Origin of the sequence: Croceitalea dokdonensis DOKDO 023, from assembly GCF_001306415.1 — a bacterium.
GTDB lineage: Bacteria > Bacteroidota > Bacteroidia > Flavobacteriales > Flavobacteriaceae > Croceitalea > Croceitalea dokdonensis.
Map to the genome: position 1 here is coordinate 1 of NZ_LDJX01000010.1, position 57,671 is coordinate 57,671.

At 42.5% G+C, this 57,671-nt stretch carries 39 protein-coding genes (1 of these 39 running past the window's edge); 22 read left to right on the forward strand and 17 right to left on the reverse strand.

Features of this window, described 5'->3' with window-relative positions; translation table 11 throughout:
- The first annotated feature begins 98 nt into the window (after positions 1-98).
- The 3 genes from I595_RS15995 (at position 99) to I595_RS16005 (ending at position 9,365) form a co-directional block, all read left to right on the forward strand.
- The gene (locus I595_RS15995; RefSeq protein ID WP_054560462.1) at positions 99-1,121 is read left to right on the forward strand and encodes an NAD-dependent epimerase/dehydratase family protein; all 1,023 of its coding nucleotides are present in this window, start codon (positions 99-101) and stop codon (positions 1,119-1,121) included.
- 75 nt (positions 1,122-1,196) lie between these two features.
- On the forward strand, positions 1,197-2,522 hold the full coding sequence (locus I595_RS16000) for a UDP-glucose dehydrogenase family protein (protein WP_054560463.1): 1,326 nt from the start codon (positions 1,197-1,199) through the stop codon (positions 2,520-2,522).
- A 516-nt stretch (positions 2,523-3,038) separates the two neighbouring features.
- Positions 3,039-9,365: an Ig-like domain-containing protein gene (locus tag I595_RS16005; RefSeq protein ID WP_083467649.1), complete on the forward strand. Its 6,327-nt coding sequence runs from the start codon at positions 3,039-3,041 to the stop codon at positions 9,363-9,365.
- A 17-nt stretch (positions 9,366-9,382) separates the two neighbouring features.
- Here I595_RS16005 and I595_RS16010 read toward each other — a convergent pair whose 3' ends face one another.
- Together I595_RS16010 and I595_RS16015 are read right to left on the reverse strand one after the other, a co-directional pair.
- Positions 9,383-10,258, reverse strand: a complete 876-nt coding sequence (locus tag I595_RS16010; RefSeq protein WP_217997201.1) for a nucleotide-diphospho-sugar transferase — start codon at positions 10,256-10,258, stop codon at positions 9,383-9,385.
- A gap of 70 nt (positions 10,259-10,328) precedes the next feature.
- Positions 10,329-11,294: a polysaccharide deacetylase family protein gene (locus I595_RS16015; RefSeq protein WP_172675968.1), complete on the reverse strand. Its 966-nt coding sequence runs from the start codon at positions 11,292-11,294 to the stop codon at positions 10,329-10,331.
- A gap of 507 nt (positions 11,295-11,801) precedes the next feature.
- Here I595_RS16015 and I595_RS16020 point away from each other — a divergent pair.
- The 17 genes from I595_RS16020 to I595_RS16100 all read left to right on the forward strand — a co-directional run bounded on the left by I595_RS16020 (position 11,802) and on the right by I595_RS16100 (position 34,155).
- The gene (locus tag I595_RS16020; protein WP_054560467.1) at positions 11,802-13,589 is read left to right on the forward strand and encodes a hypothetical protein; all 1,788 of its coding nucleotides are present in this window, start codon (positions 11,802-11,804) and stop codon (positions 13,587-13,589) included.
- A 149-nt stretch (positions 13,590-13,738) separates the two neighbouring features.
- Positions 13,739-14,854 carry a GDP-mannose 4,6-dehydratase gene (gmd, locus tag I595_RS16025; RefSeq protein ID WP_054560468.1) on the forward strand — a complete coding sequence of 372 codons (1,116 nt, stop codon included), beginning with the start codon at positions 13,739-13,741 and terminating at the stop codon, positions 14,852-14,854.
- A 112-nt stretch (positions 14,855-14,966) separates the two neighbouring features.
- Positions 14,967-16,055: a GDP-L-fucose synthase family protein gene (locus tag I595_RS16030; RefSeq protein ID WP_054560469.1), complete on the forward strand. Its 1,089-nt coding sequence runs from the start codon at positions 14,967-14,969 to the stop codon at positions 16,053-16,055.
- Positions 16,056-16,409: 354 nt separating this feature from the next.
- On the forward strand, positions 16,410-17,027 hold the full coding sequence (locus tag I595_RS16035; protein WP_157449786.1) for an O-fucosyltransferase family protein: 618 nt from the start codon (positions 16,410-16,412) through the stop codon (positions 17,025-17,027).
- Positions 17,028-17,088: 61 nt separating this feature from the next.
- A complete protein-coding gene (locus I595_RS16040) occupies positions 17,089-18,552 on the forward strand; it encodes a lipopolysaccharide biosynthesis protein (protein WP_054560471.1) in 1,464 nt (487 codons plus the stop codon).
- A 118-nt stretch (positions 18,553-18,670) separates the two neighbouring features.
- Positions 18,671-19,654 (forward strand): glycosyltransferase, encoded by a 984-nt coding sequence (locus I595_RS16045; RefSeq protein ID WP_172675969.1) that lies wholly within the window; start codon positions 18,671-18,673, stop codon positions 19,652-19,654.
- 4 nt (positions 19,655-19,658) lie between these two features.
- The gene (locus tag I595_RS16050) at positions 19,659-20,906 is read left to right on the forward strand and encodes a glycosyltransferase family 4 protein (RefSeq protein ID WP_054560473.1); all 1,248 of its coding nucleotides are present in this window, start codon (positions 19,659-19,661) and stop codon (positions 20,904-20,906) included.
- A gap of 6 nt (positions 20,907-20,912) precedes the next feature.
- Positions 20,913-21,494, forward strand: coding sequence for an acyltransferase (locus tag I595_RS16055; RefSeq protein ID WP_054560474.1), 582 nt, complete (start codon positions 20,913-20,915; stop codon positions 21,492-21,494).
- Between the two features lie 163 nt (positions 21,495-21,657).
- The gene (locus I595_RS16060) at positions 21,658-22,692 is read left to right on the forward strand and encodes a hypothetical protein (RefSeq protein WP_157449787.1); all 1,035 of its coding nucleotides are present in this window, start codon (positions 21,658-21,660) and stop codon (positions 22,690-22,692) included.
- Between the two features lie 75 nt (positions 22,693-22,767).
- Complete coding sequence (locus tag I595_RS16065) at positions 22,768-23,637, forward strand: glycosyltransferase family 2 protein (RefSeq protein ID WP_054560476.1); 870 nt, start codon at positions 22,768-22,770, stop codon at positions 23,635-23,637.
- 27 nt (positions 23,638-23,664) lie between these two features.
- Positions 23,665-24,831, forward strand: a complete 1,167-nt coding sequence (locus I595_RS16070; RefSeq protein ID WP_054560477.1) for a glycosyltransferase — start codon at positions 23,665-23,667, stop codon at positions 24,829-24,831.
- A 44-nt stretch (positions 24,832-24,875) separates the two neighbouring features.
- A complete protein-coding gene (locus I595_RS16075) occupies positions 24,876-25,919 on the forward strand; it encodes a hypothetical protein (protein ID WP_157449788.1) in 1,044 nt (347 codons plus the stop codon).
- A gap of 22 nt (positions 25,920-25,941) precedes the next feature.
- A complete protein-coding gene (locus I595_RS16080; protein ID WP_054560479.1) occupies positions 25,942-27,165 on the forward strand; it encodes a glycosyltransferase in 1,224 nt (407 codons plus the stop codon).
- A complete protein-coding gene (locus tag I595_RS16085) occupies positions 27,152-27,898 on the forward strand; it encodes a glycosyltransferase family 2 protein (protein WP_054560480.1) in 747 nt (248 codons plus the stop codon). The genes I595_RS16080 and I595_RS16085 overlap by 14 nt, the downstream gene beginning before the upstream one ends.
- Before the next feature lie 37 nt (positions 27,899-27,935).
- Complete coding sequence (locus tag I595_RS16090; protein WP_054560481.1) at positions 27,936-29,651, forward strand: carbamoyltransferase family protein; 1,716 nt, start codon at positions 27,936-27,938, stop codon at positions 29,649-29,651.
- Positions 29,652-29,776: 125 nt separating this feature from the next.
- Positions 29,777-33,460, forward strand: coding sequence for a PQQ-dependent sugar dehydrogenase (locus tag I595_RS16095; protein ID WP_054560482.1), 3,684 nt, complete (start codon positions 29,777-29,779; stop codon positions 33,458-33,460).
- Complete coding sequence (locus I595_RS16100; RefSeq protein ID WP_054560483.1) at positions 33,457-34,155, forward strand: hypothetical protein; 699 nt, start codon at positions 33,457-33,459, stop codon at positions 34,153-34,155. The genes I595_RS16095 and I595_RS16100 overlap by 4 nt, the downstream gene beginning before the upstream one ends.
- 8 nt (positions 34,156-34,163) lie before the next feature.
- Here I595_RS16100 and I595_RS16105 read toward each other — a convergent pair whose 3' ends face one another.
- The 11 genes from I595_RS16105 to I595_RS16155 form a co-directional block, all read right to left on the reverse strand.
- Complete coding sequence (locus tag I595_RS16105; RefSeq protein WP_083467650.1) at positions 34,164-35,858, reverse strand: efflux RND transporter periplasmic adaptor subunit; 1,695 nt, start codon at positions 35,856-35,858, stop codon at positions 34,164-34,166.
- 15 nt (positions 35,859-35,873) lie between these two features.
- Positions 35,874-39,557 (reverse strand): efflux RND transporter permease subunit, encoded by a 3,684-nt coding sequence (locus I595_RS16110; protein ID WP_054560485.1) that lies wholly within the window; start codon positions 39,555-39,557, stop codon positions 35,874-35,876.
- A 157-nt stretch (positions 39,558-39,714) separates the two neighbouring features.
- Positions 39,715-40,905, reverse strand: a complete 1,191-nt coding sequence (locus I595_RS16115; RefSeq protein WP_054560486.1) for an OmpA family protein — start codon at positions 40,903-40,905, stop codon at positions 39,715-39,717.
- Positions 40,906-41,001: 96 nt separating this feature from the next.
- Positions 41,002-41,439 (reverse strand): hypothetical protein, encoded by a 438-nt coding sequence (locus I595_RS16120; RefSeq protein ID WP_157449789.1) that lies wholly within the window; start codon positions 41,437-41,439, stop codon positions 41,002-41,004.
- 21 nt (positions 41,440-41,460) lie between these two features.
- Positions 41,461-42,606, reverse strand: a complete 1,146-nt coding sequence (gene bshA / locus I595_RS16125; RefSeq protein WP_054560488.1) for an N-acetyl-alpha-D-glucosaminyl L-malate synthase BshA — start codon at positions 42,604-42,606, stop codon at positions 41,461-41,463.
- Between the two features lie 29 nt (positions 42,607-42,635).
- Complete coding sequence (locus tag I595_RS16130; protein ID WP_054560489.1) at positions 42,636-45,548, reverse strand: glycoside hydrolase family 3 N-terminal domain-containing protein; 2,913 nt, start codon at positions 45,546-45,548, stop codon at positions 42,636-42,638.
- A gap of 78 nt (positions 45,549-45,626) precedes the next feature.
- Complete coding sequence (locus tag I595_RS16135; protein ID WP_054560490.1) at positions 45,627-46,109, reverse strand: hypothetical protein; 483 nt, start codon at positions 46,107-46,109, stop codon at positions 45,627-45,629.
- A gap of 34 nt (positions 46,110-46,143) precedes the next feature.
- Positions 46,144-46,935, reverse strand: coding sequence for a (Fe-S)-binding protein (locus I595_RS16140; protein WP_054560514.1), 792 nt, complete (start codon positions 46,933-46,935; stop codon positions 46,144-46,146).
- Positions 46,936-46,945: 10 nt separating this feature from the next.
- A complete protein-coding gene (locus I595_RS16145) occupies positions 46,946-48,271 on the reverse strand; it encodes a 4Fe-4S dicluster domain-containing protein (protein WP_054560491.1) in 1,326 nt (441 codons plus the stop codon).
- Between the two features lie 3 nt (positions 48,272-48,274).
- A complete protein-coding gene (locus I595_RS16150) occupies positions 48,275-49,240 on the reverse strand; it encodes an MlaD family protein (RefSeq protein ID WP_054560492.1) in 966 nt (321 codons plus the stop codon).
- A 66-nt stretch (positions 49,241-49,306) separates the two neighbouring features.
- Entirely contained in the window at positions 49,307-50,527 is a 1,221-nt protein-coding gene (locus I595_RS16155) for an N-acetylmuramoyl-L-alanine amidase family protein (RefSeq protein WP_054560493.1), read from the reverse strand.
- Positions 50,528-50,718: 191 nt separating this feature from the next.
- On the opposite strand from I595_RS16155, the gene I595_RS16160 reads away from it, so the two are divergent.
- A complete protein-coding gene (locus tag I595_RS16160; RefSeq protein ID WP_245628312.1) occupies positions 50,719-53,364 on the forward strand; it encodes a putative LPS assembly protein LptD in 2,646 nt (881 codons plus the stop codon).
- A gap of 75 nt (positions 53,365-53,439) precedes the next feature.
- Positions 53,440-53,820, forward strand: a complete 381-nt coding sequence (locus tag I595_RS16165; RefSeq protein ID WP_054560495.1) for a RidA family protein — start codon at positions 53,440-53,442, stop codon at positions 53,818-53,820.
- A 35-nt stretch (positions 53,821-53,855) separates the two neighbouring features.
- On the opposite strand, the gene I595_RS16170 is transcribed toward I595_RS16165, so the two are convergent.
- The 4 genes from I595_RS16170 to I595_RS16185 form a co-directional block, all read right to left on the reverse strand.
- A complete protein-coding gene (locus tag I595_RS16170; RefSeq protein ID WP_054560496.1) occupies positions 53,856-54,707 on the reverse strand; it encodes an N-acetylglucosamine kinase in 852 nt (283 codons plus the stop codon).
- Positions 54,708-54,872: 165 nt separating this feature from the next.
- Entirely contained in the window at positions 54,873-55,874 is a 1,002-nt protein-coding gene (gene gap, locus I595_RS16175) for a type I glyceraldehyde-3-phosphate dehydrogenase (protein ID WP_054560497.1), read from the reverse strand.
- 24 nt (positions 55,875-55,898) lie between these two features.
- Positions 55,899-56,885: a 6-phosphofructokinase gene (gene pfkA, locus I595_RS16180; RefSeq protein ID WP_054560498.1), complete on the reverse strand. Its 987-nt coding sequence runs from the start codon at positions 56,883-56,885 to the stop codon at positions 55,899-55,901.
- A gap of 128 nt (positions 56,886-57,013) precedes the next feature.
- On the reverse strand, positions 57,014-57,671 hold the 3' portion of the coding sequence (locus tag I595_RS16185) for a translocation/assembly module TamB domain-containing protein (protein WP_245628311.1). 3,782 nt of this gene lie beyond the right edge of the window; the window shows 658 of its 4,440 coding nt (coding positions 3,783-4,440); its start codon lies beyond the right edge, outside the window; the stop codon is at positions 57,014-57,016.

Consider the following 57,671-nt stretch of genomic DNA (forward strand, 5'->3'; position numbering starts at 1 on the left):
TTTAAGAACAGATTCTTGAAATTCAATCGTGGCAATTGGATTATGGCGACCTAGTAGGTATCAAAATGCTGCTTATCTTTGTACCTTGATTGGAAAACATGACTATTTTAGTAACAGGTGCGGCGGGGTTTATAGGTTTTCATACCTGCCTTAAATTACTTCAGCAGGGCCATACGGTAATTGGGGTGGATAACGTCAATACCTACTATGACATTAGCTTAAAAGAGCAAAGGCTTATATTATTAGGATTAAAGGAACCGGATTTTACCCAAGAAAACTCCCAGCTGGAATCTAGGAAATACCCCAATTTTTTGTTTTACAAGCTGAACATCTGTGAGCGGGACCAACTAGATAAGGTGCTCAAATCCCACCCCATGGATATGGTTATCCATCTGGCGGCACAAGCCGGGGTAAGGTACAGCATAGATCATCCTGAGAGTTATATCGCGTCTAACATCAATGGATTTTTTAATGTACTAGAAGGCTGTCGGAATCTTGGCATTTCCAAATTGGTCTATGCCAGTAGTTCCAGTGTATATGGCAACACGGAGGTGATGCCTTTACAAACCTCCACCAAAGCAGATGAGCCAATAAGCCTTTACGCTGCCACAAAACGCAGTAACGAACTCATGGCCCATACGTATAGCCACCTATTTGGACTTAAATCCATTGGGCTTCGCTTTTTTACCGTTTACGGACCGCTGGGAAGACCGGATATGGCCTACTTTAAATTTACCAAAGCTATTTTGGGGGGAGAAACCATACAGGTGTATAACCATGGAAAACAGGCACGTGATTTTACCTATATTGATGATGTTACCGAAGGACTGTCCAGGGTAGTTCATTATCTGGAAAAAGAGACCTCAACATCAGGCCTACACCGGGTGTATAATCTTGGCAAGGGAAAACCGGATGCACTTGCTGATTTTATAAAACTATTGGAACTTGCCTTAAACAAAAAAGCGATGCTAAAGTACGTTGATGCACAACCCGGAGACGTCACCAAAACTTGGGCGGACACCTTGCCCTTTAGCAACGATTTTCAATTTGAAGCTTCCATTGATCTGAAAGACGGAATAAATAGATTTGTTTCTTGGTATTTAAACTATCCTGTAAACTAAACTAAGTATTTTTACGTTCAAGAATACATCAAGATAAATCTCACAAACTATAAATAGTAGATACTAAACATCATTATGAATTTAACTGTAATAGGAACAGGGTATGTAGGTTTGGTCAGCGGCACTTGTTTTGCCGAGATGGGCAATACGGTCACCTGTATTGATATCGACGAGAAAAAGATAAACGACCTAAAGAAAGGGATTATCCCTATTTATGAACCAGGGCTAGAGCCCATGGTCATCAAAAACGTAAAGAACAATACCCTTCATTTTAGCACAGACCTCGCCCACAGTCTAAAAAAATGCGATATCGCCTTCATAGCGGTAGGAACGCCCATGGGGGAAGATGGCTCCGCAGATTTACAATATGTACTGCAGGTAGCCTCTGACATTGGAAAGCACATGCAACAAAAGCTAATTATCGTAGACAAGTCCACAGTTCCCGTGGGCACCGCGGACAAAGTGCATGAAGAAATCAAAAAACAATTGGAAATTAGGAATGTGGACATTGATTTTGAGGTGGTCTCCAATCCAGAATTCTTAAAGGAAGGTGCCGCCATTAGTGATTTTTTAAAGCCGGACCGTGTGGTGGTAGGCGTAGCCTCCAAAGAGGCAGAGGACACCATGAGGGCCTTGTACGCACCATTTTTTAGAATTAAGGATGCCTTTATCTCCATGGATGTACGTTCTGCGGAAATGACCAAATATGTGGCCAATGCCATGTTGGCCACTAAAATTTCCTTTATGAACGAGGTCTCCAATATTTGTGAACTGGTAGGTGCGGACGTGAATAAGGTTCGTATCGGTATTGGGTCGGATAGTCGCATCGGATATAGCTTTATTTATCCGGGGAGCGGGTATGGTGGCTCTTGTTTTCCCAAAGATGTAAAGGCCTTAAAACGTTCGGCACAACAGCATGGATACACACCAAGACTTATTGATGCCGTGGAAAAAGTAAACAACGACCAAAAAATGGTCATTGCCAATAAAATTGTAGCCAAGTTTGGTAAGGACCTTAAGGGGCACACCTTTGCTATCTGGGGGCTTTCATTTAAGCCGGAGACAGACGATATGCGAGAGGCTCCCGCTATTTATATCATCAAGGCCCTAGTGGAAAAAGGTGCCAAAATCAAGGCATACGACCCCAAGGCCATGCATGAGGCACAGAGTTTTTACCTTAAAGGGGTGAAAGACATCGAATACTGCGAGTCTAAATACGACACTTTGAACGAAGCCAATGCCATGGTATTGCTAACGGAATGGAAGGAATTCCGTTCCCCAGATTTTGAGGAAATTAAAAATAGGTTAAAAGAGGCCGTTATTTTTGATGGTCGTAATCAATATTCCAACCTTAACCTAGAAAATAAGGGGTTTGAGTACTACCAAATTGGTAAGAAATAAGTTAAAATACCCGTTGTGCATTTTGAATGCTTTTTAGAGTTAAAACTGTCAGTTCGAGTTTTTTCTGGAAGAAAAAGTATCGAGAACAAGGCTTCAATGCTAAAATTCTGATTCTCGATACTATTTTCCGATACTTCATATCAAAAAATCACTCGAATTGACGAATTTTCATCAAAATGCACAATGGGTTTAAAATCCTTGAAAGATTAAAACGTCAATCCGCGTCAGCAGATTGACGTTTTTTTGTTTTTATGAATCACCTTCTTTGAATGTTGGCCACTCATTAGGTCTAAAGGGCAAACCCAAAGGCCAGCTGCGAATTGAGCAAATCATTCTCGCACAACCCCTTCACATTCAGTGGATAACTTTTTATTTTTTTACACCCCATTCATCTGATCAACCCATAAATTTGTGCGTTGAACGATTTTTAACCGCATATAAACGATGACGACCTATTTTTAACTGTATTTTTCGGAAAAGCCTCAATAATTAACCCGAAGAATTAAATGACCTGCTATGCTTCAGAGAACACTATACCTTAGCATATTTTTTCTGTTTTACTCAATAAATACATTGGCACAAGATTCGGATTTTGATGGCATTGATGATTTATTAGATCTTTGTCCGACAATTGCAGACCCCAACAATCTGGACACGGACAGCGACGGGATTGGGGATGCTTGTGATCCAGATGACGATAACGATGGGATTTTAGACCGTAATGATTGCGAAATTGTAATCCCTAATTTCAGCTTCGAATCAGGTACCACTGGCTGGGCTGTTGAGGCTGCCGATGGCACACTGAACAATTCTGTGGTGGTTTCCCCAGCAAATGATGGGCCTTTTATTGGAGCCGACGGTCCAAATTACCTTGATATAGAAGCATTTAATGAGACGATTACGGTAACCACCCTCAATGCTACCTCAGTGTATGAAGAAACGAACTATATTCTTACCGTTTCACTTGGAGACCTTCCACCAAATGGAGTGGTACCCAATGCATTTTTAGACCCGGGTAGCGTACGTATAGAACTGGGCTACGGTGAAAACAGTGGTGCATTCAATCCGATACCCGGAGCAGCATTGGATATTGATGGCCCCACCCAATTAATAGAAGGTTGGAATGAGTTACGCCTTAACTGGAACGTAAATTTTGGTAATGTTGAACTTGGACAAGGCATTTTAATTCGTATAAGCCACACAGGGCTGCCGGGAAGGGTGGGTCTTGGACTGGATTATATCAGGCTACAACGGGATGACGATAATGATGGTATCAGCAATTGCGTGGAGGTAGACTCTGATGATGACGGTTGTTTTGATGCTACGGAAGCTGGGCATGTAGCCAGCCTAAACCCGTTAATTCTAGGACAATTAGATGGTACTGGAAATACTGGTGGTATAGTGACTGGTGCTTTAAGTGGATATCAAGGTAGTACAGTAGCCGTTTTTGACTCAAGTATTCAGACTTGCCTACCAGGTTATGAGGATAATGATAATGACAATGTTCCTGACGCTTTAGATGAGGACGATGACAACGATGGGATTCTTGATCGCTTTGAGTGTCAGGTTCCAATAATAAATTCAAGTTTTGAAAATAATTTACCCGGAACTTTTCCGCAAGATGGCTGGACCTTTGATTCAACTTCTGGTTTTGGTGGTGGCGTTGTTACCCCAAATGGTATAGATGATTATTTTGCTGCTGCCGAAGGGGGACAGTATGGCTTTATCAACGGTAATGGAACGGTAACTATGCGAACCACAACTGCATCCTACGAAGAAGGGTCTTATATCTTAACCGTTTCTATTGGAGACGGTATCGATTATTTCAATGATAACTTTCGAAATGACGGTACTACTATTATTTCTATGGGATACGCAGATGACATCTCAGGAAATTTTATACCAATAAACAGTAGACCTATATATGGGTGGGAAACTCCAAACGGGGTCTGGAAAGATTTTACCCTTACCACAACTGTTCCACCTTTAAGCCCATTTCTAGGAGAAGGTATTCGAATCCAAATAGAACATGTTCAAAACGATGGGCAATTCCAGCGTAGAGGTGATTACGACCATGTACGGTTGGTACGAGACAGAGATAATGACGGCATCCCCGATTGTGAAGATCTTAACAGTGACGGAGATACTGTAAACTGCCCAGATGTTAGTGAGGTAGGACATATAGATAATGGAAGTGGACAGCTATTAGGCACTGGAATAAACTTAAGTAACGGCCGTGTTATTGGATTTGCCTCGGGATATACAGGCTTGCGAGAAGCTTACTTTGATGCTACAATCAATGCCTGTGCAACCAATGATACCGATAATGACACTTTTACAGATTCAGACAGCTATTATTTTCTGACTAATGGTTTTACAGACTGGGACGAAGAGGATAGGGATAACGACAATGACGGAATAACAGACCTAAACGAAGATTGTCATTTAACTTCTCAAGGTGTAGCCCAGCAACCTTATAATTTTGAGTTTCCATCAAATAATTTTATTTATTTACCCCCGACGTTACCAGAGCCATTCTCTACTGGTCCAGGGCCAGGTGGAACGGGAGTTTTAGATTTTTGGATTGCCAGTGACCCTTCAATTACGGGATCTCATCTTGTCAACGCTGATTTATACAATAGTCCCTTAAGCGGTTTACCTTATTCGCCAAATTACAGCACGGATGGCACCTTACAATTTGATAACTTAGATGTCAATAATGTTAGTCCCTCAGCCTACAACAATGACCAATTCGCATTTATTAACGGAACGGGAACCTTAACGCAAACCGTATCTGCAGTTAATATGGTTGAGGGTTCATATATCATAACAATTGCCATTGGCGACGGTCTGGATTACAATGATACCTTTAGAAATGATGGTACTACCCGCCTGGAGGCAGGCTATATTCAGGGAGGTGTTTTTCAGGTTATCTCGACGAGATTGGTAGATCCTCACGAAACTCCGAACGGCACATGGACAGACATTTCTTTCACAGCTACGATTCCAGCGGGATCTCCTGCGATAGGTCAAAATTTACTTTTAAGAATAAGACATATTGCCAACTTTGCAAGAAATCAAGGGTCAGGAAACTATGACTTTATACGAATCAATATGGATTACGATAACGACGAAATTCCAGATTGTATCGATTTTGATTCCGACAATGATGGTTGTCCAGATTCCATTGAAGCCGGTTATTCAGATGGTGATCGCGATGGTATTTTAGGTATTGGTTTACCTACCGTAGATGGTAATGGAATCGTCACCAGTGAAACAGGCTATACCACACCGGTGAACCCCAACGTTAGAAGTTTTGCGGAACCTGCCATAATTGATACCCCCTTGCCAGACCCAATAACCGTTTGTGAGGGGTCGGACGCGGTGTTTACCATAGTGGCCAGTAGGGCAGGTACAAATACGACCATTTTTTACGAATGGGCGGAGAGTACCGATGGTGGCACCACTTGGACCGTTTTATCCAATACCGCCCCCTATTCCGGCACCGATACGGCCAGCATGACCATTACCGCAGCTGGGACAGTATTTGATACCTATCAATATCGTGTGCGTGTTACAGGGGATGACAATCTCTGCTACGATGAAAGTAGCACCACGCTAAGTGTATTACCAGCACCTACCATCCCTACAATTAACGTGAATAGCCCGAGTATCTGTGTCAGTGAAAATGCAGTATTCGAATTGACTGGAGGTGGGGCAAATCATGTGGCGACCTATAGTTTTGATGGGGGTACGACGACAAATACAGTTACCCTGGATGGAACCGGAAATGCTACCATTGTTGCCACGGCGGCAAGCGCTGATGTTATCTTCAGTCTAATTGGCCTCGATGATGGCTCCTGTACAGTTACCTTGGCGCCAACGCCTACTGCAACGATAATGGTTAGTGCTGAACCTGTTGTAGATTCGGTGTTAACCACACTGACCTGCGCAGCGGATTTATTGACCTATGATGCAGATATAAGCTTAACCGCAGGAAACATCACCGCAGTGAATGAAGGAACTTTGGCGGGGACTCTCGTCACTGGTATTACGGCAGGAACGGATTTGATAATCACTGTGGATAACAACGGTTGTATTAGGGATTTGACCCTTACCGCACCAGATTGCAGCTGCCCCACTATTACGCTTCCGATTAACCCTGTTGGGGCCGCAGTGTGCGAGGGCGGAACAAACCCTAACATTTCATCGGAATTAGACCCTGCGGGGCTTGGCGATCGTATAGATTGGTATGCAACGGCCACTGGGGGAACCGCTTTGGCATCTGGACTTAGCTATTCCCCTACGGATACGGCTCCTGGAAGCTATACATACTATGCGGAGGCGGTGGAAACGGCCTCAAGCTGCACCAGCACGGCTAGATTGCCCGTAGATTTTACCATCCACCCCGCCATTACGGCAGATGTTTTGGCAGACGAGCCCTCCATTTGCGACGGGTTTACCTTACCGGTACTTAGTCCAAACAACACCTATTATACTGGCCCTGGGGGTACGGGAACCCCTCTAAATGCGGGTGATGTTATCACCACTTCCCAGACCATCTATATCTTTGCGGAGTCCGCTACCAGTCCGGCGTGTACCGATGAAAGTAGCTTTGAGGTAACCATTACCCCTACCCCATCCGTAACCATTTTGGCCACCAGTTGCTCCACGGACCTGCTGACCTATGACGTACTGTTTCAGCCAGTCACAGGTACCATCACAAGTACCGTGGGAACGGTCTTGGGTACCGATCGGATAGTAGATATCCCTGCGGGTACGGACGTTACTATTACCGTAACGGAAAATGGCTGTAGTGACAACGCTATCATTACCGCTCCTAACTGCTCTTGTCCTCCTTTGGATGCTCCAGAGAACCCCATTAATGGGTTTAACTGTACCGGCGATGCCACGGCCACCCTAACGGTAGACCTGCCTGCCTCAGGCGGAGATACTATTAATTGGTATGATGTAGCTGTAGGGGGAACACCCATTGCCACCGGAACGAGCTTTACCCCTACGGAAACGGCAGCCGGGGTGTATTCCTATTATGCCGAAACCTTTGACAGTACCAATTCTTGTAACAGTGCAAGAATTGAACTTAGCTTGACCATTACGCAATCTCCCACTGCGGATACCCTTACCGATATTGCCGTTTGTGATAACTACGTATTACCTGCCTTATCCACAGGAAATAGCTATTACACAGGGCCTTTGGGCACAGGTACCCAGCTGAATGCGGGAGAGACGGTAACGGCAACACAAACCATTTATATTTTTGCGGAATCTGGTTCCACCCCTAACTGTATCGATGAAAACGCCTTTGTGGTAACGGTAAACGAAACCCCCGATATTACCATTCTAAGCAGAACCTGTGCGCCAGATTTGGCCACTTATGAGGTTGTCATCTCCCCGGTTACGGGAACCTTGACTGCATCGATAGGTACCGTTTTGGGCAATGACCGGATTGTGGGTATACCTGCAGGGATAAACGTGTCCATTACCGCAGATAACGGTGGTTGCAGCGCCAATACCTTGGCCATTGCCCCGGATTGTAGCTGTCCTCCTTTAGACCCTCCAACCAATAGTACGGATGCCATGGTATGCGAAGGGAATCCTAACCCTGCCCTTTCCGTAAGCTTGCCCAGCTCTGGGGGTGATACCATCAATTGGTTTGATGCCCTTGTAGGGGGAAATCTAATTGCCAGTGGAACGTCCATTACCCCTAATGACAGCTTACCAGGCGTTTATACGTATTATGCACAAAATACGGAAACCGTTTCGGGCTGCACCAGTGAGCGTGTCCCTGTTACTCTAACGATAACCGCTATTCCAACCCTACCTACCATACCCGATACGGAGGCTTGCGAGTTTTTTGTATTGCCCCCACTGGCTACCGGTCAAGGCTACTTTACCGCTCCAGGCGGCAATGGAAGTACCCTTGCCCCGGGCGCACAGGTCACCACTAGCCAAACCATCTATGTACGGGCCGTGGCCGAGGATAACCCAAATTGTGCTGCGGAAGGTAGTTTTGAACTCACCGTGCTTCAAGAACCCATCTTGGACATCCCAGAAAACATAAGCCTGTGTTCAGATGCTACTGGGGCAGTGGCCCCAATTGCCATTGGGGTGGATTTAGGCCCGGGCTTTCGTTATGATTGGACTCCGGACAACGATACCAATGGCGACGGAATTGAGGAGGCCATTTTCCAGATAACACAACCTGGAACGTATAGCCTACAGGTATTTCAGCTGGGCACCACAACGGAGTGTGGTGGCTTTGCCACCTACCAAACCACGGTAGAAACCGTTCCGCAGCCTATTGGGCTGGAAGTTGAGGTAACGGCCGAGGGCTACGAGCTGGACTCGGGCAATAGGGTACGCTTGCTCACCGGGGACAATCCACTGGAATTTGACCAATATGAATACAGCATTACCTCTGCAGAGGGCCCATTTCAGGAGAGCAATATTTTTGAAAATGTGGATGGTGGACTATATACGGGATATGTACGTGCCCTCAGCGGTTGCGGCAGCGTGGTGGAAAGCGCACCTTTTTTAATCGTTAATTACCCCACTTTTTTTAGTCCTAACGGAGATGGCATCAATGAGACCTGGATTCCCTTGGGAATAGAAAATTTAAACATCACCTCCTCCTTGGAGATTATGATCTACGATCGCAATGGCAAACTGCTGACCCGTTTAGACCCCTTGGGCACCGGCTGGGACGGCACCTATAATACCCGTCCATTGCCGGCAAGCGATTATTGGTTTACCGTAGATTTTGTGGATGAACTGTCTAACAGGCCCATACGGTTCAATGGCCATTTTAGTCTTGTACGATAATTATCTGATTTTTTTCATCAGTGCTTGTTAAACCTGTGTAAGTTTCGTTTTACAGCAGATTTGATATCCTCGGGGAAAAAACGGGCAAGTTTTGCCAGCAGGTTGTTTCTCTGTTCAAAAAGTTCCCGGTCAAAGGTTAAATTGGGTACCGTGTAAGGAGGGTGTACCAACGGAAAATCCAATTCTTTGTGGACTTTATAATTTAAAAAAGGACTTATCGTTGCCGTGTGGGTCGCTTCTTCACCTTCACCAATATTCTCAATTAAATTCCACTGGGGATAAATGGTCAATTGGTTTTGGGCCGCTACCGAAAAGCACCACTGTATGTCCCATGCACTTACTTTTTTCCCTGCCACTTTCTTCAGGTTGTGTTCCCAATAACCGTGGTCCTTACCTAAAAAGCCCGTATTATCTATAATACTCCTCCGGTGCGGTCCCTGCAACCAAGACATTTCCATATCCATATTTTGCCATGCCCGCCTCCAAGTGGCCCAACCCCAATTCTCCACATATTCAGAAAAGCAATAGGATTCGTTAATCAATTCCTTTTTGGATGGGTTGTAACCCGTAATACCGCCAATTCTTAAATCGTCTCTATACCGTTGCAGTAGCGCTTCACAGAAAGGAAAAAAGCTTATCAATGGCTTACAATCATCTTCTAAAATAATGCCCATGTCCACCCTTTCAAAAAACCAGTTGATCGCTTGGTAAACCCCAAGTCCACAACCCAGATTGGTCTCCTGAAACAAGGTGTTCACTTCGCATGGCCAGTCAATCGCATCCAATATGGCAGCTCTTGTTGCAGCAACCCGCTCTGCCTCACCAGGTTTGTTGTCCCGCGGCCCATCTCCGGCCAAGAACAATTGTGTAGGGGCTATCTTCCTAATTTGCATCAAGGTTTCCAAAGCCACTCCTTTCCTGTTAAAAATAATAAACAGGATTGGAATTTTAAATGCAGCTTGGCTATCCATCAGTTGTCCAAGTTTTAGGGTAGTAATGGTTATCCCTCGTCATTTGTCTTACACTTCTGGAAATAAAGTATTTGGAATGGCTAATGGGCCAAGCGCCAATAATCTGATCCCGGCGTAACAATAAACGGCCCTCTTTTGCATGGTACCCCGTTGGCGGATGGCAGCCCCTCACCGCACTGGTGCCAGAGGCGTATCCGCTGTCATACACAAAGTCCATGGCTTTGGCATCACAGTCATTAAAGGTTCCATAGGTGTAGGCAAAATGTTGTATTGGACCACAATGCTGCTTTAAAATAGTATCTGTTTTGTAAAAATCTTCTTGGAAATTTTCCAAACTAAGTTGGCTTACCCGATCGTGTGCATAGGTGTGGGCGCCAATCTCATGCCCAGCTTTTTGTAGGACTTCAATTTCAGACCAATTTAAAAAGGGTACGGGTGGCATATCCAGTTTTTCTGCACAAAACTGTTTTATCGCTCGCTCGTCGGTGAGGTTGATGCTAAACGGATTTACATAAAAGCAACAGCTTGCGCCCACTTCCTCCAAAACGCTTGCAGCGTTCAGGTTATTTTGAATGCCATCATCAGAACTCCAGGCCAAATAAGGCTTGTCCACCGTGCCGTCTTTTATGCGCTGCACCGCTTCACTATGGGTGATAAAGGTATGCGAAGTGGCCAACTCATGCACAAGTTTCCTAAAGTTCGCAATTTCGTCCTCAAAAATATGATGGATGTATAAAAAATGAATTCTAGGTTGCTTAAAATTTCCTCTATACTTAGGGGATTCCAAAATATGCAGGATATCCAAAGCCAAACGCCTTGCATAATACCTTGGGGAACGGCCCAAATAACGCTGAAATTCGGTAAACGTGGTACAGTAGCTCATAATAGGTGTTGCTGTAACGGTAAAGAACGACAAAATACGGACAAAAGTATATGTAATGGCCCTATCAGCAAACACTTTTTTTCTTGCTTAACCTCCGGGAACTTGTACTACCATGCAAAGAATACAACCGCTGTAGTGTGCCTAAAGCTGCATTATAAAACCAAGGGAACATATAGGGAAAAGGTTTTAAATTACCCATTGTGCATTTTGATGAAAATTCGTCAATTCGAGTGATTTTTTCCTACGAAGTATCGAAAAATAGTATCGAGAATCAGAATTTTAGCTATGAAACCTTATTCTCGATACTTTTTCTTCCAGAAAAAACTTGAACTGACCGTTTTAATTCTTAAAAGCATTCAAAACACACAACGGGTTATAAATTCTTAAAAATTAAGGTAGTTCATCGAAAAAAATATCGATGAACATCCAAAAAATGAATACTTCCGTAAAACGGTTATCTGAAAGATGTATTTGGTCGAAAAAAAACATCATTTAAGCGATAAAGTATAATTTATTCAGAACTTTAAATCCCAAAATCTAAGAGTTGAACTTAACCTAAATTTTTAAAAACCCTACTTTGCTATGCGTACACTATCTTTTTTTAAAATCACCCTTATGTCCATTGTATCCCTTCTTTGTATTTGGCTAATCGGCTGTGAAGCGGACACCGATTTGTATGGCGAACTTACCCAATTCCAAGAAGATGAAACCATCACCGAAGACTTTGACACAACCCCTATCCCTGATAATGCCACCGGTTCCGAAGAGGAGTTTGTTGTAGACGAGAATAGTTATTTTGTATCCTCAGAGGCCTCAGGAAGCAATGATGGTAAATCTGAGGCTACGGCCTGGACATGGTCCGAAGCCGTGGCAAAAGCAAGACCTGGGATGACCATTTATGTTAAGGCCGGAAAATACACCAGTGGTAATTTTGAATTTAACCAAAGGGGGGATAGTTCAGAGAAACTTAGGTTTATAGGTTATAAAGAGGTACCTGGGGATATTGATGCATTCAAACAGACCTTATTGTCTAATAGTGTAAGGGATCGGCGTGGAACAACTCGTCTAGCCAATGATGAGGAATTTGATTACACAAAACGACCAACCGCCTTAGATATGCCTTTTTTCGAAAAAGCATATCTACGAAATGACATGTTCTTTACCATTCGAGGCCAGTTCATTGAATTTCACAACTTTATTATAAAAGGTGGTGATTTTGGAATGTTTTTTAATGCTGACTCGGCAAATAATAAGGTAATTAATTGTATCATTATGGAGCAAGGCAATCTCGATATTGGGTCTAGGGACTCTTCACACCCCGATCGCTATCAAGGATTTGGGATTGCTAATAGAAGTTCTACCAATTTGGAGGTTAGGTTCTGTAGTTTTTTAAATAGCGAACAACACGCACTGGAAATCAAAGGTGCCAATTCCGGCGTTTATGCGGACAATGTTGTCTATTCCTACAATGAAGTAAATGGAACCGATTATTTTTTCTTAATTACCAGTGAATCAGGAAGACCGTCTTCTGATTTAATCGTTGAGTACAACCGCTGTCACAGGCTTACGAGCACCACCCACGGTGGCCATGGTTTTATAGTCAAAAATGGCGCTATCAATAATACGATTAGAAACTGGAAGGTTATCAACACTAATATTGAGGCTAGCTTTGCAAGCTCAACGAACAATACTTTCGAAAAAGGCGAATTGAATGGTTCCTATTACACCGATGGTGACCCCTTGGCCTACATTCTAACCTCAAATAGTGCGACTGGCAATACTTTTAAGGATATAATCATAGATAATGTTTGGGGCGGGTTGGTTTTTTTAGACCATGGTGAGGACAGGAGCAATGCATATGCAGGAAGGGCCAATGATTATATCAATATTATTGTTAAAAATGCCCAATATGGTGTAATATTTTCTGAAAGCTATGCACATTTGGGTCCTACCACTGACAACCAGTTTTTAAACTGTACTTTCTATAACACCCAATTTGGCATCCGCGCGCATCGGGAAAACAGTGGAAATGCCTTTATCAATTGTCACTTCTCGGCTTCGGCATCTTTATATACCAACCATAGGGGGTACGTACTGAACGCCAATACCAAATTTGAAAATTGTCACTTTTCAGGAAATTTAAATAGAAATAGCCCATTGGCCTTTGAGGAAAATAATATCATTGATGGCAACCCTATGTTTAGTGATCCAAATTCCATAATCGATGGTTCCTTTGACGTAAGTGGTCTTGAGCTGTTACCCAATAGTCCTTTAAGGGGTGCTGGAAAGGACATTGGCCATTTAAATAGTAAAGCCTCCAAAGATTTTAACGGTAAGACCAGAAGTAGCTTTAATATTGGGGCTTTTTAAGACATTCTTATTTTTCTAAAAAAAGCCTCAATTTTGGGGCTTTTTTCATGAGATCAAAATTTTATTCCCTTTTTTACGTTTCTGTACAAAACTAAAACACGGCACACTTAACGGAGCCAATTACTTAAATTTTAAAACTTAGTGTTTACATGAAAAAAGTAGCATTGATCACTGGCGTTACCGGCCAAGACGGAGCCTATTTAAGCGAATTTCTACTTAAAAAAGGCTATATCGTGCATGGTCTAAAACGTAGGTCATCCTTATTTAATACGGACCGCATAGACCATCTGTACCAAGATCCACATGAGACCGAACGTAATTTTGTGCTCCATTACGGGGATATGACGGATAGTACCAACTTGATCCGTCTTATCCAAGAAATACAACCAGATGAAATCTATAACCTGGCGGCCATGAGCCATGTGGCCGTTTCCTTTGAAACCCCAGAGTATACGGGTAATGCGGATGGGTTAGGAACATTGCGAATCTTGGATGCTGTACGCCTATTGGGCCTATCCGAAAAAACAAGGATTTACCAAGCCTCTACATCAGAGCTCTATGGTAAGGTGCAAGAGGTACCGCAGAGTGAAACTACCCCATTTTACCCCAGAAGCCCTTATGCGGTGGCCAAAATGTATGCCTACTGGATAACGGTAAACTATAGGGAAGCCTACAATATGTATGCGTGCAATGGTATTTTATTCAATCACGAATCCCCCATTAGGGGAGAAACTTTTGTGACCCGAAAAATTACGAGGGCCACTGCAAGAATTGCCTTGGGATTACAGGATAAGTTCTATTTGGGTAATTTGGATGCTCAAAGGGACTGGGGGCATGCCAAGGATTATGTGCGTATGATGTGGATGATCTTACAAGCAGATGAGGCCGAAGATTGGGTCATAGCAACGGGTAAGACCACCCCAGTGCGTGAATTTGTGCGAATGAGTTTTAACGAAGTGGGCATTGAACTGGAGTTTTCTGGCGAAGGAGTGGATGAAAAGGCCACCGTAAAGGCCTGCCACAACCCAGAATACCAATTGCCCATAGGCAAAGAGGTGTTGGCCGTAGATCCCAAATATTTTAGGCCTACGGAGGTGGACCTGTTGATTGGCGACCCCACCAAAGCAAATACAAAACTGGGATGGACCCCAAAGTACGAACTTAAAGACTTGGTGGCCGATATGATGCAAAGCGATATTAAATTGATGAAAAAAGACCAATATCTAAAGGACGGTGGATATCGGATTTTAAATTATTTCGAATAAATAGACCGTTCCTCCAAAAATAGTCAAGTCCAAAAAAGGCTTGACTATTTTTGTTCCAACATAACAGGTGTCGCCGTTTTTTAGGATACCGTATTGCAATAAATAACGAACCATGGAAAAAAATTCCAAAATTTACATCGCAGGCCATAGGGGCCTTGTAGGCAGTGCATTGCTTAAAAATTTACAGGCCAAAGGGTATACGAACATCATCCACAGAACCCACAGGGAGTTAGATTTGACCAATACACAAGCCGTGGCAGACTTTTTTGAAACCGAAAAGCCTGCCTATGTTTTTTTGGCGGCGGCCAAAGTAGGCGGCATTGTTGCCAACAACACCTACCGTGGGGAATTTATCTATGATAACCTCATGATCCAAAACAACGTAGTGCACCAAAGTTACCTGCATGGGGTAAAAAAATTACTGTTTTTGGGCAGTACCTGTATTTACCCTAAAGCCTGTCCCCAGCCCATGAAAGAGGATTATTTGCTTACCGATGTGCTGGAATATACCAACGAACCCTACGCCATAGCAAAGATTGCGGGGATTAAGCTTTGTGAAAGTTATAATTTGCAATACGGCACCAACTTTATTTCCGTGATGCCCACCAACCTTTATGGTCCCAATGATAATTTTGATTTGGAAAAATCCCACGTACTGCCCGCATTGATCCGAAAGGTGCATTTGGGCAAGGCTTTGGAACAAGGAGATTGGCAAACCATCAATGCAGATTTGGACCGCTTGCCCATAGAAGGGGTTGCTGCCAAGGCCACAGAGGCAGAAAAAATAGCGGTGCTGCAAAAATATGGGGTGGTGCAACACTCCCAAGGAACCGTTTCGGTCGAAATTTGGGGCAGTGGAAAGCCCATGCGCGAATTTTTATGGTCAGAAGACATGGCCGACGCCTGTGTGTTTCTTATGGAACAACGGGATTTTAAAGATACCTACAAAGAAAGGAGCACAGAAATACGCAATACCCATATCAATATTGGTACGGGAGAGGATATCAGCATTGCCAAATTAGCAGAATTGATCAAAACCAGTTTGGCGTTTCAAGGGAGTTTTAATTTTAACGTGCAAAAGCCAGATGGTACGCTAAAAAAACTAACCGATGTGAGCAAACTACATGCGCTGGGTTGGAAACATCAGATGGGCTTGGAAGAGGGTATTAAAAATATGTACGATTGGTACACAAAAGACTGATTGGTGTTGGGAAAACTATATTTAAAACCATTGGGAGGGTTATGCAATAGAATGCGTTGTATTGATTCTGCAATAGTATTGTGCGAAAAATACAAATACGAATTAATCGTATTGTGGGTAAAAGACCATGCTTTAAACTGTGGTTTCGACAAACTGTTCAAACCTCTAACGAGTAAAAAAATTACTATCTCTGTTATAGATTTACCAACAGGTTTTCCAGAACGGTATTCAAATCGATTTCAAAATCTTTTGCTTGCCCGACCCCATCCAAAAAGATTCCGTAGACTTTTATTGGTCAAAGCGGACCCCTTTAAAGCGGTTAGCAATTTGCGCTTACTATCCAAAGTTGAAAAAGTGGACAAAACAAAGGTTAAGAGCAACCATTTTTTTAGTGACATCTACGCTTCTGTACCCGATAAACATGAGAAACATGTAAAGGAACTTGACAACTGGCTCCTTTCAAAAACAACTATCTTATTACCCAACATGTTTAGTGACAGAAAAATTATTTTCATTGAATCCTGCTACAGACTTTATGATAATAAAATACGTTATGTAGATTTTGAACCCATAGACATTATAGTTCAAAGAGTTAATGCGCTTATTAATGCCAAAAAGAACGTGCTGGGAATACACATAAGACAAACTGACCATGCTATGGCCATAGAAAAGAGCCCGGTAGCTAAGTTTGTAGAAATGGCTAAAAAGGAGCTTGACCTAAACCCACATCTGGAACTATATTTATCTACTGACAACCATAGGGTAATCAATACGTTTAAGAGTGTTTTTTCAAATCGTTTAATTTATCAAACGGTTACCAGTTATAATAGAAATAGTCCCTTTGCAATACAGGACGCAGTGGTAGACCTTTATGCCTTGTCAAAGACTGAAAAAATTTACGGTTCACATCAGAGTACTTTTAACCAAACCGCTGCTGATATAGGTGGGTTACCTTTAAAAATAGTACATTAAAAGGCCTTATTAAATTAAGGTACTAACATTTTGTCATTATTTCCAGAACTATAAACAGGCAATGCTCGAACCTTCAACGAATAAAGTGACTTTTGGAAAGACTGTGTTAAGTGGTTTTATCTGGAGTGGTATAGAACGGCTATCCGTACAGCTTGTTGCTTTTGTGCTAGGTATCATATTGGCACGCCTGTTAACCCCCAATGAATATGGTACAATTGGTTTGTTGATTGTTTTTATATCGTTTTCTCAGATTTTTATTGATAGTGGGTTTAGTAAAGCCCTGATTCAAAAACAGAATCCGACTGCTTTGGATATCTCCTCGGTTTTTGTCTTTAATTTATTGATTTCTTCAGTCTGTTACCTTGTACTATTTTTTACAGCACCGTTAGTTGCAGATTTCTACAATATACCAAACCTAACCTTGTTATTTCGCGTTCTTGCGGTTTCCTTATTCTTTTATGCCTTAATGGCAATTCCCCAAACCTTGTTTAGCTTACAAATGGATTTTAAAACCATTGCCAAGCTGAATATTTTAGCTACGGCGTTAAGTGGTATTTTAGCTATCTACCTAGCGTATCAAAATTATGGGGAATGGGCACTGGTTTGGCAAACACTTTGCAAAACAGGTCTACTGGCAATACTTTTTTTAATAGCTTCCAACTGGACACCCCAACTAAAATTCTCTAAACAAGCGTTTAAAAGTTTGTTTGGTTTTGGGTCTAGGTTGTTGGTTTCCTCTTTGCTAGGTAGTTTAGTTAGTAATCTGGCGGCTGTGTTTATTGGTAAAGTCATTAATCCTGCTGCATTGGGCATATATACAAGGGGTACCCAATTTGCGGACATGGCTTATGGTACTATTAATACCGTTTACGATAGTGTACTATTGCCGAGTTTGGCAAAGTACAAAGAGAATCTCACATTTCTTGTTACCCAAACATCTAAAATCATAAAAGCATCGTCTGTTTTGGTCTTCCCATTTTTTTGTGCCCTTGCTGTAGGGGCAAAACCATTGATTCTGATTTTGCTAACTGAAAAATGGGCAGCGGCCGCACCAATTATGTCTATAATCTGCGTGAGCAGATCAATTACCATAATGTCAGGAATAAGCATAAATCTTCTATACACTGTGGGTAGAAGTGACTTAGTATTAAAACAACAATACGGTAAACTGGCGATTAGATTAATTTTATTGGTTACCGCCTTACCATTCGGTATTTTCTACATTGCCATTGCGGATCTGGTCGCAACCATTATCCACTTTTTTATTAACACGCATTATCCCGGGAAAATCATGAAGTATGGTGCATTTAAACAACTTAAGGATATGCGGGCAACGTTAGTACTAACAATTGCCACAAGCCTTTTGGTTTACCTATTAATGTTATTCACAAATAATAGTTTTCTAAAGCTTCTTATTTTAGGGATATCCTTTCCAGTATTTATGATTTCCGCAAGTTATTTTCTAAAATTAGAAGGATTTACATTTATTATTGCCAACGCTAAAAGTTTCTATGAAAAAAAATAAAATTTGTTGCATATTCAATTATGCACCTCACTATAGAGGTCCGATTTATCAATTAATGGATAAAAAACTGGATTGCGATTTTTATTTCGGTGACACGCTTGATTCACCCATAAAAAAAATGGATTACAGCAATTTATCCGGGTTTAAGAAAGAATTTAACACTTTTTCATTTTTTAATACCAGCTTTAAATGGAGCAACAACCTTTTAAATTTAGCATTTAAACCCTACTCGGTATATATTTTGACCGGGGAACCCAATGTTTTGAGCAACTGGTGGATTACAATCTTCGCGAGATTTTTAAATAAAAAAGTGTTTTTCTGGACACATGGTATCAAAACAAAAAACAAGCAACGCTTTTGGTGGTTTGAGAGAATTTTTTATTTATTGCCCAATAAAATTTTATTATATGGCAACGCCGCCAAAAAGAACATGCTAGAGTTAGGTTACCCAGGTCATAAACTAGTAGTCATCTACAACTCCCTTAACCATGAAAAACAATTAAAAATTAGAAAAAGGCTTATGCCAACTACCATTTATATAGACTATTTTGGCAATAACCATCCTACCTTGGTCTATGTGGGTCGCTTATTAAAGGCAAAAAAATTGGACCAACTTATTATGGCAGTAGCCCTCTTGAATAATCAAGGTCATCACTGTAATTTGGCCTTAATAGGCCCTAAAGTAGATGTAAATAACATAGAATCGTTTTTAACCAAACAAAAATTATCTGATAAAGTTTGGATATACGGAGCCTGTTATGAAGAAGAAAAACTAGGGGAATTGTTCTATAACGCAGCTGTTTGTGTTACACCAGGTTATATTGGGTTAACGGCCATCCATAGCCTAACCTATGGCACTCCTTCCCTAACCCACGATAACCTAGATGAACATAGTCCGGAATATGAAGTAATCGTACCAAATAAAACGGGAGGGTTCTTTAAGCAAGACGATATCAACGACCTGGCAGGCACTATTGAATATTGGATTGGGCTTGATGCCGATGAAAGGAAAAATAACAGGACCGCATGTTATGGCATAATTGACACCTATTGGAATCCCAGTAATCAAGTTAAGATATTAGAAAGCATTATTAATACGTAATAATATGAAGGTTTTATGGATTAGTAATACCGTTTTTCCAGATTTGGCGGAATACATGGCACAAGGAACCCCAAACGTTGGAGGTTGGATGTACTCGTTGGCAAAAGACCTATCTAACGACGTCACAGAACTTGGCGTAGTATCTTTTGGCAATCAAAATATAGAATCAATCCATCTAAAGGGTATTAACTATTTTTTAATCAATTACAACTCTCTTTCAACAAAGGAAGTAGAGGCAAAATGGCACGCCATTATTCAGACTTTTGAACCAGACTTAGTACACATTCATGGGACGGAATATACATTTGGCCTTAGTTTAATGAACACTTTTCCCAGTCTCAAATACATTGTCTCCATTCAAGGCTTGGTATCCATTTATAGTGATTTTTATTTAGGAGGTTTGAGGTGGCATACCATACTGGCAAATATTACCTTTAGAGACCTTATTAAACGAGATACCCTGTGGCACGGTCAAAGGCGTTTTAAACATAGGGGAAAGTCCGAGAATGAATACTTTAAAAATACTAAATACTTTATAGGCCGCACAAGTTGGGACAAGGCACATATTTTTAGTAAAAGACAGGATGCTGTTTACTTTTATGGCGGAGAACGTTTGCGTGAGGGTTTTTATACTTCACCAAAATGGACATTAAAAAAAAGGAATGAAAAAATTATTTTTTTGAGTCAATGTGCTTATCCCATCAAAGGGTTGCACAAAGTGCTGGAAGCCTTGGCCATAGTGAAGCGAGAGTACCCAGAAATAATGGTAAAAATAGCAGGTGCCAACATTCTTGAAAAAAAGAAGGTTTTTGGAATTTCCTACAAAAGCGGTTACGCGAATATTATTCTTGGTTTGATAAAAAAGTACAATTTGGAAAGGAACGTAGTATTTTTGGGCAATCAGAATGAAACCCAAATGATTGAACAGTATCTAAATGCGGATCTATTTATTTGTCCCTCAAGTATTGAGAATAGTCCAAATTCCCTAGGTGAAGCACAAATATTGGGAGTCCCAGTAATAGCAGCCCAAGTTGGTGGGGTATGCGATATGGCTCAACATAATGAAAACGCAATGTTGTACCGGTTTGAGGAAACAGCGGTATTGGCAATGCATATATTGGAACTACTCAATAACAAAGGACTTTGTAGCAAGCTTTCTGAAAATGCCATAAAAGTTGCATCCAAGAGACACTCTAAAGAATTAATTAAACAACAAGTCCTCCAAGCTTATTCCAAGATATTAAATAACTAAACTGCAATGCTTTTAAAAATTTGGAGAACACGATTAGTATGGCTTTATTACCTAAGAAATTATGCCTATATAAAAATTAAAAAAGTACAATACGAATCCTACCCCACCATATCGGGAAAACTTTTTTTATTTGGTACGGGTTCCTTACAAATAGGCAGAGGAGTACGTATGAACTCGGGTACACGAGCTAATCCCATTGGAGGGGATAACAAGTTAATTATAAACGTTTTGCCCGGAGCCACTGTACAAATTGGCAATATGGTAGGTATGTCTAATTGCACCCTTGTTTGTCATGAGTCCGTACGTATTGACGATAATGTGAAAATTGGTGGAGGTGTAAAAATATACGATACTGACTTTCATTCGTTACTAGCAGAACACCGCAAAAATCCCGAGACAGATAAACCGCTAACAGGTCCTATAACAATAGGAAAGAATGCTTTTATTGGCGGTCACTCCATCATTTTAAAAGGAGTTAGTATTGGTGCTAATTCAATTATTGGTGCTGGATCTTTAGTGACCAAAGATATTCCGCCAAATGAAATATGGGGTGGAAATCCCGCTAGGTTAATTAAGAAAACAAGCTAAAGTGGATATCATAAAAACATCTTTTATCAAATCATTTGGTATTGTTCCATTAGTTTTATTAATCGCTTATTTTCTCGATTTTTTTTATTATGGTTTTGTATTTGGATATTGTTTGACTATCTACATCCTACTGCATGCTAAAGAGTTCAGTAAAATTTTAGATTTGGACTCAATAATATTGTTCATTTTTTCTGTGGTATACGCTATTTTCTATGCTTTTGATCCCTATAGTGGCATGCAGTTCATTTTAGTTTATGCCCTCTTTCCCCTTGTATTTTATCTATTAGGAAAAAATATTGCAAAAAAAGCAAAGGGTAGTGAACAACTTTTTAATATTATTTTGGGGTTATCGGTGATATACTCGACGATTGCTTTGATATCCGTGCTATTGAACATTGCAAGTGGTGGTTTTGCCCAAACCGAAAGAAATATACCCTTACTTTGGGGGTCATCAGGCGCGGCCACTGGAACGGCAGCGTATTTATTTGCAAACATGTGCCTACCTGCACTACTGCTTTTTTCATTCAAAAAGAGAAAAATCCTCATAAACCTAATCTTAGTTACCGTTTATTGTTTGTCTATTTTAGCAGTTCTCAGACTGGGCAGTAGGACACAAATTGTAATTAGTGGTTTTACCCTTTTCGCAAGCTTACTTTTCTTGTTTAAAGTTCAATCACCTACCCGTAATTTTATAACATTACTGCTGGTTTTTTTCGGCCTCAATGCGGTGTTGACCACTGTGAACATAGACTTTGACTCTGATTTATTGAGTGCCTATGCAGATAGGATGGATAGCAAAAGTCATGGTGCTTCAACCGCTGGCGGTAGAACCGAACGGTGGGAAAAATCTTTAGAATATATGATTAAGAAACCTATGGGCTGGAAGGTGGATGATTTTGGCTATTCCCACAATTTGTGGCTAGATACGGCTCGGGGCGGAACCCTGCTCTCCTTCTTCTTTTTATGTTTATTTACCATTAGATCTTTAATCAAAGCATTAGGAATCATCAGAAACCACTCTACAAATATTATTTTCAGGAATCAGGTTTTGGTATATACTTTGGCTTTTATGCTCCAATTCTTTGTAGAACCAATTTTAGAGGGTTCCGTACAATTATTTCTTTTTTATTGCCTTTTTCAGGGCGCTATTAACCAACAAAAAAACAACATTGTTAAGGGTAATAATTTGATTCAATAATATGATAACAACTACAAAATTGTGTGGTAAGTTTTTATAAAATATTCAATACCAACCCTCTATCAACATCCAGTAATGACTAAAATTGCAATTCTCCTTACCTGTTTTAACCGCAAGCAAAAAACCTTGGCTTGCCTGTCCGCCCTTAATGAGGCCATACAAAATGCACCGCCGGGCTACCACTTTACCATTTATTTGACGGATGATGGTTCCACAGATGGTACGGGGGAAGCCGTAATAAGCAGGTATCCCAAAATCAACGTTCTACAGGGCACAGGCAACCTGTATTGGGCAGGCGGTATGAGACATGCTTGGCAAACGGCTTTATCTGGCAACTACGATGGGTTTTTGCTATTAAATGACGATACCCTTGTTTTTGAGCAGCTATTTCTGGAAATGGACAAAGCGGACGCATATTGCTTGGAACGCTATGGAAAAAAAGGAATTTATCTTGGGAGTACGCAGGATTCACAAAGCAAGAAAATGACCTACGGGGGAGCGAAACTCACCAACCGGTTTTTATTTAAATACCATTTTCTGCCCCCCAATGGGAGCTACCAAGCTTGTGAATTGGGCAACGCCAACATTATGTACGTATCCAAAGAGGTAGTGGAGGGGATTGGGATTCTTTCTACTGCCTTTGTGCACGGGGTCGCAGATTATGATTATACGCTTTTGGCGGTAAAAAAAGGGTATCCCGTGTTGTCGCTCCCAGAATTTACGGGGTTCTGTGAACACGATCACAAAGATATCTATGAAGACTACCATACATTTCCCTTTAAAAAAAGATGGGATGTGCTGCATCATCCCTTGGGGCTGGACTTTGCCTCTAACCTTAACCTAATGAAGCGGCATTTTCCATTACGCATTCCGTTTGTGGCTCTATCTGCCGGTTTAAAACTTTTTTTGCCCACTGTATACCATAAGAGCAGAAAGCACCGTTAACAATAGCAACAACAATGATGCTTCTTTATGGCCCAAGAAAAGCCTTTGGTACTTTATGTTAATAACATTGCCCCTTTGTACCGTAAAAATATTTGGTCTAAATTGGTACAGTCCAACAATATGGAGCTCCATTTCTTTTTTGGAAAAAACCGCTTTGACGGTATTAAAACAATTGATTTTTCCCATGATTCCTTTAAAGGCAAAACCAACCGCTTGCATGAGGTAAAGAATTATTACCTTAAAGGAAAATATTTGGTTTGGCAATCTTTTAAATTCAGGGAATGGTTAAAGAAAAAACCAACCGCCGTTATCTTACTAGGGGAGTTTACCGCATTGAGCAATTGGCTCTTTGCCCTGTACTGTAAAAGAAAAGGCATTACGGTTATTTTTAAGGGACATGGTATGTATGGGAATGAAACCGGATTAAAAAAAAGTCTTAGAACCACCTTTAACAAACTAGCGGACAAGCACCTGGTCTATGAACGGCACGCAAAGCAGATGATGGCTAAAATGGGCTTTAAACCCCATACCATCCATGTGCTTTTTAATTCATTGGACTATGATGAACATTTAAAATTAAGAAACACCTTGGGAGCACTGGACAAAAAAGAAGTATTTCCTTTTTTTGAGCGTCCAGAAATCCCCGTGCTATTATTTGTTGGCCGTCTTACCAAAATTAAAAAACTGGATATGTTGATTTCTGTGGCAAAAAAGTTGCTGGAGAGCGGCACAAAAGTGAACCTGCTATTTATTGGTGACGGTGTTGAAAAAGAACAGTTGCAGGAACAGGCCAGTAAGAACCTCCCGGCAGGAACCTATCACTTTTTTGGGGCCTGTTATGACAATGCCATTAATGCCAAGCTAATGGCAGCATCTGATCTCTGCGTTTCCCCTGGGAACGTAGGCCTCACGGCCATCCATAGCCTAAGTTTTGGAACACCCGTCTGTACCCACAACGATAGGCGCCATCAAATGCCAGAAGCACAGAGTATTGTGCCAGGAAAAAACGGAGTGCTTTTTGAGCGGGACAATATAGACGATATGGCCATTAAAATTCAAGAATGGCTCCGTCTGGACGTGGACAGGGAAACCCTGAGAGCACAGTGCTACGAAATCATTGACACGTACTACAATCCATATTACCAAGTAAAAAGTGTGGAGAACCTTATTTTAGGCGGTAAACCCTTGGTCTGACCAAGATGCGATCGTCCAAATTGTTAACCAGAAAAAACAACCATATGCAAGTAACCAATAAAGACATCATTGCCACATGGGTTTATCTTGATGGGGAAGAAGAAAAATCCAAGTACCCGAACAATACGGTAAAGGCAGATAGTGCCTCAGCAGAATTCCAAGCGGTGTATTGGCGCTGTGTTGTGGTGTTTTTTGCGAGCTCCCTTCGTTTTCATAAAGAACAAAGACACCTTTTGTTTACCAATGCCAAAGAAGTCCCACAATTACCAGGCCTAGACCTTAACGCATTTTTTAAAAGCAATGGTATTGAGGTGGTCCATGTAGCCAATAAATATCCTTTGCCAAAAGGGTATCATGCCAATTTTAGGAACCAGTTTTTTGAGTTTTCCATCATAGAGCACATGGCCAAAGAAATAAGTGATTCCACACAATTTCTGATGTTGGATTCTGACTGTATTTTCTCCAAACCATTTTACCCGGCCATACAACCCTTGGATAGGGAAACCCCGGCGCGCACCTATGTGGTAGACCATGAACGTGATTACTTGATCAATGGGGTCACTGGGAAAGAAATGCGAAAATTATTTTCCCATTTTGGATTATCCATGGACAACAATCCCTATTACTCCGGTGGGGAAGCACTGTTTGCCAATGGTATTTTTATAAAAAATGTAGCCAAGGACTTTCCCGAACTGTTTAAGGAACTAATCAACCTATGGAAAGCCAATAAAAGCAAGTTCAACGAAGAGGCGCATGTGCTTTCCTTCTTTTATTACAAATATGGTACCGACATTGGTGGCTTGGACACTACAGTTAAACGTATGTGGACCAACGCAAATTATTTTAGAAATGTTACCCCGGAAGATCACCAATTACCTATCTGGCATTTACCCAATGAAAAGGGAACCGGTTTTGTGACCATGTTTAACGCAATTGCGCAAAACCAATTTCATTTTAAGGATCAAGAAAGTTATCTAGCGTACTGTAAGGACGCGATGCTCAACCCAAAAAACCACCCGGTCAACTATTACAAACGATTTAAACAACATGTTTATTTAATTTTGAACAAGCTACGTTTAGCAAACTAAAAATAGCATGTAGCAGTTGCCAATGGCCAAGAAAAAAGTAGTCCAAATTAATTCAGTTGCAGCTTACGGCAGCACGGGAAATATTGCCAATACCATTGCGCTCCTTGCCCAACAGCAAGGCTGGCATCCTTTTTTTGCCTATGGTCGTAAAGAAGCAAAGACTAATATTCCCTTACTAAAAATCGGGAACCGATGGGAACAGGCACGGCACCTAGTCGCAACCAGATTCTTGGATTCGCACGGATTACATAGCAAATCTGGAACCAAACGACTCATCGCAGCGCTTACTAGAATCCATCCAGACATCATACATTTACATAACCTTCATGGGTATTATCTGAATTATCAGTTATTGTTCCAATACATCAAACAACATAAAATACCGGTCATCTGGACCCTACATGATTGTTGGCCGTTTACTGGGCATTGTACCCATTTTGAATATGTCGGTTGCGAAAAATGGAAAAGCCAGTGCCACAGTTGTGAGTTAAAAGCAGACTATCCAAAAAGTTTGGTAACCGACCGCTCCCCAGAAAATTTTAAGGACAAAAAAGCTGCTTTTTCTGGAGTGGAAAACCTCACCTTGGTACCCGTAAGCCAATGGCTAGGAAAAATTCTGAAGCAATCATTCCTTCAAGACTATCCCATAGAAGTCATCGGCAATGGATTGGACTTAGAACAATTTAAACAAATAGATACCTTGCCGCGACCAAGCATTTTACCCCAAGGAAAAACCATTTATTTGGGTGTGGCCAGTGTCTGGAGCGAAACAAAGGGTTTGGGCGATTTTATAAAGGCTTCGGAATTATTAAAAGCTGACGAGCGGATTGTATTGGTGGGGCTTAACAAAAAACAGCTTGTGGGCTTGCCCAATAACATCATTGGAATAGAACGCACAGAAAATAAAGAAGCCTTAATGGCCCTTTATAAACATGCTGATGTGTATTTGAATTTTACGTATGCAGACACCTATCCCACCACCAACATTGAGTCCCTTGCGTGCGGCACTCCGGTAATTGCATACCAAACAGGCGGATGCACGGAAATGGTATCCGCTGAGGTGGGCAGGATTATAAAAGTGGGCGATTTTTCAACAGCACTGGATGTTGGACGGGATATCGTAAAAAATCCCTTACCCGTTGCGACTTTAAAAAAATATGTTGCTGGCCATTTTGATGCAAACATCCAACTGAACAAATATATAGACCTGTATAACCGAATGACAAATTCTTATGTTAAAAGTTAGCATTGTAACAGCGACCTATAATAGCGCCCAGTTCATAAAAGACTGTGTGGAGTCCGTATATCGGCAAGATTACCAACACATAGATCACCTGATTATTGATGGAGCTTCTACGGACCATACCATAGCAGAGATAAACAGTATTCCCAACAGGGTAGCCAACATCGTCTCGGAAAAGGACAAGGGCATTTATAACGCCATGAACAAAGGTTTGCAACTTGCGGATGGGGAAATCATCGGAATCTTAAATTCGGATGATTTTTATAATTCCGAAGATGTAATTTCAAAAGTGGTGGCCGCCTTTGAAACGACTAATGCCGATTGTGTCTTTGGTGACCTGTATTACGTAAACCAAGAGGACACTACAAAAATTGTGCGCAAATGGGTTACCGGACCTTACACGAAAAATGCCTTTAGAAAAGGCTGGCACCCGGCTCACCCAAGCTTTTTTGTTAAAAAAGAAATCTATGAACGTTTTGGTTATTTTGATGAAGAACTCCAACTAGCGGCAGATTTTGAACTTATGCTCAGGTTTTTGGAAAAACATCGGATTGCTTGGAGCTATATTGAAAAACCATTGGTACGCATGCGGTTAGGCGGTGCAACCAGTAATGGCATTACCAATATGATTGAAGGCAATAAAGAATGTATTAAAGCCTTTAAAAAAAACAAGATTCCTATCAACCCACTATATACCGTACGCCGACTGGTACCAAAACTCAAACAGTTTTTTTAGACCCAATACATAAAAGTTTCCCATAAAGTAAAAAATCATGATTATTCTAGGTTTAAACACGCACCACGCAGATTCTTCCGCTGCTATTTTTTTGGATGGAAAATTAATAGCTGCAACGGAAGAAGAACGGTTTACCCGTGTAAAGCATTGGGCGGGTTTTCCTGCCCAGGCCATACAATTTTGTTTACAAGAGGCCAATACTACACTAGAAGGGGTAGATCATATCACTATTGGCCGGGACGCCAAGGCCAAATTGGGTAAAAAGATGCTCTTTGCGCTTAAAAATCTTAAAACAGGTGCTTCCCTGATTCAAAACCGATGGGAAAATAGAAAGGATATTACGTCCATTCCCCAACAATTTGCAGATGCTTTTGGTTGCCCTCAGGAAATGATTTCTAAAAAATTGGTTCATGTAGAACATCATCGGGCACACCTTGCCTCGGCATTTTTTGCCAGTCATTTTGAAGAGGCGGCCCTTCTTTCCATAGATGGGTCAGGAGATTTTACCACCTGTATGTACGGTTACGGAAAAGGGAACCAAATAGAGGTATTGGACAGCATTGACTACCCGGTTTCGCTTGGCTTTATCTATACGGCCTTTACCCATTTTTTAGGGTTTCCCCATTATGGGGACGAATATAAGGTTATGGGGCTTGCTCCTTATGGACAACCCACACTTGTGGACAAGGTGCGGAAGTTGGTAACCTTAGAACCAAATGGGCGTTGGACATGGGCAAATGAATACTTTGGTGAGGTAAAGGTCCAATATGTCAATAACCAACCCGTGGTGGATACATTCTACACGAAAAAATTTGAGGAATTATTTGGTCCCGCACGCAAAAAGGAAGATGAACTTACCCAATTTCATAAAGACTTGGCAAAGTCCGTTCAGGTGGTAACCGAAGAGATCATATTCCATATGGCAGCACACCTGCAAGAAAAAACGGGTTCAAAAAACCTATGCATTGCTGGAGGTGTGGCACAAAACTCCGTGGCCAACGGCAAAATTATTGCCAACACCAATTTTGACCAACTTTATATTCCATCGGCAGGGCACGATGCGGGAATCTCCATGGGGTCTGCACTCTTCCATTACCATCATAACCTAAATCATCCCAGAAAACAAGCGATTCAAAGTGCCAGTACCGGTTCCAGGTTTACCAATGAGGAAATTGAAGCTTTCCTCAAAGAAAACAAGGTACCCTACAAACGCCTTGAGGAAGAAGAACTGTACGACTATTTGACCGATAAGCTTATCGAGCCTGCCGTCATAGGTTGGTTCCAAGGCAGGGCAGAATTTGGGCCTAGGGCATTGGGCAACCGTTCCATCATCGCGGACCCAAGGAATGATAAGGCCAAAGAATTGCTTAACCTAAAGATTAAAAGACGGGAAAGCTTTAGACCCTTTGCCCCTTCCATCCTAAAAGAATATGTTCCGGAATATTTTGAATATACCCAGGACGTTCCCTTTATGGAAAAGGTATTTCCCATAAAAGCTGAAAAACACAAGGAAATCCCCGCAGTGACCCATGTGGACGGAACAGGTAGGTTACAGAGTGTTGATAAGCAAGTTTCACCCAGATATTATCGATTAATTGATACGTTTAGAAAAAAAACCGGGGTACCCATCTTATTGAACACCTCGTTCAATGAAAACGAGCCTATCGTCAATTCCCCTGCGGAGGCCTACGCATGCTTTGCCAGAACCCAAATGGACGTATTGGTTATGGAAAACATGGTGGTGGAACGGTAATTGTAGGAAATGCCACTACCATAGGTTAAGAATCTTTTTATGCATCAGCCCATGACTGGGTTTTATTGGCTCACGAAGTCCAAAGAGCACATCTCTAACGTATATTTGTAAGCGAAAGAGAAAATATGCATCGAAGACCCCACCCCCTTCTGAAGCTAAGCACCTTTTTTTCATGCTTACTTTGGATAACCGCTTATGGACAAGTTTCTTTTGAGGAAGCTTTCCCCAATCTCAACTTCAATTTTCCCGTAGAGATACAAAACGCAAACGATGGCTCCAATAGAATGTTCGTTGTGGAACAACCGGGGATCATCAAAGTCTTCCCCAATAACCCAAATGTCACTGCAGCTGAGGTAGGTACGTTCTTGGATGTTAGAAATACCGTAAGTTATAGCGCAGGCCAAGAAATTGGATTACTTGGTCTCGCCTTTCACCCCCAATTTAGTACGAACGGTTTTGTGTTTATCTATTATATAGATAGGCCCAACAATTACCGCATTAATATCGCTCGCTACCAAGTAGACGCCCAGAACCAAAATAGGGTGAACCCTTCTTCAGAACTCATTATAGCAAGATTCACAAAAAACCAGTCCGATAGTAACCATAATGGGGGCAAACTTGCTTTTGGTCCAGACGGATACCTATATGCTTCCATTGGTGACGGTGGTGGGGGCGGTGACCCGCAAGGCAATGGACAGAACCTGAATACAGTTTTTGGGAGTATTATAAGGTTAGATATTGACGTCAATGGTGATAATCCATTGGAAACCAATCCAGAAGAACCCACCGGGAATTATGAGATTCCCGCAGACAACCCAAGAGTGGGACAGTCTGGGCTGGATGAACTTTTTGCCTGGGGTATCAGAAATACCTGGAAATTCTCTTTTGACGGCCAAGGAAGACTATGGGGAGGTGATGTTGGGCAAAACAGTTTTGAAGAGATAAATATTGTGGAAAGAGGGGGCAATTATGGATGGAATCGGTTTGAAGCCAACTCCGAACCCAGTTATGGACAAAATACCACTTTGGCCACCAATCCAGATATAAAACCCATTTACTTTTATGACCATAACCAAGGTGACGTTTCCATTACAGGAGGCTATGTTTACCGCGGGAGCCTCACCAACCCTTCATTGCAAAACAGCTATATTTATGCGGACTACGTTTCGGGGCGGGTGTGGGCATTATCTTATAATTCCTCCAATGGGAGTACGGACAATGAGCTGTTATTCCAGACCAATGGACAATTTGTCTCCTCATTTGGTGAGGATGAAGCTGGAGAACTCTATTTTTCCAGTTACGGGAACAGTGTAAAGCTATATAAGCTTACAGAAACCGTTGCAGGACCAACCACTACAGCCGTAAACGGGGTGGGCGACTGGAAAAATTTAGGAAACGGAACCAATGGTACTGTGGAGACCCTTTTGGAGGCGGCAGATGGCTCTATTTATGTGGGCGGGGAATTTACCAATGTAAATGGCGTACAGGCAAACAATCTTGCCAGACTTACCACGGAAGAACAATGGCAGGCCGTGACCAGTGGAAGCAATGGCCCTGTGAACGCTATTGCGCAAGCTCCGGACGGCACTATTTACGTGGGCGGCGAATTCACGGAAATTGGAGGCGTATCTGCAAGTAACATTGCCTCTTATGACGGACAAAACTGGAATGCCCTAGGTTCCGGGACCAACGGACTGGTAGCAGAATTGGTATTTGATAATTCCGGTACCTTGTATGTTGGGGGGGTGTTCACGCAAGCTGGAGGCATCAATGCCAATTATATTGCAAGCTGGAACAACAATTCTTGGTCCGCACTTACGGACAGCACTTCTGGCGTTTCCGGGACCAATAATGAAATCAGAAGCATCGGTATTGCTGCCGATAACACCATTTACGTTGGGGGTAATTTTGATACCGCCGGCGGCAATCAAGCACCGAGAATTGCACGTTGGAATGGGAGTAATTGGAGTGCTTTAGGGGCCGGTACAAGCGGTTTTGTGCAAGCCATAACCATTGATGAAGGTTTTTTGTATGCCGCCGGGAATTTTGCATTGGCAGGGAACCAAACGGTGAACAGAATTGCACGGTGGAATTTGGCGAATGGAGGCTGGGAATCCCTTAATCAGGGGGTGAGCGGCAACGTAAACGCCTTGGTCGCCAATGGAGGGTTCATCTACGTTGGGGGAAGTTTTGAAACGGCAAGCGATGTTGAAAATATCAACGAGATCATGCAAAACATCAGTAGGTGGAGTGCATCCAATGGCTGGGAAGCTTTAGGGCCTGGCACCAATGTAGGAGTGAACTCAAGGGTCAATGCCTTGGCGTTTTATAGCAACAGAACGGAAATGTTGGTTGGGGGCAATTTCTCCCAAGCTGCTGGCGCAAACGCCAATAATATTGCAGCATGGGGCACGTCCTTCTGCACGGCGTCCAGTGTGATCCCTGAATACCAAATAAATGGGGTTTGGCAAAGCGGTGAAAACGCGATTAGCCTGACTGTTGGGGATTCCCTAATTTTAAGCATCCTCCCCAACGGGCCTAATTTTTCCATTCTTTTACCCAACGGGGAGACCGTAAACGGAGATTATACCATAAGCTCCATAAACAGTAATGATTCCGGAACCTATGTATTTACTACCGCCGCAGGTTGTTCTGCCAGCTTAACCGTTACGGTCTCTGAAAGTGACACGGATACAGACAGCGATGGGGTACCCGATAATCTGGATCAATGCCCAAATACACCCGCAGGAGCAACCGTAAATGCTGAGGGATGTAGCGATGCACAACTGGATGATGACAATGATGGGGTTCTTAATCCCAATGACGTTTGCCCAAACACCCCGGAGGGAGAGACCGTAAATTCCGATGGATGCAGTGAAGAACAGTTGGATGGCGATGCGGACGACGATGGGGTAGCAAATTCTCTAGACCAATGCCCTAATACTCCCGCAGGAGCAACCGTAAATGCTGAGGGATGTAGCGATGCTCAACTAGATGACGATAATGACGGGATCAACAATGCATTGGATGACTGTCCGAATACAGAAGCGGGCGTTACAGTTGATGCCAATGGATGCGAGATTAGGAGCGGCTTAGCGGTTGATAATTTTACCGTAAATACGGTAGGGACGTCCTGTATTGGTGCGGCAGATGGGCAAATAGTGGTGGATGCAGTGGAGGAACTTACCTATTTGGCGAACATCATTGGCGAAGGATTGAGCCAGTCTGTTCCATTTACAGTTGGGTTTACCCTAGAAAATCTAGCTGCCGGAAGTTATAACGTGTGTATCACCGTTGAAGAAATACCAAATTTTGAGTATTGCATCACAGCAATGGTACAAGCTCCTGAAACCTTAAATGTGGTCACGAATATCAATAGGCTTTCACAACTGTTGCGTGTTAGCCTAACTGGTGCATCGGAATATGTAATCACCTTTAACAACACCTCATTTAACACCAAAGAAAGTGAAATAGTGCTACCCTTAAAAAGTGAAGTCAACACCTTAAAAGTGTCCACCCTACAAGAGTGCCAAGGCAACTTTGATGACACTATTATGTACCGGCCAGAGGCTTTGGCGTATCCAAACCCCTTTAGCGAGGTGCTAAGACTCAATGCCTCAGTTTTTGACCAAGGTGAGGTTACTGTGGCCATTTACAACCTATTGGGGCAAGCACAATACCTCCAAACCTTTACCATACGTTCTGAAAGTGAAATTCCCATACCCACCATGAATTTGGGTGAAGGACTTTATATGATTAAGCTAACGCAAGGTACTACCACCAGAACCCTTAAACTCTTGAAAGAATGAAAAAGTTGGGCCATGTGTTATTATTCATTATTCTAGCGAGTAGCTGCGATGCTGATTTGGATATTGCAGAAGCGGTAATTCTACCTCCATCTGAGGTAAGGTTGTTATTTCCAGAAAACAATTCTGAATGTACCACCGGCACCGTAATCTCGGAGTCTGAAAGCGAGGTAACGTTTAATTGGACGCAAGCTGATGTGACCGAGGGCTATTTGGTATACCTAACCGATTTAACCACCAACGAAGAAACGGTGGTCGAGGCTGATAGTACGGCCATGCCCATAACCATTAAACGGGGAACACCTTACCGTTGGAGTGTCATTACCTATGTGGACGATTTTCAGAACCCAACAACAAGCCCTGATGGTTTTTTCTATAACGCAGGCCCGGGAATTGTCTCCTATATCCCTTTTCCAGCTTCGGCAATTTCACCAGAAACAGATGCGCAGCTCATAGAAAATACAACATCCATCAACCTGCAATGGACCGCAGAGGATGTTGATGATGACATCACTGGTTTCGACCTGTATTTTGGCACCACTGACCAACCTGAATTGTTGGCAGAAAATCTTGAAACGCCATCTTATGCCAATGTTTCGGTAAGTTCTGGGAATACGTATTATTGGAAAGTAATCACCAAGGACGCTAACGGTAATGTGGCTAATTCAGCATTGTTTCAATTTGAAGTTTTAGAGTAAACCTCGGTTTATTTAAAAACCTCCTCCACCCTACCACAGGTTAACATTGCATCACCAAAATAGGGGTTCCTGACTTCTTTTTGGTAGCTCAACCAGCTGGCCCCTCCTCCATTTACACAATCACAGTGCTGCCGGTATATTGTTTCATTGACAAGGGCCTTTTTGGAATTCAATTGTATAAATAGGTCGGACAATTCTTTGAATCTACTGCGTTGTAACTCAAGCGTATGGGTTGTTTCCAGTTTGGCCAAGATAGTTCTCAGTTGGGCTGAAGTGTTAATATCGACTTCCTCCTGCGCTATATGTCTTAGCATTTCTGCGGCCAAGGACTGGGTTTTTGATGCGTCCGATGCTACCAAAGCATCTTTTATGGCCATATAGCTATGGGTGATTGTGGAAAAATCCGTTACGGCCTTAACCTCTAAATTAATGCTTGGATTCTCTTCTAATACCCCATCCTTGGTTTCCGGTGAATCGGTTTCAGACGGCATGGACATCATGGTTCGCTTGCCTTGCAACTGGGCCGCGGCGTCTATGGTAAAGGCACCTTCTGTTACAATAATATCATCAGGATACAGTCCCTGCAACACTTCATATCTATTATTTACTTTTTTGCCCAATAGAACTTCCTGCATCTCAAAAATTGGCTTTTCCCCATCAATCTTTTTATAGACCACTGAACGTTTACCTGTCCATAAAGCGGCAGATGCTGGGATGGTTATGATATCTTCCATTTTATCCAAGGATACGGTAGCAGTGGCAAACATGCCTGGAAGCAACTTTCCGTCCCTATTGTCCAAAACCACCCGAACGGCGACAGTTCTGCTCACTTGGTCAACCATGGGTTCAATCAACGCAATTTTCCCAGAAATAGGTGCGCCCTTTATTCCCTTAAGCCCTATGGCAACATCCTGACCTACTTTTAAAAAAGGAAGTTGATGCTCAAAGGCATCAAATACCGCCCAAACGGTTCTTAAATCTGCGGTTTTAAATAATGGTTCCCCTTCCTTGTAATATTTTCCCTCAGATGCAAATACTTCCACCACCGTTCCAGATACATCCGCATACAAGGGGAAATTGCTCATGGGTTTTCCCAGCTTTAAAATCTCTTCTATTTGGGCATCGGTCACTTTCCAAAGTCCCAAAGTGTTTCTTGCGGTTTGGTACAACTTTTCATTAATGGTTCCCTGATAAGAGGCCGTGGTCAAAAACCTGTCTTGGGCAGAATACAGTTCCGGGGAGTACACCAAACCTATTTTTTGCCCCTTTCTAACCTTCTTTCCCACAGCATCTGGATATAGGGTATTGATCCTTCCATCAAAAATGATGGTCTGTATAGCTTCTGTCTCGCGGTTCATCTTAATTTCACCTGTAAGCCTTAGGGTCCCATCCTCAACGCTACCATGGGCTACCTTGGTGGTGCTAATATTGGCGAGTGCAACGGCATCCTCTGTCATCACAAACTGATTTGGCTTTAACCCACCAGTATCCTGGGCATCCATAAAAACCAAATCCATAGCACATAATGGGCACTTGGCCCCTTCCTTGCCATCAACAGATGGATGCATGGAACAAGTCCATTTACCGTGTTGGTCTTGAATTTCGGCAACGGGTACCGCTTTGACATCGGATCCAAAAATAAAATAGCCGAGCATCAAGCCTAAACTTAAGAATCCAATAAAATAGAGTACTTTATACTTCATTTGCTATTGACAATCTTATTTGATCGTATGTTCTTTTAATAAAATTAGTTCTTTTTGCCAACAATAGAGCAGCGGCACGACAAAGAGCGTAATTAGGGCCATAAACATACCTCCAAGGCATGGAATGGCCATGGGAACCATAATTTCCGAGCCTTTGCCATTGGAAGTTAGAATGGGCAATAATGCCAATATGGTGGTCACCGTGGTCATAAGACAGGGTAAAATTCGTTTTTTGCCCGCTGCAATGGTGGCTTCTTGTATTTCCGCTTTTGTATTTGGGTTCTTTATTTTGAACGACTGGTTCAAATATGTGGCCATTACCACGCCATCATCCGTGGCAATCCCGAACAGGGCAATGAAGCCAACCCAAACGGCAACACTAAGATTTACTTTACTTATGGATAACAGTTCCCTTATACTGCTATCCCCAAGAGTAAAATTTAAAAACCATGGCTGGCCATATAGCCAAATCCATATAAACCCACCAGCAAAGGCAACGGCGACACCGGAAAAAACCATGAAAGCGATATTCACCGACTTAAATTGGATAAACAATATGAGCGCGATGAGCAATAACACGGCTGGGATTACCCAACTTAGGGTCTTTGTGGCGTGCAGATGATTTTCATAAGAACCACTAAAACTATAACTAAGTCCGGTTGGAATGACCAAGTTCCCTTGGCGTTCTTGCTTTTCTAAATGTTCCCGAACCCGTTGTACCGCGGTTACCTCAGATATGGATGTGTCCTTATCAAAAATCACATATCCTACCAGAAAACCGTCTTCACTTTTAATGCTTTGTGGCCCCTTTTCATAGGTAATGTCCACAAAATCACGGAGCGGCAATGGGGCTCCCTCATCTACATCAATATAAACATTGTTTAAATCTTCTGGGGACTGCCTTAACTCCCTGGGGTATCTTACCCGAATACCATAACGCTCGCGCCCCTCAATGGTTTCGCTTAACACCTTACCCCCTACTGCAACTTCAAGGGTTTGTTGCAAGCTTTCGATAGAAATGCCATACCGGGCCACTTTGTGTCTATCAATGGTAATGGATACATAAGGTTTTCCCGTAATCCTGTCTGCAAAAACGGATTCTGGAGCTATTCCTTTTACCGTTCTAAGTTCTTTTTCCAACAACAAACCAAAGCGTTCTATATCTTCTAAATGCTGTCCTTTCACTTTAATACCAAGGTTGCTTCGCATTCCGGTTTGGAGCATGACCAATCTGGTTTCTATCGGCTGCAGTTTTGGTGCGGCAGTGACCCCGGGTAATTTTGTAACCGCGCTTATTTCTTTCCAGATATCGTTTTCCGTTCTAATATGCTCCCTCCAATTCCTAAAGTATTCGCCGTTTTCATCTGGTATCAAATCTTTTATTTTGGTACTGCTACCTGCGGTAACAAAGGTGCCGGAAACAGTTTCGAATTGGCCCTTTCCATTGGTTTTAAACCTGATGGGGGCTCCGTTTTTGTCCAACCAATATTCCGGCTTATATGAAATTAGGTTTTCATACATGGACATGGGTGCGGGGTCCAAAGGGGAATCTACCCTACCTGCCTTTCCTACCACATATGCTACCTCCGGTAGACTGGAAACGGCCATATCCAACTGTTTTAAAATACGATTGTTCTGCTCATTCCCTGCTTGGGGCAATGAGGTGGGCATCAGTAAAAAATCACCCTCATTGAGGCTGGGCATAAACTCCTTTTCTGTGGCAACAAACGCCAAAAACCCAAGGATACAGACCACTATTGGTAAAATAATGCTCTGCCATTTATGCTGGAGCACCCAACGAAGAATACCTTCATAGTACCGAATAAAAATGTAAAAAGGAACAACAACAAGGGCCACTAAAACCATGACCAAAAACCATTGGCCCAATAAAGGGGCAGCCATACCCATGGGCCTCCAGTAAAAGGCCAACAGTAGGCTTATGGAAATAAGTGATATCCAACGATAAAGCGATTGCTCTGTTTTAGTCGTGATTTTACCATAATACTTGGCGAGGCCAACAGCCCCAAAAACACAAAGTACCAAACTCCAGTCTACCATATAAAAGAAGCCCAATAGTCCCAAACCAATACAGCAGAAAGCGACTACCAGTCCATTTTTTTTGTTGGTTTTCTTTTTTAGGATGATGGTTGCCAATGGGGGTATAATGAATAAGGTGACCAAAATGGCGAAGACAAGCGCCAAGGTCTTGGTGTAGGCCAACGGGGTAAACAGCTTCCCTTCCGCTCCCGTGAGGGTAAAAACCGGAATAAAGCTTACAATCGTGGTTAAGCCGGCTGTCACAATGGCACCGGACACCTCCTTAGTTCCGGTTAGAACAGTTTCCACAATGGGCTGGCCTGGCTGTTCTTTTTGAATCCTCACGATATTCTCCGTTAGAATGATTCCCATATCCACGATGGTACCTATGGCTATTGCGATACCAGCCAAGGCTACAATATTGGCCTCTATAGCGCCAATTTTCATCGCAAAAAATACTAATAGCACTACCAAGGGCATAAGTAAGGAAACCAAAAGGGATACTCTTAGCGACCTTAACATCAAAATAATGACCAAAATGGCAATCAGTATTTCAAAAGTCAAGGCATCGCCTAGGGTATCCACCGTCTCTTTGATCAGTTTGGAACGGTCATAGAAAGGCACCAGGGTCAATTGCGAGCTGCGGCCATCTGCAAGTACTTTTTTGGGAAGGCCTTTACTTACTTCCTTAATTTTGGTGTTTAGGTAGTCCATGACCTTCATTGGATTAGCTCCAAAACGGGCCGTAACCACACCACCTACCACCTCTGCCCCACCCTTGTCCAAGATACCGCGGCGTTCAGCAGGGCCAATACCAATGGAGGCAATATCGGCCAGGCGGATGCTCTTATACCCTTTTGAGGATACGGTGATACTTTCAATATCCTCTAGCGAGTTGATATAACCGAGTCCCCTCACAAAATACTCTGCTTGGTTGATTTCCAAAGTTTGTACCCCAACGTCCCTGTTGCTGGCTTTTACCGCTTGCACAACAGCGGATAAACTTATCCCATACTGACGCATGAGCTCTGGGTCTACATTAATCTGATACTCTTTTACAAATCCCCCAACCGAGGCTACCTCCGCAACGTCCGTGGTGGAGGACAAGGCATTTTTGACATAAAAATCTTGAATACTGCGCAGTTCTTGCAAATCCCAACCACCAGTAACGTTTCCCTCCTCATCCCTGCCTTCTAGTGTATACCAATAAATCTGACCCAAAGCGGTGGCATCGGGCCCTAATTTGGGCCGTACCGATGTGGGCAAAAGTCCATCTGGTAATGAATTCAATTTTTCGAGCACCCTAGCCCGTGACCAATAGAATTCAATATCGTCCTCAAAAATGATATAAATGCTCGAAAACCCGAACATGGAATTACTCCGCACCGTTTTTACCCCAGGAATACCCAATAATCTGGTGGTCAACGGATATGTTATCTGGTCTTCAATATCCTGTGGAGAGTTACCAACCCACTCCGTGAATACGATTTGTTGATTATCCCCAATATTTGGAATGGCATCTACCGCTACAGGGTCTTTGGGAAACAGGTTGATGGGAAAATGAAAAGGGGAACTGGATATGCCAAAAACCAAGACCAATCCAATAACGATAAAGGAAATAAACTTATTCTTGACTAAAAATGCGATACCCCTATGAAGCATTGGTATGGTGCTAGTTTCTAATTAATAAACTTAAAAAAAATGGTTTCATTGTAAATGGCTCCTATAAACCTTCCGCCTATTTTTGAGTGGTTTTCCTACCTAAATGAAAAAACCACAAACTATGGTTTGTGGTTTTGTCTTTTAATGTCCGTCAACCTTAAAATTTGACCACAGTAAATTCTGAACGACGGTTCACCCGATGTTTATCTTCAGTACAATACACGCCATCATCACAATCGTTTTTAAGCTCGCTTTCCCCTTTTGCCTCGCTAACAATCCGTTCTTTGGCAATACCGTTGGACAACAAATATTCCGTGGTTCGCTGCAGACGCCGTTCGGATAACCAGAGGTTATACTCATCAGTACCTCGCGCATCCGTGTGTGAAGTCACTTCCAATACCACGCTGCTATTTTCTTGCAAGATTTCAATTAAATTATCCAACAAGGCCTTGTCATTAGATGTGAGGTAAGAAGAGTTAAGGTTAAAGTTAACATCCCCCAACGCGTTGATGGAGGACTGGATGGCTTCTTGTTTTGCACGTTTTGCTTCCGCCGCCTTTCGCTCTGCCTCCGCAAGTGCGGCTGCTTCTTGTTCCCGTTTTAAGCGCTCCGCAAGCTCCTTGGCCTCTTGTTCCGCCAACTGCGCAGCGGCAATACTGTCATTGACACGTTGCTGCTCCTTTTCCATCGCTTCCAGAAGCGCCAATTTCTCCTTTCCTTTTTCTGAAAGTTCTTTTTCGATGCCAAAGCGGTAGACCACCCCAGCTGCGTGTTGAATATGGTTAGTGGAAGTACCGGAATCCATAGTCCATTTTCCGGACGAATTAAGGTCTACGCCCCAATTGTCATTAATCCAAGCCCTAAACCCAACAACGGCGTTATACGTGCCCCGCCCCTGATTATTTGCATTGGTAAAACCTGCACCAATGCCTACGTAGGGGTCAAAAAAACCAGTTTCCCCCAAAATTTTATTTAAATCATAGCTAACCCTGGCGTCTATAGCGTAATAATCTATGTCCTCGGTATTTACCAGACCGTCTATTACTTTGCCCTCTTGGTATCGATTAAAGCTACCAATGGCTTCCAGTCCCAGACCATTTCTAAAATAACGCCCTATGCTTAAACGGGACGGAAAAGGAACCACGTTCCAGTTATCTTGAAAGTTAAAAACATTGGAAAATTCCGAACCGGCATCATCCACGGCGTTAAAACCCAGTCCAAAAATCCAAGAACTAGCAACAATACTATCCTTTGAAGTTATTTCTAGGTCCTGAATGTCCTGCGACCTTAGTTGGATAAAAGAAAAAACCAACAAAACAGCCAATATCAAGTAACGTGATATTTTCATAGTTAAGTAATTTGGGGATTACAACGGCAAATGTAAAGAAAAACCGCAATTATCTTAAGAAAGCCCTACAAAAGGTAATAATTACCGATTATACGATTAATTATCAGGCTTTAAACCATTTCTGACTTGTATTTTATTTATTGGCTGTGCCACCACAAACACGTATAAAGGCATAGTGGCGGATTCCTCACCCTTGTAACCAACCTGACTGGATGTGATAAAATAGGTATCCTTTTCTCCCGAGACTTTAAAGAGGTTAATATCCTCCGACAATGCTCCTGAACAAACGAGGATGACCGCCTCTTTGGAAAAGTCTACCTGCGGAACCGGCAATCCGGGCTTTCTTGTTTTATTGATGTCCCTGTAAAACGTATTTAGCTCTTTAAAATTGGTTGCTACCAAGGTTACCATCCCTCCATCTTCAGTAGGAACAAACTGTTCCTTGACCAATAATTTTACCCGCTCACCTCCCTGGCCTGTCTGCAAGACATCCTTTTGTCCTTTGCAAGAAAACAGCATGAGAATCAGAGCCATAGTCCATACCTTTTTCATGACTTAGGCAATAACAGTTTTAAATCTTGATTTGAAGGCTTTTTCGTATACTGCTTCGTACAGCGGTAAAATCTTCATTAAATCAAAGGTCTTGGCCACTTCTTGGGCTTGTTTTTTAAACTTCTCCAACTTAGTATCACCCGTTAATAGACCAATGGCATTTTTGGCCATATCGTCTATATCACCCACCTCACTTAAATAGCCGGTCACCCCGTGTTGATTCACTTCTGGAATACCGCCCGTATTACTGGATATAACGGCAACTTTGTTTATCATGGCTTCTAGGGCCGCCAAACCAAAGCTTTCGGATTTGGAGGGTAGCAGAAATAAATCTGAAAAGCAAAGGATCCGGTCTATTTCATTACTATTTCCCAAAAAGAGCACTTTATGGCCAATATGAAGTTCTTCACATAATAACTCTGCCTTTTCCTTTTCCGGCCCTTCACCCACCATAATGAGTTTTGATGGTACCTGCTTTTGAATTTTGTCAAAGACCCTAATCACGTCCGGAATACGCTTAACCTCCCTAAAATTACTGATATGGGTTATTATTTTCTCATTTTCGGTGGCCATCAAGGAGCGTTGACAATCCGTATAGTCGTTGCGATATTTTTTCGTGTCTATAAAGTTGGGAATCACAGAGATTTCCTGTTCTACTTCAAAAATATCTTTTGTCTTTTGCTTTAAATCTTCCGAAACGGCGGTAACGACATCGGATTTATTGATGCTAAAGGTAACTGCCGGTTTATAAAAAGGGTGGTTGCCCACCAAGGTAATATCTGTGCCATGCAAGGTGGTTATCATAGGAATATAAATGCCCTTCTCCAGTAACATTTTTTTAGCCATGTAACCGGCATAGGCGTGAGGGATGGCATAATGCACATGCAAGACCTCAATATTAAATTGTGTTATGGTATCCACCAACTTACTGGACAACGCCAGTTCGTAAGGTTGGTATCTGAACAAGGCATAATCTGGCACATGTACCTCATGAAAATGGATATTGGAGCTTAGCAGCTCCAAACGTACCGGTTGTTTATAGGTGACAAAGTGAATCTCGTGCCCCCTTTCCGCTAGGGCAATGCCTAGCTCTGTTGCTACTACACCACTACCTCCAAAGGTTGGGTAACATACAATGGCTATTTTCATAATAACAAAAGTAACGGATAAATTTCTAGCTAGTCTATAAGGGAGTCATAAATAGCCTGTTGAATCTGGGTACGTAAGCCAGACTTTACCAACAGGTTGTTCCGCATCGTGGGGTAAGTTCTGTTAGATAGGAATACGTAAACAATTTCCTCTTCTGGGTCTGCCCATGTGTAGGTTCCCGTAAATCCGCTATGACCAAAACTTTTTCTGGAAACACAACCACAAGTTGGCCCACTATCCTTTAGCTGCGGTTTATCAAAACCCACACCCCTTCTTACATCCTTATCACAGAAATAGCATTTATTGAATTTTTCTATGGTTCTGGCGTCCAGAAAACGGTGCCCCCCGTAATACCCGCCTTGAAGGTACATTTGCATCATTTTGGCCACATCATTGGCATTGCTGAACAGTCCTGCATGACCACCCACTCCGCCCTGCATGGCAGCTCCCATATCATGTACATAGCCCTGAACGGTATCGTATCTAAAATAATCGTCTTCCTCAGAGGGTACTATTTGGGACTTATTGAATTTTTCTATAGGGTTGTATGCTGTTTTATTTGCTCCTAATTTCCTAAAAAAGTGCTTGGCCGTCAACACATCCAAACCTTCTCCGTAGGTGTCCTCAATAAATTTTTTAAATACATAATACGCCACATCACTATAACGATAGCGGTTGGATTTTAACTCCTGTCTTCCTATTCTATTGTAAATGGAGTCTTTATAGGCATTGATGAGGTACATCCCATCAAAAACCTTGATAGTGTGGTTTTCCGTTGGATAATTGTTATAAAATTCTTCGGAAGGTTTTCTTTTTTCATTTAAGGTACTCACGTAAAAAGCGATCCACGCGGGCAGCCTACCGTAATGTGAGAGCGCTTTTAGAACGGTAACATCCTTTAATTCAGAATCTTGATATTCCGGTATTAAATCCTGAAAGGTATCATTTAAGCGCATTTTACCCTCTTCCTCCATTTTCATGATCATGGGCAGCGTTCCCAGAATCTTGGTTACGGAAGCTAGATCATACATATGTTCCGTTGTAATACTATCTTTAGATTCATAGGTGGGTTTTCCAAAGGCTTTGTGATATACCACCTTACCCTTTCTTGCCACCAATACTTGTGCTCCGGGAAACATAAGGGAGTCCAAACCAATTTGCACCAGACTGTCTATCCTGGCGAGTTTAGGGGCACTAAATCCCACGCGTTCCGGGGTACTGTACCCCAATCTTGCAATTGATTTTAGGGTGATTCCGGTATGTACCGGAAAAGCACTATTGGCGGTAACAGGAAGCTTCCCATTGGCACCTAAGGCACCGAAAAGCACCTGCGCCACTTTTTGCTGAGCCACCTTGCTATTTTGATAACCCAGCACTACGGCATCAATAGCCTCAAAATTAATGACGTCCAACAGGGCATAAGGTTTTGTAAATAGCGCCAAAACAGTATTACTGCTGCGCATTCTAGCAATTTCCTGCAGCCAGAACAATTCATTTTTAGTAAAATTATGACCCTTCCATGGGCTAGCGTTACTTTTATGGAGGCCAATAATCACCAAATTAAAATTCTTTAACTGCGATTGAAAATCGGCACTGTTTTTACCGTCTATCTTGGTAATGTCCCCATATTTTTTGAGCGCATTTAAAAATGAGGTACCGTCATCATCACCAAACTGGACATACGCTATCTTCTTTTTTTCCAGACTTTTAATCGGTAAGAGCGAAAAACGATTTTTGACTACGGTGATTGCCGCTTCAATCGCCTCCTCGTAGACAATATCATCCTCTGGCCTATTCAAATCCTCGTAAAGCCCCTCTGATTCCAAAGGCCTGTAATTGTTTAACCCCACCTTATACTTTGCCCTAAGAATTTTCTTTACTGAATAAGCCAAGCGTTCTTCCTTAATTTTACCTTTGTCATAAGCAGTTAAAAGAGCTTTTTTAGCACTGACAACATCAGTGGGCATCAAGAGCATATCGTTGCCGGCAAGAAAAGCCGTTAGGGCTACTTCTCCATCAGTTGCATAGGTTGAGACCGCTTTCATGTTCAAGGCATCGGTAAAGATGAGTCCTTTAAATCCCATTTGTTCCTGCAACAGGTTGGTGACTACTTTTTTTGAAAGAGAACTTGGGTATCCCTCCTTTTTTTCAAGGGCGGGAACGGCCAAATGGGCAATCATGGTACTACCAATACCAGCGTCTATCAATCTTTTAAAAGGATACAATTCAATACTGTCCAATCTCTCCTGTTCATAATTGATATACGGCAAGGCCTTGTGAGAATCCGTTTCCGTATCCCCGTGTCCAGGAAAGTGTTTGGCCGTGGCCAAAACACCGGCCTGCTGAAGGCCCCTCATAAATGCAATTCCCTTATTGGCCACATTTTCCCTGTCTTCTCCAAAAGAACGATTTCCTATGATTGGATTTTTAGGGTTGGTATTAATATCAACGTCAGGTGCAAAATTAATGTGCACACCCAAGCGCTTGGCGTGCAGGCCAATGCGGTAGCCCACCTTTGTAACGATGGTATCCTCTTGAATGGCACCAAGGGTCATATTCCAAGGAAAAGCGTAGGTAGAATCCAATCGCATGGCCAAGCCCCACTCGGCATCCATGCCAATGAGCAAAGGCACCTTGGATACTTTTTGAAAGCGATTGTTCCATTGTAACTGTTGTTGTGGACCGCCGGTTGAAAAAATGACGCCACCTAGTTGGTGCTCCTGTATCAGGGCTTCCATTTTGGCCAAACTGGCATCACTCTGACTGGACGCTGCGCTTACCATAAACAATTGCGCAATACGTTCTTCCGTGGTCATGGCCTCATAGGTTGCATTGACCCAACTGTCTTGGGCAAGGGAATCTTTTGTGACCAATGGATGCCTTTGGGAGCACAACGTCAAGGGCAGGAAAAGAAATAGTAAAAGCTGTTTGGTCAACTTCATAAAAAAGTATAGAATGTTAACTAGTTGAAATTTAAAATATTGTCCAACATCTAGGTAAGAAACTTAAATCATCTTAAGCTACATGAGCCTTGCATGCCAACTTTCGGAAGCCGGGACCTCCCAACTCTCCTCATATTCCTGTTTGGTGGCCACAAGGTTATTAAAGACCACTGTATTCTTGGAGACTGCCCTGTTCTTGGCCATAACCTTAAAGTCTTTCAGGTTTTTGTACGCAATATATTCTCCTTGTTTGTAGGAAACGTTCATTTTATCCAATAAGTCTACCTGGTATTTTTTTTCCAGTGCTTGTATAAAATGTACGGAGGCGTCAATGGAACAGCCGGATGCCAATGCTTTTGTCTGATCAAGGCCAATAACGATAAAGCGGTTATAACGTATTTCAAAACCTGCGTTAAGGTCCTGACCGTGGGCGGTCCATTGCTTTAGAAATTCTGCAACCGCAGAGCGGACCTCAATGATTTCATCCCCAGAAAAACTGCGACTGCATTGGTATATCCAAATTCTTGATTCAGGCGAAAGGTCTTTAAAATCTACCAGCATATTCTTAATTTGAACTACAATTATTTGTAATGGCTTAAAGGTCTTCTACGTTGGCAAGCAACTCTGCTATATCCATTACGGCGATACTTGCCTCCTTTTCCTTGTTCTTTACGCCGTCCGTCATCATGGTGTTGCAGAACGGACAAGCGGCGGCTATAATTTCTGGTTGGGTTTCCAAGGCCTGCTCCGTACGCTCAATATTTACATCTTTGTCCCCTTTTTCCGGTTCCTTGAACATCTGGGCACCACCAGCACCACAACATAGGCCTTTTTTTCTGCAATTCTTCATCTCTACCAGTTCTGCATCCAATTTGGAGATCAATTCCCTTGGCGCCTCAAAAACATCATTGGCACGTCCTAAATAACAAGGGTCATGATAAGTAATCCGTTTTCCTTTATAGGTGCCGCCTTCTAAGGTAATCCTCCCTTCATCTACTAATGCCTTTAGAAACTGGGTATGGTGCAGCACTTCATAGGTTCCACCTAGACTGGGATATTCGTTTTTAATGGTGTTGAAACAATGGGGACAAGCCGTGACCACTTTTTTAATTTCATAACCATTCATCACCTCTATATTGGTCATGGCCTGCATCTGAAATAAAAATTCGTTTCCTGCACGCTTTGCAGGGTCGCCCGTGCAGCTTTCCTCGGTACCCAACACTGCAAAAGAAACCCCTGCTTTGTGCAATAGTTTTACAAAAGCTTTGGTGATTTTCTTGGCCCTATCGTCAAAACTACCAGCGCAACCCACCCAAAAAAGGACTTCTGGCTGTTTACCTTCGGCAAATAAAGAGGCCATGGTAGGTACATTTAATTTGTTTTCCATCATTGACTTTTTAAGATTCTTGGGCCCAGTTAAGACGGTCCATCTGATTGAAGGGCCAAGGTGCACCATTGTTCTCTAAATTGCCCATCATATTATTTAAATCTGTTGGTGCGGCAGATTGTTCCATGACCAGATAGCGCCTCATCTCGGTAATTATGGACAAGGGGTCAATACTTACTGGGCAAGCTTCTACGCAAGCGTTACATGTAGTACAGGCCCATAACTCTTCCCTGGTGATATAATCATCCAACAACTGTTTTCCGTCCGGCACAAACACCCCTTTATTGGCATCGATATTTTTCCCAACTTCCTCCAGTCGGTCACGGGTGTCCATCATTATTTTGCGGGGCGATAACAGTTTACCTGTTTGGTTTGCCGGGCATTCGGACGTACAACGTCCACATTCCGTGCAGGTATATGCATTCAACAACTGCACCCAGTTTAAGTCCTGCACATCGGAGGCCCCAAACTTCTCCGGTTCTTCGGCATTTTCTGCACCGGTAGCAAAAGGATCGGCAGCTGGGTCTAACATTAGCTTTACCTCATTGGTCACTGCCGCTACATTGCTCATTTGGCCCTGCGGAACCAACTTGCCATAGTAGGTATTTGGAAACGCCAACAGAATATGCAAATGTTTGGAATAATACAAATAATTCAAAAACGCTAAGATGCCCAAAATATGCAGCCACCAAGCACTTCGCTCAATAAGGATGATGGTAGATATGGACATCCCATCAAACAAGGGGGCAATAAAGCTACTGATTGGAAATGCACCTGCCTGTTCATAGCCTGCGGCACCCAACTGTTGTAACTTAAAATCGGCTGCGTTCATGGTTAGAAACAGAAACATCAATACCAATTCAATATACAAAATAAGGTTGCCATCTTTTTTGGGCCATCCTTCCATTTCTGGTTTCAGAAAACGTTGCAGGCGCATCACATTCCTACGAATCCAAAAAACAACAACGGCAACAATGACCAAGAACGCCAACACCTCAAAAGAACCTATCAAGAAGTCATAAACACTGCCCAACGGGGCAAAAATGCGATGTGTCCCCAAAAGGCCGTCAATCACAATTTCAAGAACTTCGATATTAATGATCACAAAGCCCACATAAACAATAATGTGCATAAGACCCGCAACGGGCCTAACCACCATTTTGGATTGGCCTAAGGCGATGCGTGCCATGTTACGCCATCTTTGTGGTTTATTATCGCTTACCTCAGCGTCTTTTCCCAGCAAAATATTACGACGTAATTTTTTTACGTTTTTAGCAAAAAACCCTATCCCTAGAACAAGGGCTATGGCAAATATGATATTTGGAAGGTATGACATATCCTAGTTTTCTTTGGTAGCAGCGGGGTCGTTTTCGGGAAGTTCGTACGCTTTTTGTTTTTTTCCAAAAACCGATACGTTGACATAGCGTTTTGGATTTAAACGAAAATCCTGAAGCAGCAGGTCCAATTCTTTGGAGGCATTGCTCAAATTATCATAAAAAGCGGCATCATTGGCCAATTTCCCAAGGGAGCCCTCACCGCTTTCAATTTTTGTGAGCATACTGTTCAAATTTTTCACGGTAGTCTGCAGACCCTCAACGGTTGCTGCCAAATCCGACGCTGCCAGGTCTTCCGAAAGTTTTGCAAAATTTGTGGTGATGGTGTTGATATTATGGATAGAGCTGTCCAATTGCTTTTCATTCTTTAACAACAACTTATTAAAAGAGTTTGCACTGGTCTGAAAGCTGGAAACCAACTGGTTTAAACCAATAATGCTTTGCCTCAGCTCCGTTTTGGTCCTTGCATCCAACACATCATTAACACTCACCAAAAGGGAATCTGCATTGGTCACCGCATCCTCTACCTTTAATTGCAAGGGAGTTAACCTTTCTTGCACCAAATCCGTAATTCCAGGCTTTACCCTAGAGGTAAGCGTATCACCGGACTTTGCTAAGGGTGCACCGTCTTGCACGGGTATGACCTGTACGCCCTTACCCCCAATTATTCCAGTATCAAATATTTCCGCAAAACTGTTCTCAGAAAAATGGTAGTCGTTCTTTACGGAAAAGGTGACCACTGATTTAAAGTCATCCCCCTGAAAACGGATGGCATTTACATTACCTACGACCAATCCATTGATGGATACCTGAGTGCCCACCTGTAGGCCCCCTACATGATCGTACACGGCATGAAAGGTGGACGAATTATCAAAAAGCGACGATGATTTTAGATAACTGAAGCCAAATAAAACGGCAAGTATTCCTAGAAGCACTAAAATTGCTGTTTTAACTTCCCTAGATATTTTCAATGGTAGTTGTTTTGAGTTTCTAACAAAATTAGGAATATTTTTCGGACAGCATCAATTGCCCTGGATTCATTTCAACGCTTCCTTTAACGGAATGCGCACACCATTCTTGTACGCTACGATGTAAGCTCCCGCATAGCCTTTGGAATTGGCTTTGGCCTTTAGGCTTTTGGCATTATCATAAGATGTGGTGGCCCCGTACATATAACGGAACAATTTGTTCACCGGTTCTTTTGAGAGCTGGTCCAGACCTTTAAAATTAGATGGCACTAACGCAATGACCTTACCACTGGCCATTAACTGCACCTTAAATAGGACATCATCTACCTTAGGTTCTGGTTGTTTTTGAACAGGTTCAACCACCTTTGCTACCGTTTTTTCGGTGTTTTTTAACGGAGGGTCCACAACCTTGCTTTCTTCCTTTTTGGCGATGCTTTCCATACCTTTTTCCTGAACGGGACGCGGGATATCTTTGGACTTCTCTACTACCGTAGGTACGGGATTGGCTTGGACCACCACTCCATTCTTATACTTTATGATAGCATCTGCGATTGCTGCCCCCATGGCCTTTTTTCCCTTGTCGGAATTGAGGTAGCTACCTTCACTTTTGTTGGTTAAAAACCCTGTTTCCACCAAAACACTTGGCATAAAGGTTTGATGCAATACGATAAAACCAGCTTGTTTCACCTTCCTGTCCTTGCGCTTAAGATTTTTGGTGAAATTATCTTGCATCAATTTGGCCAACTGAATGCTTTGGTCCAAAAATTCTTCCTGCATCACCGTTAACCCTATGACGGATTCCGGGGAATTTATATTGTACTCAGCGTACTTTTCCTCATAATTGTCCTCTAAATAAATAACGGAGTTCTCTTTTTTGGCAACTTCAAAATTCTGCTCGTTGGCATGTAGGCCCAATACAAAAGTGCCGGCCCCGTGTGCATCGGAATTGTGGGAGTCACAATGCACGGATACAAACAAATCCGCGTTGGCCTGGTTGGCAATTTCACCTCGTCTAAACAGGTCTATAAAGGTATCATCCTTTCTGGTGTATATTACCTTAATATCGGGGTCCTTCCCCAGTTCCTTGCCAATTTCCAGCACAATGTCCAGCGCAATATCCTTTTCTAAATACCCATTGCCCAAATTACCTGGGTCATGGCCACCGTGCCCGGCGTCCAAAACCACAATAAATTTTTTAGGGTTCAAAGGTTGCGGTCCCACTTCCACAAAAGCAAGCGAAACCAAGGAAACAATGATTACCGCTAAAACAACCAACTTATTTTGAGTCATATCGCTACTGAAATTTTATTCCCGTTTCTTGGTTAAATTTATGGTAAGACCAAGCAAACAGAAGGAAAAATATATGTAAGTTTGACTTTCAATAACCGAGCCAACCTGTTACAAAAATAGGATTTATCGCCTTGCAATCAAATAAACAGCTTTTTCTTTCAATTTTATTGCTGGTGTGCGCTAGTTTATCCATGGTTGCCCAAGAAGACCCCATCATTCCCTTACCCATAAAGGCCATACAGGATACCATACGGGCGCCAATCCTAACGGAAAACCCAAATAGACCACCTATCCCGGTAGACACCTTGGTACAGGACACCACGGTAGAGAACAGCGGCACCCTTTTGGACAAAATTGTCTACAAGGCCAAGGATTATGTTAGGCTAAGTCAAAAAGAAAACAAAATCTATCTGTATGATGAGGCCGAAATCTACTACCAAGATGTGGAGTTAAAAGCCGGTATTATTATCCTGGATTATGTAACCAATGAGGTATATGCCGGCCGAATTAAGGATAGTACGGGAACGTACACGCAATTGCCTTACTTTAAACAAGGGGAACAGGTAGTTATTCCAGACTCTATCCGTTTTAATTTTGATACGGAAAAAGCCTTGATCTGGAACTCAAGGACAGAACAGCAAGCTGGTGCCGGAGCTATTGGTTCCGATGCGATGAAGGTTTTGGCAGAAATCACAAAAAAAGAAAATGATTCCGTTTACTTTTTAAAAAACGGAAAGATCACCACATCCAAGGACACTCTGGATCCAGATTATTACATCCGTATTAGAAAGGCAAAGTTTGTTCCTGGTAAAAAGATTATTGCCGGATTGAGCAATATGTACCTCGTAGATGTCCCTACCCCGTTGGCATTGCCATTTGCCTACTTTCCACTTTCGCAGGGACGAACGGGAGGACTTATATTTCCAACCTTTACACAAGACCCCAACCGTGGTTTTGCGGTCCAAAATGGGGGGTATTATTTCCCTATTAGTGACTATGTGGACCTAAGCGTGCTTGGGGATTACTTTACCAACGGGAGTTATGGCTTTAGGACACAGACTACCTATGCAAAACGCTATAAATTTAGGGGCACCGTTAATTTTAGATATGAAAACCAGATTTTTAGCCAAAAGGGATTCGATGATTACAGGCGTACCACCTTGTATAATTTGCAGATATCACATTCACAGGATACCAAATCCAATCCAAATTCCAGGTTTTCAGCATCCGTCAACCTAGGAAGTAGCCAATATTTTACCAACTCCTTTAACCAAATCAACGTTCAAAACACCCAAAACAACAACCTAAGCTCTTCCGTTTCCTATTCTCGGACCTTTCCGGAATATCCTTCTGTAAATGTTAGTATGACGGCAACGCACAACCAAAACACACGTACAAGGCAGGTTACCCTTACCTTACCCACCGTACAGGCCAGTATGGAACGTATCTTTCCTTTTGCCAAGCGGGACGGTATAAAAAAAGGCATTCTACAAAACGTAAATTTTCAGTACAATTTAAGGGCGGAGAACCGGATTCAAACAAACGATTCCATTTTCCCCTCCCTCCAAATGTTTGACGATGCCCGGGTTGGGGCAAGGCACAGTATACCCTTGAACACCAACTTTAAGGTGGCCAAGTACTTTAGTGTTTCCGTGGGTGGCAACTATGAGGACGTCTGGTCTTTTGAAACCTTTCGTAGGGGTGTTGTAGAAGGTGACGAAACCAATAGGGAGGTTGTCTTGGACACCATTAGCGGTTTTGATCGCTACAATAGATACGGTCTCAACGCCAGCATAGGAACAACACTTTACGGCACCTTTAATTTTGGGGATGACAAAAAACTGCAAGCGATACGGCATGTGGTCCGACCTCAAATTGGGTGGGGCTATACCCCCTCTTTTGAGCAATTTTATGACACCTACACGGATAATGATGGTGATCAAGTGCTCTATAGCCCCTTTGAGGGGACGCTAAATGGGGCACCGAGCCTTAACAAGGCCAATTCGCTTTCGTTTTCTGTCCAGAATATCATTGAGGCCAAGGTAAAGGATAAAGATTCAACCGCTCTAGAACCTAAAAAAATCACCTTGCTCAACAACCTAAGTTTTAGTACCGCATACAATTTTGAGGCAGACTCCCTTAAACTTGCCCCAATAGGTTTTACCGGTGGAACAAGGATATTGAACGAAAAAATGAACATCAACTTTTCTGGCACATTGGACCCCTACACGGTGGACAACAACGGCAGACGGGTAAATACGTTTAATGTGGCCAATGGTGGAAGTTTGCTGCGGTTTACCAGGGGCTCTTTAAACCTCTCCTACTCCTTAAATAGTGACATTTTCAATAAAAGCAAGCCCAAGGACGAAGCAGAGGATGCCAGTGATGAATACCGCGCTGCCAGTGGTGGTAGCACTGATGACCTTTTTGGTTTTGGATTGGACAATAGTAGAAGAACCTCCCAACCCGATCCAGACGACGATGGGGAAGTTGCCCCTTATGCCAACAAACTCCCATGGGATTTGAATATGCGATTTGCCTTGGGATACAACAACAGCAATAGGCAAAACCAAGTGAACACCGCAAGTTTAATGTTTTCCGGTAATGTGACCCTTACCCCTAAATGGGATGTTAGGGTATCTTCTGGCTATGATTTTGTAGGCAAGGGCTTTGCCCAGACCCAACTTGGGTTTACACGGAACCTAAAAAGCTTTAACCTAAGGTTTAATTGGGTACCTTTTGGACAAAATGAGCGTTGGGATTTCTTCATCGGAATCAGCAGTTCCATACTATCTGATCTGAAGTGGGAACAAAATAGCCAACGTTTTATCCGATAACTTTTTGTCCTAGGTGTTTCCTTCTTGTATTTTGATGCTTAAATTGGCCCGTAGAATGTTTATAACAACGCGAAAATGAAAAAAATAATACGTACAAAAAATGCCCCTGCACCAATAGGACCTTACAATCAAGCTATATTGATAAAGGATACCTTATACATTTCTGGACAAACACCTATTGACCCAACAACGGGAAAGCTGGTAGAAGGTGATGTAAAAGTGGAGGCCAAACAGTGTATGGAAAATTTAAAGGCTATTCTTAAAGAAGCGGGAATGACTTTTGAAAACGTGGTGAAAACCAGTATTTTCCTTAAAGATATGCATCAATTCTCCTTGGTAAACGAGGTGTATGGTGGTTATTTCAATGCAGACACTGCCCCAGCAAGGGAAACCGTGGAAGTTGCCAATTTGCCCATGTTCGTAAATGTTGAAATCTCCATGATTGCCGTGCAATAGGGGAAACTGAATCCTCCAATAAGCATGTTTGTGGGTTAGATGGTGTTTTTATGAAACTCCACCAAGCCCTCTATGGGCCTTTGGCGTACTACCCCTAAAATTAAATCGTTCCGGTGGATAACAGTGGCCAACTCATCCTTTAGGTAGTGGGCAATACTGCCCACAAAATTAATGGGGACTTTTGTGGCCAGCTCAAACTGCATGATGTAATTGTTCACAAACTGCTGAAATGCCTTGTCAATGACACCCCGGCAATAGGCATGGTCCTTGTTTTCCACGATAAAGCGTGCAAAAGTAGCCAGATAGGTATTTGGATTGGGCTGTTTGTATAAGTTGTCCTTGATGACATCCGCGTCCAGTTGATACTCTTTTGCAAATTTAATGCCCAAATCTTGGGGCATTTTATGGAAATAGTAATCCCGCAACAACTTTCTGCCAAAGAAATTTCCACTTCCATCATCCATTAAGATATACCCCAGCGAAGTTACTTTCTGAAATAGCTGGTGTCCGTCATAATAGCTACAGTTAGAACCGGTGCCCAAGATACAGACAATACCTTGGTGCCCAATTTTGGTGGTTGCATAAATGGCGGCATAGGTATCTTCCCGTACTTCTGCCTTTGCTTTGGGAAAAAAGTCCTTAAAGATATCTTTGAGAAATATTTTCATCCTATCCGTACCACAACCGGCCCCATAGAAATAAAGATGTGTTACCGATTCCTTGTTCTTGGACAACTCAAAGTTATTGGCCAAGCGGTCCTCAATAACCTCGCGGGTAAGTACTTCTGGGCTAAGGCCTAAGGTCTGGGTCATAAAAAGTTGATTCCCTTTGGAATCAAGTGCGATCCAATCGGATTTTGTGGCACCACTGTCTACAATCAATATCATATGCTGGGGTATATTACTTTAGGGCTGGCCAATAGGCGTTCTAAAGAACTAAAAAATGTGATGTGCAGGCAAACCAAATAGTCATTTACCCTTTTGGCTAGGCCAATAAAAATTCCCAAGAACGCTTTATAAAGTGAACTTGGGAATGTAAACCATTCTAAAAATTTATAAACTTGCGATATGGGCGGATAAATCCAACATTTTATTGGAGAAACCGGCCTCATTATCATACCAAGAAATAATTTTGAAAAACTTGGGGTTCAACTCAATTCCCGCAGAGGCATCAAAATAGCTGGTATGTGGGTCGGAGATAAAATCCTGGGACACCACCGCGTCTTCCGTATAGCCAAGAACACCTTTTAACTCTCCTTCCGAGGCCGCTTTAAAGGCCTTTTTAATTTCCTCATAGGATGTTTCTTTCTGCAAACGAACGGTTAAGTCCACCACGGAAACATCTGCTGTGGGAACCCTAAAGGCCATACCGGTAAGCTTGCCTTCCAAAGCGGGTATCACTTTGGTTACCGCCTTTGCAGCTCCTGTTGAAGCAGGAATAATGTTTAACATGGCGCTTCTTCCGCCCCTGTAATCCTTTTTTGACGGACCATCTACCGTAAGCTGGGTTGCTGTGGTAGCATGCACGGTTGTCATCAATGCCTCCTCAATACCAAAATTATCGTTCAAGACCTTTGCGACCGGTGCCAAGCAGTTGGTGGTGCAAGATGCATTGGATACAATGGTATCACTGGCTTTTACCTCATGGTGGTTTACCCCAACCACAAACATGGGCGCATCTTTGGACGGTGCTGATATGACGACTTTTTTAGCACCACCGTCTATATGGTACTGTGCCGTTTCCATAGTAGTGAAAATACCGGTGCATTCCGCAACAATTTCAGCGCCTACCTCATCCCATTTTAAATTTTTAGGGTCACGTTCTGCCGTGATGCGCACGGTATTGCCATTTACCACCAAATGACCATCTTTTACTTCAACGGTACCATCAAACCTTCCGTGGACTGAATCGTATTTTAATAGATATGCCAAATGCTCCACATCCAACAAATCGTTGATGGCCACCACATCTATATCATCCCTTTTAAAGGAAGCTCTAAAGACCAAACGTCCTATTCTTCCAAATCCGTTAATACCAATTTTCAATTTTGCCATTCTATTGTATTTAATATTTAAATGTTATGTTGTCATTATATCAGATACCCGCACCAGCTCCTCATCCACTGGCGTATGGGCCTTAATGGCCTCGCTGATTGGGGTCAAGATTAAATTATTGTCCCTAATACCAACCATATAATTGGATTTGCCGGCCATGAGGGCCTCTACTGCTTTAACGCCCATTCTACTTGCCAGTACACGATCAAAACAGGTGGGACTCCCGCCTCTTTGCATATGGCCTAAAACGGAAACCCTTACATCATAAATAGGTAAGTGTTCCTCCACGTAATCCTTGAGTTCAAAAACGTTTTTTCCTGTTTTATCCCCCTCTGCAACAATTACAATACTGGAGGATTTTCCAGATTTCTTGCTTCTTTTTAATGATTCCAACAATCTTTCCAATCCCAAATTTTGTTCTGGAATCAATATTTCCTCAGCTCCGGCCCCAACCCCGGCATTTAAGGCAATATGCCCTACGTCCCGCCCCATGACCTCAACAAAGAAAAGGCGGTTGTGGGAACTTGCGGTATCCCGTATTTTATCAATGACCTCTACTACGGTATTAATGGCCGTATCAAAACCTATGGTATAAGAGGTGCCTAAAATATCATTGTCAATGGTGCCCGGAATGCCCATTACCGGAAAATTGAACTCTTCATTGAATTTTAACCCACCCGCGAAGCTACCGTTACCGCCAATGACCACAAAAGCATCAATGTTGTGTTTTTTAAGCTGATTATAGGCCTTTTGCCTTCCCTCCGGCGTTCTGAACTCTTCACAACGGGCAGATTTTAAAATGGTACCCCCCTTGTTGATGATGTTGTTGACACTCCGTGCTGTCATGTCCTTAAAGTCTCCATCTATCATCCCTTGGTAGCCCCTGTAAATAGCTGCACATTCCAGCTTCATAAAAGCACAAGTCCTTACTACCGAACGGATTGCGGCATTCATTCCTGGGGAATCCCCACCTGAGGTCAATACGGCAATTTTCTTTATCTGTTTGGTCATTTTTGGTAATAAAAAACCAAAACTAGCAAACTTCTTCTAATAAAAAAATGACCTTTGTCCTAATTTGAAATTAAAGCGTAACTCAATCGATTTCGCTTGGCCAAACTTCCAGAACAACCGCAAATTCCCTATATCTTTGGTTGTTTCCGTTTGCTGGAAAACTGGATTAGACTGTCTTTGCCCATAACGGAATTAAAAGGTTGTTTTTCTAGGTTCCCTTTTTGCTTTTTGCTGGATTCCACTTCCTTTTTGTCCAAATTAAAAATACGCCGAAACAACCCTTGAAAAGTATTAAAATCTACTTGGTAAGAAAGACCTACCCCTTGGGTATAGCCTTGCTGGCCATCTGCCAAAAACTGTTGAATTTCGTTTTCACGGTTAAACACCTTAGCACTTAAGGAACCATCCTCGTTTAGCAAAATTTGAACTTCAACGTCACCAGCAACTACGGTTTGGGACACGCCACCTACCGGAACACCCACCCTGCCATTGACCAAAACCCGATCGGATATTTGTGTGGAGATGTTTACCCCAATGCGATCTTCCGTATCTATGCCCGTATTCCCGTCTAAGTAGCCCTGTTCATAGGACAATCCAATGTTAAGTTTGTCATTACCTTCACCCAATACCTGATTCAGAAGGCCAGAGGCCGCCTCACCCAATATATTTCCAGCTACCGCCTGCTGATTTAGGCCCGTTTGCTCATTGACAAAAGTACCCTGTGCCAATAAAAAGAAGGCGTTGTTACTTTCGATTGTGGGGTCTTGTAAACGATACTCCAATTCT

What these genes read in the sequence shown, in the direction of transcription:
- bshA (WP_054560488.1), bottom strand. Translation starts at nt 42,606, where the DNA reads ATGAAAATAGCCATTGTATGTTACCCAACCTTTGGAGGTAGTGGTGTA.
- I595_RS16010 (WP_217997201.1), bottom strand. Translation starts at nt 10,258, where the DNA reads ATGCAAATTAGGAAGATAGCCCCTACACAATTGTTCTTGGCCGGAGAT.
- I595_RS16145 (WP_054560491.1), bottom strand. Translation starts at nt 48,271, where the DNA reads ATGTCATACCTTCCAAATATCATATTTGCCATAGCCCTTGTTCTAGGG.
- I595_RS16080 (WP_054560479.1), top strand. Translation starts at nt 25,942, where the DNA reads ATGGCCAAGAAAAAAGTAGTCCAAATTAATTCAGTTGCAGCTTACGGC.
- I595_RS16075 (WP_157449788.1), top strand. Translation starts at nt 24,876, where the DNA reads ATGCAAGTAACCAATAAAGACATCATTGCCACATGGGTTTATCTTGAT.
- I595_RS16020 (WP_054560467.1), top strand. Translation starts at nt 11,802, where the DNA reads ATGCGTACACTATCTTTTTTTAAAATCACCCTTATGTCCATTGTATCC.
- gap (WP_054560497.1), bottom strand. Translation starts at nt 55,874, where the DNA reads ATGGCAAAATTGAAAATTGGTATTAACGGATTTGGAAGAATAGGACGT.
- pfkA (WP_054560498.1), bottom strand. Translation starts at nt 56,885, where the DNA reads ATGACCAAACAGATAAAGAAAATTGCCGTATTGACCTCAGGTGGGGAT.
- I595_RS16000 (WP_054560463.1), top strand. Translation starts at nt 1,197, where the DNA reads ATGAATTTAACTGTAATAGGAACAGGGTATGTAGGTTTGGTCAGCGGC.
- I595_RS16115 (WP_054560486.1), bottom strand. Translation starts at nt 40,905, where the DNA reads ATGAAAATATCACGTTACTTGATATTGGCTGTTTTGTTGGTTTTTTCT.
- I595_RS16070 (WP_054560477.1), top strand. Translation starts at nt 23,665, where the DNA reads ATGGCCCAAGAAAAGCCTTTGGTACTTTATGTTAATAACATTGCCCCT.
- gmd (WP_054560468.1), top strand. Translation starts at nt 13,739, where the DNA reads ATGAAAAAAGTAGCATTGATCACTGGCGTTACCGGCCAAGACGGAGCC.
- I595_RS16050 (WP_054560473.1), top strand. Translation starts at nt 19,659, where the DNA reads ATGAAGGTTTTATGGATTAGTAATACCGTTTTTCCAGATTTGGCGGAA.
- I595_RS16090 (WP_054560481.1), top strand. Translation starts at nt 27,936, where the DNA reads ATGATTATTCTAGGTTTAAACACGCACCACGCAGATTCTTCCGCTGCT.
- I595_RS16110 (WP_054560485.1), bottom strand. Translation starts at nt 39,557, where the DNA reads ATGCTTCATAGGGGTATCGCATTTTTAGTCAAGAATAAGTTTATTTCC.
- I595_RS16005 (WP_083467649.1), top strand. Translation starts at nt 3,039, where the DNA reads ATGCTTCAGAGAACACTATACCTTAGCATATTTTTTCTGTTTTACTCA.
- I595_RS16065 (WP_054560476.1), top strand. Translation starts at nt 22,768, where the DNA reads ATGACTAAAATTGCAATTCTCCTTACCTGTTTTAACCGCAAGCAAAAA.
- I595_RS16160 (WP_245628312.1), top strand. Translation starts at nt 50,719, where the DNA reads ATGGTTGCCCAAGAAGACCCCATCATTCCCTTACCCATAAAGGCCATA.
- I595_RS16170 (WP_054560496.1), bottom strand. Translation starts at nt 54,707, where the DNA reads ATGATATTGATTGTAGACAGTGGTGCCACAAAATCCGATTGGATCGCA.
- I595_RS16095 (WP_054560482.1), top strand. Translation starts at nt 29,777, where the DNA reads ATGCATCGAAGACCCCACCCCCTTCTGAAGCTAAGCACCTTTTTTTCA.
- I595_RS16085 (WP_054560480.1), top strand. Translation starts at nt 27,152, where the DNA reads ATGTTAAAAGTTAGCATTGTAACAGCGACCTATAATAGCGCCCAGTTC.
- I595_RS15995 (WP_054560462.1), top strand. Translation starts at nt 99, where the DNA reads ATGACTATTTTAGTAACAGGTGCGGCGGGGTTTATAGGTTTTCATACC.
- I595_RS16045 (WP_172675969.1), top strand. Translation starts at nt 18,671, where the DNA reads ATGGATTACAGCAATTTATCCGGGTTTAAGAAAGAATTTAACACTTTT.
- I595_RS16140 (WP_054560514.1), bottom strand. Translation starts at nt 46,935, where the DNA reads ATGGAAAACAAATTAAATGTACCTACCATGGCCTCTTTATTTGCCGAA.
- I595_RS16120 (WP_157449789.1), bottom strand. Translation starts at nt 41,439, where the DNA reads ATGGCTCTGATTCTCATGCTGTTTTCTTGCAAAGGACAAAAGGATGTC.
- I595_RS16165 (WP_054560495.1), top strand. Translation starts at nt 53,440, where the DNA reads ATGAAAAAAATAATACGTACAAAAAATGCCCCTGCACCAATAGGACCT.
- I595_RS16135 (WP_054560490.1), bottom strand. Translation starts at nt 46,109, where the DNA reads ATGCTGGTAGATTTTAAAGACCTTTCGCCTGAATCAAGAATTTGGATA.
- I595_RS16030 (WP_054560469.1), top strand. Translation starts at nt 14,967, where the DNA reads ATGGAAAAAAATTCCAAAATTTACATCGCAGGCCATAGGGGCCTTGTA.
- I595_RS16100 (WP_054560483.1), top strand. Translation starts at nt 33,457, where the DNA reads ATGAAAAAGTTGGGCCATGTGTTATTATTCATTATTCTAGCGAGTAGC.
- I595_RS16155 (WP_054560493.1), bottom strand. Translation starts at nt 50,527, where the DNA reads ATGACTCAAAATAAGTTGGTTGTTTTAGCGGTAATCATTGTTTCCTTG.
- I595_RS16130 (WP_054560489.1), bottom strand. Translation starts at nt 45,548, where the DNA reads ATGAAGTTGACCAAACAGCTTTTACTATTTCTTTTCCTGCCCTTGACG.
- I595_RS16055 (WP_054560474.1), top strand. Translation starts at nt 20,913, where the DNA reads ATGCTTTTAAAAATTTGGAGAACACGATTAGTATGGCTTTATTACCTA.
- I595_RS16105 (WP_083467650.1), bottom strand. Translation starts at nt 35,858, where the DNA reads ATGAAGTATAAAGTACTCTATTTTATTGGATTCTTAAGTTTAGGCTTG.
- I595_RS16040 (WP_054560471.1), top strand. Translation starts at nt 17,089, where the DNA reads ATGCTCGAACCTTCAACGAATAAAGTGACTTTTGGAAAGACTGTGTTA.